This window comes from Sediminispirochaeta bajacaliforniensis DSM 16054 (assembly GCF_000378205.1).
In the GTDB taxonomy this organism is placed as follows: Bacteria; Spirochaetota; Spirochaetia; order DSM-16054; family Sediminispirochaetaceae; genus Sediminispirochaeta; species Sediminispirochaeta bajacaliforniensis.
This window is the reverse complement of sequence record NZ_KB899410.1, coordinates 1-57671: the sequence shown is the minus strand read 5'-3', so window position 1 is coordinate 57671 and position 57671 is coordinate 1. Positions and strand designations below refer to the sequence as shown.

Genomic DNA, 57671 nt, shown 5'->3' with positions numbered 1-57671 from the left:
TCATGGGTCGTCCGACCCCTGGCGGATCACTAAAAACCTTAGTGGAAAAGCAAATTGAGGGTAAGGTCATCTACTCAGGGTTTGTAGATACGGCCATCCTCGCCTCCGATCGGGGAGGAGACTTTGAACTTACCCTGGGGCAGGACTTCTCCATAGGCTATCATCATCACGATTCCGAAGAGGTTCATCTTTTCTTCTCGGAATCCTTTAGCTTCCGCGTCATCACCCCGGAAGCTCTGGTCTGCTTTAGCATGTAATTCTGTGCTCCCCGGCTTTACGGTTGTGAGGCCGGGGACCCTTCTGCCGGCAACCTATCCCACGGGGATATATTTAGCACTTGCATAGTGTTCCGAATCCTGGTGGTCAAAGCATCCCAATTCTTTTTCTTTCCATCAATTACAAGAGTGCAGGTGTAAAAGATCAAGTAATCCGGGAAATGAAAGAATTTCTCCGGAGGAAACGGCATAAAACCACCAGGATTCCGGACACTACTCCATGCTTACCTCTTCGCACGACTTTTCGGTACGAGAGAGTGTGCTGCCCCTCGAGTCCATTACGGTATAAAGCTGCTGGATTACATACAGAATCCCTTCGGCAATTCGTGCACCTGCATCGGTTAGCCCATATTCCACATGGGGAGGACGCTTTTCCAATTCCCGGCGGTAAACAAGTCCCTCTTCTTCCAGAAGTTTGAGACTCTTCGACAGCATTCGCTCGCTAATTCCCTCTATCGATCGAGCCAGTGTACCGAAACGTGCAGGCCCTTCCTGAAGACGTGCAAGGATAAGGACGCCCCAGCGACTGAATATATGCAAAAAAGCGGACCGGGAGGGACAACCGGCGGCAAACACATCGTACGGAATTTGCTTCATACCATCACCATGCAAAAAAAATATTGAACACTACTAAACGTACCATAAAAAAAAAGAGTTGTCACTTACTAAAAGTTAGTACTATATTTCATGAATAACTAACTTTTAGTAAGGAGAAAAAGATGATGTATGGAGTAACAGGGGCCACTGGAGAGCTTGGATCACTGGTAGTTTCACAGTTGATAAACCTCGGTGTTCAGCCTTCTTCTATCATTGGCCTTGCAAGAAACAGATCAAAAGCGGAACATCTCGAAAAGCAGGGAATTACCGTGCGTATCGGCGATTATGATGATCAAGACTCACTAAGGAAGGCCTTTATCGGGGTGGATCGCCTTCTTTTGATATCAAGTTCCGAAGTGGGAAAACGAGCTACACAGCATCAGAACGTTATTGAGGCTGCACAGGATGCCGGTACCAAAACAATCCTCTACACAAGTATTACCAGGGCCGATACCTCAGACAATCCGCTATCCCCCGAGCATAGAGCGACCGAGGAGCTATTAAGGCATTCCGGCCTTTCATTCGTTATCCTCAGAAATAACTGGTATGCGGAAAATTATACCGGAGATATCCGGGCTGCCCGAGACTCCGGCACAATAGCTGCAGCCGCGGAAGACGGCAAAGTAGCATCGGCTTCCAAAAGTGACTATGCCGAAGCAGCGGCAAAAGCACTTGTTTCGGAAAGCTATGACGGCATGACCCTGGAACTCGCAGGTGCCCCCTGGAATTATGAGCAGCTTGCCTCAGCAGCAGGAAAGGTACTGGGAAAGGATATTCGGTATGAACGGATCAGCGTCGAAGAACGGAAACAACGATTGGTTGCAGCAGGAATGCCCGAGGCCGGGGCCGCTTTCTATGCACAACTCGACGAATCCATAGCTGCCGGTACCCTTGATATCTCAAGCAGCGATCTCGAAAAAGTATTGGAGCGCTCACCGCTCTCTCTTGAAGAGCAAGTGAAAAAGCTGCTTTAGCAGCTCATATCGTTAGGGAGGCTCATCCCTCCCTAACGATTATCGGCTGTTGCTTTCTCGCAGAGAACGGCCCCATTCAACGGCCTGATGTTCCTGTCAACATATTCCCAATCGCCTCCAAGGACCGTACCGATGAAGATCTACCAAACCCCTTTATCCAAGATGCCCTCATGGAAGAGTCTTCTGGACATCGTTCGCACATCCCCGAAGCTACTCCGTCGTGATAGGTCAGCAAAACTGCAGAGCAATAGCCCGCTTTCCCAGAATATGATCGTCAAACACAAGGCGGGCCTTCTGTCCGGACATTCCCAAACAGACATGTAAGGGAAGCAGATGCTCCTCTCTCGGATGGCAATACCTGGCATGGGGAGCATCAGTCCAGGCCGTCAGCTTTTCTTCCCGCTCGGAGCTGCTGTAATCACCGGTACAAACATCGATAAGCCACTCCTGAAACTCATCATTCGCAGGATCCTCCTGATTCGACGAATCCCAGGTAAAGGCCCGCATATTATGAAACGAAAAGCCGGATCCGATGATGAGGATGTTTTCATCTGCCAGCGAACGAAGGGCCCGGCCCAAGGCAATATGCTGTTGCGGCTCCAATCCCCGGATAAGGGACAATTGCGTCATGGGAATATCGGCATCGGGATACATCATCTTCAAAGGAATGAATAGACCGTGATCAAAACCACGTCTCTCATCTATTCTCGAAGCAATGCCGGCCTCCTGAAGGGCCCTTTGCATGGTTTGCGCCAAACGAGGCGCTCCTGGCGCAGGATATTGCAGCTCGTACGCCTCCTTCGGAAAGCCGTAGTAATCATAAAACAGCGACGGGGCCTCGGCCCCGATGATGGTCGGAAGCGGCTCCTCCCAGTGGGCACTCACAACGACAACAGCTTCCGGTTTCGGCAACTGCCGGGGAAGCTCTTTCATAAAAGCGATCATCGCCGCATGACTTGGGTCGCCGAGAATCGGGAGAGGGCCACCTCCATGAGAAAAATAGATGATATTTCCAGGCCTCTTTTCCGAACAATCTGCCATAAATTTTTCTCCTATAACGGCTATTATATGAGAAAAATTTGAAGATGCTACTATGCTTCCGGGAAAAACGCGTCCCAGATGCCATCTTCAAGCCGGCGGCCGCGATCTCCCAGTCGTCTCGAAAGGGAAAGATAGATAGCCTGCACAATGGCATGCTGAGCGATCCGGGAGGCGACCGTTTCGGGGTTTGGCTCATGGCAAACCGACAGCAGGAGAACATCGGAGGCCTTGGCAAGCTCGGTCAGAGCATTCCCCGTGATGGTCATCACAGGGACGTAGGAACGTTTTGCAACCTCTACGGCTCTCATGACCATATCGGAAGCCCCTGACTGGGATATCACGAAAAGAAGATCCTTCTCGCTCAGAAGTGCCGCATGCATGATTTGCAACATCACATCACTTGCCACCGTGCAGTTGATGCCGAGACGAAACAACCTATTATAAAGTTCGTGAGCTATAGGTCCCGAGGTTCCGGAACCGGTTATCAAGACTTTTCCGGCATTCTGGAGTAGATCCATACCTCGTTCAAAGGTATCCTCATCAAAAGCCATGGCGGTTTCATCCAGAGCCTCTTTACTTTTCCTGATAATCGCCCGAAAAGGGCTCTCTCCGATAGTCTCATCTCCGATGCTTTCGGGAAGCGATCTGATGAGAGCAATCTTCAACTCGAGCCATCCCCGGTAACCGATACTACGGCTAAAACGCATGGCCGTCGCATCACTGACGCTGCTCTCCCTGGCAACCTCGGCAAGGGACATCTCCACCACACGAGAGGGATAGGAAAGAATGAATTTCCCTACCTTCTTTTCAGAAACGGAAAGCGAGGCATAGGCAGTTTTCAGACGTGTAAAAAAATCTTTTTTTAAGGGGGAAGATGACACGTATTTCTCCATTTATACAGACCGGCACCACTAACGGCACCGGTCCGATGATTACCAATTACGATTCTTTTTTGGGATAGTTCTGCAGGAACGAGGAGATAATCAACCCGGCAGTACCGATACCTCCTATGAGAACAACACCGGCTGATCCCACATCACCTCCTGCACCGAACCCGCCATAGAGTAGCTCTTGCCCTACGCCAAAGGCTGCAAGAAAGCCGCCGATGAGTCCTACAAGGATGCTGATGACCATGATAACGGCACCGATCCTGGAAAGCTTTCCGGCGACGGGAATATCCTCTTCATCCATGAGATCAGTCCAGAGGAGGTCCCACTTCACGATCCTGGGATAGAGGATCAAGAGAACGGGAATACCAAGGACGATCGAAGGGATGCTGTTGTTCAGGGTAATGATACTTCCGAGAGCCGCAAAGGGAACCATACCGAGGACATCAAGAAACCAGGCGATGGGAAGCGCACAGGCTGCAGCGCCAAGAATGGCAACGACCACGTATGTAACAACCTTTCTTCCTGATTTCAGATCCGGGGTATACTCGCCGGAGGGAGCAAGACCAAGATTAATCCACAGCTTATAGGGAACATAAGCAAACATGAAGTTCCCCACAAAGCCGGAGATACTGCCGATTCCAAGAGAACCGAAAAAGTCTCCGATAAGGTTTCCGATGGCAGATCCCCAGGCACCGGCAGGACCGAAAAGCAGGCCAAGAACTACGGGAAGTGCGCTTCCAGGTCTGACCTCGGTGATACCGGGGATAAGTACAAAGCCCTTAAACGGAATCAGCAGGGCCGCATACAGGCCGGCGCTCAGTGCCACAAGAACGACCATTTTGGTGTTTTTCCACATGGCAAACACATCTCTCATAAGCAACTCCTTTTATTATGTATTAGGTACCTCAAAAGAGGCACACGATACACCTACAGAGAATAATCGGCCCAAGGGAAGGTGGAAACCAGGGAATGAAACGCCGCAGCATCAAAACGAATATAGGCAACCACCGCCACAACGGCAACACCGATGCAAGAGGCAAGGAGATCCTTCCACGTCATTTTCAGATCAAGATAATTGGTCCGTTTTTCGGAATAACCGAACCCTTTCGACTCAAGGGCCATGGAAAAAACATTTGTTCCCCTGATCACCGAAACCAGGGTGGGAATCATCAAAGGAGCGTATTTTCGAATCTTTTCCAGGATATTTCCGGAGTCAAGATCTAATCCCCGGGACTTCTGCGCCTGAATGATTGTATAGCTGGTCGCCACAATCATCGGGACCAGCCTGATGGCGGTCGAAAAGGCGAAGGCCCCGCGATACGGCAGATGAATCTTTACCAGTCCCTCCGAGATTTCCTCAATTTTAGTCGTGCTGAGGAAAACCATACCGGCAAGGATCATGAGGTTTGTGCGAATGGCGGTCATACATCCGTAAAAGAGACCATTGAGAGAAAAGATGAGGAAACGCTCTCCTCCCCCTTTCCCGGCGATGGCCCAGATGACAAGGGAAAAGAGGCTTATCATCAGCAGGACCACCTTGATTCGCTTCAAATTGGAAAGGATTTTAGCTGCTGCCCCGTGGAGCAAAACGAGAAGGAGCGTCGCACTCAAGATAATGATGTTCTTTGATATGACACCGACGGTAAAGGTGAGGAACATCAACAGCAATTTTGTTCTCGGATCAAGACGATGGATACCAGTCTTCAGATCCATATATAAAAACATATCCATCTTACATCCCCTCTGTACACAGCTTCATTTCATTGATGGAAAGCAATGTCCTGCCCAACAGATTGGAAAGGGAGACGATGTGAGGTGTCTTGAGATATGAGGCGGTAAGCTCTCCTTCCCTGGCAAAGACCTCCCTCGTCGGGCCATCCATCAAAAGCCTTCCATCCTTGATCACCGCCACCCTGTGGGCGTATTCGGCGACTACCCACATGGTGTGGGTAATCATGATGATGGTATGACCTGCCTCGTTAAGCTTTCTGATCAGTTCCATCATCCGGCGCTGCTCCTTGAAATCAAGTCCGGTCGTCGGTTCATCAAGGATGATGGTCTTCGGCCTGGCCGAAAGGACCGAGGCGACGGCAACCCGCTGACGCTCTCCCTTGCTTAAAGAGAAGGGATCGGCCTCTTCGTAGCCGGTCAACTCCACCGATTCCAAGGCCTCGCCCACCCGACGACGCACCTCCTCCTCTCCGCAGCCGCGGATCTTTGGACTGAAGGCGACCTCGTCGTAGACCGTGTCCGAAAAAATCTGGTGATCGGGATTCTGAAACACATAACCGATCTCCTTACCGATCTCAAAGATGGAGTGCTCTTTGGTGTTCTTTCCGTAAACGACGACCTCTCCTTCGGAGGGAAGCAAAAGTCCGTTTAGATGTTTTACCAGGGTGGTTTTGCCGCTGCCGTTGTGGCCAAGCAAAGCGACGAACTCTCCCTCGCAAATCTCAAGATCGACGTCACTGACAGCCTTGTTCCCGTTGGGATAGACATGAGAGAGCCCTTCGACTCGGACAACGGGTCCACCATAGGTAGCCCGGCGCTCCTTCTCACCGGCCAAAAGGGCTTGATAGGCTCGATCTTCAATCCGCAGTCCCCGCTCGTTAAAAAAGGTCTTCCCTTCCTCAGGGGTAATGGGAAGCCGCTCCCCCTCAATATGGAGAAGTTCATGAAAAAACTTCGGAATCTGAAGGCTCATGATGCCGATATCATCGGTAAAAGCCACATCGCGAAGTAGCTGATTCGGCTTTCCCTCTTTAAGGATCTTCCCATCCTTCATGAGGACAAGGCGGTCTGCATTCAGCGCCTCTTCGGTCTCGTGTTCTATGATGATAAGGGTAAAATCACTGCTTGCATGAAGCTCCCGCGCTATCTGAAAAATTCCCAGTTTGCCCATGGGATCCAGATCAGTGGTTGGTTCGTCCATGCAGATGATTTCGGGAAAGGTGGCGAGGACCGAGCCGATCGCCAAGCGTTGCTTCTGTCCTCCCGAGAGGGTTGATGGTTGCCGCTCCTCAAAGCCTTGAAGGTTAACGGTATGTAAGACCTTCTCGATTCTCTTTACGATCTCGCTCCTCTCAACTGCAAAGTTTTCAGGCCCGAAGGCTATCTCGAGATTGACGTTCGTGGAAAAAAGCTGGGCCTCGAAATCCTGAAAAACCAATCCGACTGTACGCGCCATAGAGCTGACGCTATTTCCCTTTACCGGCTTTCCATTCACTAAGACCTGCCCTTTGTACGTTCCTTTCAGAAAACCGGGGATAAGACCGTTCAAACTATTTGCCAGGGTCGACTTGCCGGCCCCGCTTGGTCCCATAACAACAACAAACTCTCCCCGTTCGATACTCAAATCGATGCCGCCCACGGCCTCAACCTCGGGATTTCCCCGGTAGCTGAAATGCAAGCCCTGAATATCGACAGCCTTTACCCCATCTTCCATGGGGACCTCCTTTATAACCTTTTCGATACCGGCACACCAATTTATTGAATACACCGGTTCCGCCGATGATCGCTCCCGTCACAGAGCGCTCTCCCCTTCCCCGTACTCACGCCTCAGTAGATAAGGCGAGATGAGCCCCTTGGGAGTAATGATCCCGGCAATCAGGTGGGGGGGCACGATATCAAAGGCGGGATAATAGGCCTTCATCGTATCGGTAGTAGTTGCAAGGCCCCGAAGGTGTTTTACTTCCTCGGGATCGCGTTGCTCAATGATGATGGAATCTCGTCCCACCTTTCTCATGTCGGGGTCTCCTGAGAAGGGAAAATACGGAATTCCATGGAATGCGGCGCTTATGGCATTTTGATAGGTTCCGATTTTATTGGCGACCCAGCCATCGCTCACGGCAATGTCTACGGCGGTCATGTATTTCTGAATTTCACCCTGGCTCATGAGATAAGCAGGCATGTTATCGGTAATGAGGGTTACATCGGCTCCTATCTCTTCAAGGCAGGGAGCAGTCAATCGTGCACCCTGAAGATAGGGACGGGTTTCAGGGGTATACACCTTTATACGTTTTCCCTGCTCCATGGCAAGGGCAATGGTAAGGATAAAAGAGGTTTCGGCGAAACACATGGTCAACACCCCATCGCCGTCGTCGATGAGAGAGGAACCAATATCCGCCATGGCAAAGGCCCGCTCTTCATAGCGGGACTCATAGGTTGCAATAAACGCCCCGGCGCTTTCGCCGCAGGAGCCTCCCCTCCCAAGACTATCATGAATCGCCGATACCATCAGCTCAAGGACCCTGACCATGGTTGTATTGGTCGGGCGTGTCCTTTCAAGGCGCTCTTTTGCCTGGACAAAAAGTGCCGGGTCACGGGGCAAGCGCCCCTCATCCATCCGCTTTGCAAGCAGCAGCATTGCCTGCATCGCCGCTCGAACCGGTCCGCCTCCCTGGGTAATCATCTTTTCGATGGCCCAAGCGACATCCTCCGTTTCCCGGCAGCGGAAAAAACTTTTTTCAAAGGGATAAAGGCTTCTGTTTCCAATGAGAACTTCATCCCCTTCGATCCGGGCGATGTTCTCCTTCTTGAGAATAAACGGCATATAATCGCTTAGATGTCGCATAAACCTTCCCATATGTTGCTAAATGTTGTATCACAACATTTTTATTACAATTTCGTATTCTACACTTCATATCGTAATTGTCAATGGAAATACATCGTTCGTGTTCACAGATGGCCGGTCCCTAAAAGCGAAGGGTAAAAGTGGTATGAACAGAGCCGTAGGTTCCGGCAAATATAGGCCCGAGCTCGCCCCGCTCTCCTGAAGAAAGGAACTCACCATCCAGGGAAAGGCGTCCGGTCATCGCCAGTGTGCACCCCTGAAAAGGTTCATATTCAAAACCCATCGCTGGTGAACAAGAAAAATCGTCGGGAGTAAAGAGAAGGGAAAAATTGATACGTGTATAGTCATCAAGGCTATAGATTCCCTGAGCGTAGAGGTAATTCCTCCTGTTGTAGTCGGAAAGCTCCTCTGCGTTGAGTTCCGCCGTATCCAACTCACGTATAGATTGCGAGTGTCCCAGGTATCCGGGACCATTAAAAAGGTACTGAACAATAGTGTAGAGATCACCGTCAAAGAAAGAGGCATCCAAGCCCAAGGCAGCCTCAAGTCCACTCCACCCCTCCGGATCAGCGGGATCAAAACCATAGAGGGCATCGAGAACAATCCCCACAGCCGTATCGAGCTTCAGAGACACGCCGCTCCGATGGAATCCCATCCAGTAATCCTCATCAGGGGCCTGAAATGAGTAGAGCAGCTGAACACTAACGTTAGACCAGTGGTTTTCCCCGGAGGCACCGAAAAGGAGCCCATCTCCAGCTGTTTCCAGAGGATCAACGCCTCCGGCGGAAAAAAACAGGATCTTCGTAAGGTCAGATGGATAAAAAGCAAGGGTCCCGCCAAGGGACCCCCTTGGCCTTGCATCAGGCAAGAGAGGATTTGGAGGATTGAGAAAATCTGTCGGACGAAAGGCCTGACCGTAGCCAAAGGCAACCCGCATAAGCCCCAACTCGATATCGGTCACCTCTCCCCGAATCTGTGCGTAGAGCCGTTCCAACTCCAGCTTTGCCACATAGTTTTCATCATCTGTCGAGCTCTCCGCCTGGTCGTTCGAATAGAGCAGCGTCTCGGCCCCGCTTCCCGTTGCTGCGATAAGGTTTACCGCAGCTTGCACAACCGCCCGGTCGCCTAAAGAAGAGCGCATGCGTACATTGGCGTACTGCTCTGAGCCATAGCTAAAATCAGAGGCCTTTCCTGCTCCTGCTACCGTATCAAGGGTTGTAGTCAGAATACCGGAAAAAACAGGTTCTGCAATAATCGGCATAGCAACGACCATGAAAAGCGTGGCGATAATAAGACCATGCCCAAACAGGCGGCCCCGACGGCAAGCCACGGCCCCTAAAGAACCTTGCCACCGTTTCATCTTTCAAGATTCCGCATACTGAAAACCGAATCGTTCACCGGAGCATCCAGGACCACATCGTGCATAATGAAAAGGGTCCGACTATTCTTACGTAGCAAATCCCGCATCTCAAACTCAACAGGGAATCGACGGTCATGAATGACATCCGCACGAATCAGGGAATACTCCTTCAGCTTCGCACCCGACAAGGCGTAAAATTCGGCATGAAGAAGATCACCGTTTTCTTTGTCGACCCAAAACTTTCGCCGAGGATAGCTCTCACTCTCTTTTTTGGCAGCTAAGTCGAGCACCCAGGCGGGATGTCCGTCGATGGTATCACTCCCGATGAGGCTCGGATTGTAACGGTCGGACATCTTATTATTTTCGATGGTATCCTCATAGGAAAGATCCGAGCCCATCATCGACTCCTTCAGCAGATGACCGGAAATCAGCATAACCTGTTCGCTATCGGGAGAATAGACATAGAGGCGACCGCTTCGTTTAAGATACTTCGTACCGAGATCTTCCTGATTGACGAATTCGATGAAGCTGTCTGAGTTTTCCTTTGCCACAGCCTCAAAGCGTTTTTCATAGCGGCGCCCCTGGTATTCGATGATCATCTCCCCGGTATAGGTAATGGTATCGTAGACCTCGTTATCGTCCACTTGTGCCAACAGCTCGGCGGCTGAAGGTTCGCCCTCCACCACCGCGGGGGATAAGAAGAAAAAAGAAAAAACTGCAGCACATAGCAGCACCACCGGCACAATCTCGGATCTTCCGCAGCTATTATACTTTTGCATCGTACACTCCTTTGCCCATGATATTGCTCGGGCATTTTGATGAGGACTCATCGCCGAAGGGCCTCTACCGGTTCAATGAAGGCACTTTTCAACGAAGGAATCAGCGTACAAAGGGAAGAGACAAGGATACCGAAGACAAACCCTTCCATGAGAATCTTCGGAGAGAAGGTGATGAAAATGGTACCTGAGACGGGAAATTCCTTCATGCCGCCTCCGGTAAAGGTATCCATATCCAGAGGAAATAGAGAGCCTATCCATGTTACGAGCCCGCCGAAGAACATGCCGACGGCAGATCCCAAAACGCTCAGAAAGACAGCTTCCAGAAAGAAGACGGTAACGATCTCTCTGCGAGTCATCCCCAAGGCTCCCATCATACCGATTTCCTTAATACGCTCATGAATGATCATCAGAACGGTGTTGATAATCAGAAAACTGGCGACAATTTGAAAAACAAGAAAGACAATGACATACAGAAAGGAGGTCTGCCGCATATAAGCAACCCAGTAGTTATCCCCCCATTCGCGAACCGTTTGCCCCGGCCCTAACATCTTCGCAACTTCATCCCGTAAACGGAGGGCATCATCGGCATTTTCGGCATAGATGAACATCTGTTGGGTAGCCTCCCCCAAGACAAGGATGCGTTGGAGGCGATCAATGGGGACGAGAATAACCTCTTCGTCGAACTTTCGATAATCGAACGCAAATATTCCTGTTATCACAGGTCGCCAGTATTTATCGGAAAACTGTGCGGACACTGTTTTTAAAGGTATTGGGTCTCCGATCTTCACCCCGGCCTTCCGTGCAAACTCAAGGCCCACGGCGCATTCGTTACTCCCGGCCCTGGGAAAACGGCCTTCGATCAAACCATCGTCACGATCGGTCAAATTAAAAACATTTACCGCACGCTCCCGCTGTATATCAATGCCCCAAAGCAAGGCGTGTTTTACCGTACTATCGAAAAGCGAGGCATACGTGGTAATCCTCGGCAAGGCGGCCTTTACACCGGGAAGAGCCTCGATCTCGGCAGAGAGTTCGGTAGCACTTTTCCCGTCGGCAATGGGATACTGAACCGGATAGTATTCCCGTTCCTCTTCAAACAGGTTGCTAACTACATTGACATGGCCGGTTTCATAGGTCCTTACAGCCTCCTCTATCCCCTCTATCATCCCGGAAATCCAGGCCTGCATAAAAATATTAAAAAAGACGGCAACGGCAACGGCGATAATACAAAGGATTGTCCTTCTACCGTTTCGCCAAATATTACGATACGCTATGGTCGATAGGGTGAGAAAATCACCTTGCCCCCGCAGCTCTTTATCCATGACATTCTCCATTATCTGCTCCTCACTCAAAACGAAGGCTTTCGGTGACAGGCATCCGCAGAGCCCTGAAGGTGGGAGGCAAGGCCATAAGAGCGGAAAGAAGCGTTGCTATAAAAGCGGTGCCCACAATCACCTTGGGGTTCCATGCCGACCGAAACTGCGAGGTAATACGATACCCAAAATCACCACCCGCCTGCTTTGCAAGGGAAGAAAAGTCGATACCGGTATGTACCATGGGAATATTGATCAGACAGCCCAAGAGCACGCCCACCGAAGCGCCGATAAGGCCGACAAGACCAGCCTCCAACACATAAGAGAAAAGAAGCTGACCGTCAGTCATTCCGAGGGCACGCATCATACCAATCTCTTTTGTCCGTTCAAGCACCGCCATCAGCATGGTATTTGCAATGCCGATGAACGAAAGAAGAAAGAGAAAAAGCGCCATGATGCGGGTAGAGACATGGTCCCCGGCGGAAGCCGCGAAATAATCGGCGGAATAATCTTCCCACCCCTTGACGACAAGCTCGGAAGGAAACCGTTTCCCCTCTTCGGCAAGCGAGCTCACAAGGGCCGACTTAATCGTATCAGGGCTCTCAAAGCTTCCAGGAAGAACAGAATCCTTTGCGTTCGAGGCCCGGACCAAGAGCTCGGTCACGGCGCCGTCCAACATGAGTCCGCCTGTTCCCTGAAGGGCATCGAGAGGGATATATGCTATATTTCCGTTTGTCTTCGGATTCGGTGAATTGATAATGCCGACGACCACCGCATCAATGAGCTGATTTACATGGCGGATGGCACCGGAATAGTCGGCTGCAGTCATCGCCTTTAAGACCCGGTCGAGAAGATCGCTGTCGTCCGTAGAAAGAAGATAATCACCAACTAAGGGATCCTGTGTATAGGCCGATTGTATCAACTGACGGTCCTCGGCCGTAAGGGACGGCAGCAAATCCTCCTCAAAACGCTCCTCACGAATTTTCTCGGGAGCGGCAATCATGTCGATGACCGTCGATATCCGTACATCCATCCGCCCCGAAGCATACAGGATATCCCATAGGCGATTGATCTCCTCATGTGTTACATCGTCGCGAAGGGCCATCTTGGCCTCTCCGGATTCAAAGCGTTCGGTATAGAGCCCCTGAACAAAGTCCCGCTCCTCTTCATTCCGGGTGGCGGCAAGGACCTCATCCTCCCAAAGGTTCTCCGAAGGGCGCCGAGGAATACCTACATGTAATTTTTCCGCGGCCATTGTCCCGAGAGCAATTTCAAAGCTTCCGGAGCGAGGGAAGCGGCCGGCATCTACAAAATCGGTGTAGCGCAAAAGCCTGTGTTCCCGTTTGGGATCCATAGCGTTAAAGAGGATGGGAGCGGAACCGGTACGGGAATAGAGGGTACCTGAGAATACGAAACGGGGGGCCGCATCATAGCCCGAGCGCTCCAGGGCCGAGGCTATGCCTTGCCAGCCGGTAAAACTCTCGTACATGGGAAGCTCATCTTTCTTGCTGAAATAGGCCTTGGTCTGGATCTTTGCCGCCCCCATCTCATAGGAGACGATATTCCGACGTGAATCGAGGTTCATCCCAAGCAGCCATCCATCCATGAAAATATAGAGTGCGACACTTACTGCCACAGCAAGGGCGGTAATAACCGTTTTGACACGATGCCGTGCAAGATTCCGTAATGCCATCGAGGCAACGGTTGCCGAGATGGAATACCTCATCGTCGACTCTCCGATTCAACCATCCCGTCCCGAAGCATTATCAAACGGCGGGCAAACTCCATTACCATGGGATCGTGTGTGGAAAAGATAAAAGTCGTTCCTTCTTTCTCATTCAACGCAAGCATAAGATCGAGAATAGCCCTGCCTGTGGTCGAATCGAGATTAGCGGTGGGTTCATCAGCGAGGATCAGAGACGGCTTTTTCACCAGCGCACGGGCAATCGCCACCCGTTGTTGCTGACCGCCGGACATCTCCTTGGGCCGACGATGTTCCATACCTCCCAGCCCGACCTCTTCCAAAGCCCGAAGCGACTGCTGCCGGGCCTCCTTCTTTTCTATTCCAAGCAGTACCAACGGAAGAGAAACATTCTCAAGGGCGGAAAGAACCGGTATCAGATTATAGGCCTGGAAGATGAACCCGATTTTTTGCCGTCGCAAGAGTGCCGATTGGTTACGGGAGAGCGAGGCAACCTCACGTTCATCGACGGAGAGGGAACCGGCCGTAGGGGTGTCGAGACAACCGACGAGGTGCAGGAAGGTGGACTTACCGCTTCCGGAAGGGCCTGCAACAGCGGCAAAGGCCCCAGCCTCAAAGCTTAGGCTTACACCTCGGAGGGCATGTATCTTCAAATCGTTCAGTTCATAATCTTTATATAGCGCAATGGTATCAACCACGCCCATTCTTATCCTCCTTCTCTGCAGCGTTGCGTCTGATTTCGTTCAACGCCTGCAGGCCAAAGACATCTTTTGATTTCAATTTTTCGGCAATCGAATTGGGTACCAGCATCATAGAATTGCCAGCCTTTAGTCCCTCATTCAGGATAGAAAAGCTCTTGAGCAGCAAAGTGGTATCATGAGCATCGTAAATTTCGGCAGCTTCTTCAAGTTTCCGGGCGATCTCGATCTCAGCCTCAGCAAGGAGTATCCTCCCCTTCTTTTCCCTCTCCATCTGGGCCTGATGACTCAGGGAATCCTGTAACTTTTCAGGGATCTGCACATCCGTTATTTCGATATGCTGAACGGTAATCCCCCATTCGGTGGTTTTTTTGTCAACCTCCTCCCTAATATGTTCCTCTATCACATCGCCACGCTCAAGAAAAGTCGACAAGGTATTTTTACTGACAGCACTTCTAAGGGCCGTTTTCGAAGAAAGAATGACGGAATCTTCGTAATCCTGAACTTCACAGACCGCTTTTTCAGAATCCCACACCAGCCAAAAACAGATGGCATCTACCGTCACAGTCACCGAATCCAGGGTCAACGTCGTTTCTGCGGTAAAATCAGTTACCCTAATCCTTAGATCCACCACCTTTGCAACACGTTCGGCAAGAGGCATTAGAAGGAAAAGCCCAGGCCCTTTCACCCTGTGAAATTTCCCGAAACGAAGAATGATGGCACGTTCCCATTCCGCCATCTTCTGCACAGAGGGGGCAAGCAAGGCCCCGGCTGCTGCAAAAACTATGGCGTATGGAGCCTCACTGATCTTCCATGCAAGCAGAATGGCAATGAAAATAATCAGAAGCTTCACAGCCGACGTCCATCGAGGGAAAAGGGCCATGATCACCATAGCCAGTATTGGGGTCGTGCACAGAACAACATACTCTATGAGGGAAGGAGCAGCACCTGTACCCAACCTGATAGCCATACCGACACCAAAGAAAACCGCCAAGAGGCCAAGGCCGACGGCATTCAATGAAAAATCTCTTTGCCGTTCGGGGACCTTTGTATTCTTGATCGGCGTTTTCATTTTACTATGCTTCTGGAACAGGTTCATGTTTCCTCCTTGAAACTCTTAACAAGATCGATGACTTCAGAACGTTCGACCCCGAGATCGCGCATGTCACGAAGAAAGCGGACGAGGGTTTCGCTGATTCTGAGATTCCGCTCGTCGTCCACCTCCGAAGGAGGCTGATCCGAAACAAAGGTACCGTTTCCCACCTGGGTTGTAACGATCCCTCTTATTTCCAGTTCTCCATAGGCTCTTGCAATGGTGTTCGGATTTATCTTGAGGTCTATCGCCAAAGCCCTGATGGTCGGTAGTCTATCTCCGGGAAAAAGCCGTTGCCCAAGAATCGCATGCTCGATCTGCTGGATAATCTGGCGATAGAAGGGGACTCCCCGGGCGGGATCAAGAGATATAACAACTCCTCGCGCTTTCATTGTACTATTCATATAATACAATACTAATTGTACTAATACAATAAGTCAATATTTTTCACCAAAATTTCTTCTTTTTTGACAAACACTTCGACGTAGACTAACATTAGCAAATAGATGAAGCATTCATACCAGGGCGATAGTAACGATCCTCTTAGCCGGCTTTCAACCGAGGATTTGTCGCGCTTTCCATCAGAGAATCCCAATCCAGTCCTGAGAATTGATTCATCAGGCATGCTTATCTATGCAAACAAGGCAAGCAGAATGTTGCTCGACGAATGGAAACTGGAATTCGATCAACCGGCCCCCCCACTTTTACGAGAAACGGCATTATCGTCACTAAGTGAAGCGCGGAGCATGGAGATTGATGTTCCCCATAAAACACGGGTTTACGCCTTCTCCATTGCCCCTATCGTCGAATCGGGATATGCGAATCTATATGGTCGTGATATCACCAAACGAGTCAGAACAGAAGAGAGTATCCGTCAGGCACTTCTCGAACGAGAGACACTTATACGGGAGTTGTATCACCGAACAAAGAACAATATGAACATCATCAGTTCGATGATCTCCCTCAGCGCATCCTATTCCGAAGATGAAAACCTCATACGGTTATCACAGGAGATAGAAACTAAAATCACATCAATGTCGCTCGTGCATCAAATGCTGTACGAATCAAAGAACCTTTCCAGTATTGATCTTGATCTCTATATCCAGAAACTCGCACGGCTCTTATTGAAAAGCTACCAAAACGGCGGAAATACAATAGCAATGAGGTTCGATCTCGTCCACATTGCCGTGCCTATTGACCTGGCAATTCCGTGTGGGCTCGTACTAAACGAGTTATTTACAAACTCACTAAAGCATGCCTTCCCGAAAGGGGAAAAGGGAAATATAGCAATTTCTCTCTCATTTATAGAGGCCGAGAACGAAATCGAACTCATGTACTGCGACGACGGCATCGGCCTTCCTCATAACTATGATGTTCGGTCGCAATCGACCCTCGGGATGCAGACAATCTTCCTCATTATCGAACATCAGCTGGGAGGAACAATAGCATTCGATAAGCGTGGTGAGAGAGGGCTCAGATGCTCGATTCGCTTCAAGCGTATCATCCATCCGACACTGGAGGATCTACGATGAACAGTGAAAACATGATTCTTTTGGTCGAAGACGAAGCCATGATAGCCATGAATCTTACAATGAAGCTTCGAAATGCCGGTTATCCGATCAGCAAAATCTTCGCATCCGGGGAGGATGTTGTCCGCTTTGCAAAAAACCGAAATCCCGATCTGGTACTTATGGATGGAAGATTGGCAGGAGAAATCGACGGTGTAGAAGCGATGCGGCGCCTAAGGGAAATACACAAAAATCTCCCGATTATTTTTATCACCGGCTATACAAATGAATCTTTCATCGAAAAAGCACATGAGTTATCCCCTGTAGCCTGCATGACAAAACCGGTAAACATCAATCAGCTGATAGGTCATATCAAGTCCGTCATCTATCGCCAATAGGGAGCAAAAAGCCTATCGATAGAAAGACTCCTCACTCATGCCTTCCCTTTTGATCGAACTGATCAAAGATATCCCGGACAATTTTTCCTCCCTCTTTTCCCAAATCACCTAAGGCCTTACCGAGATGTTTTGCAAAGCCTGCAGCAGGGTCCCGAGTCTCTTCAAAATCAGATTCATATTGCTGGTGAGCTTCCTTGAAATAGTCCCGATTTTTCTCCTCTGCCTCACCTCCCCGTTTCAGGTAATCTCCACCGTAGATCCTCCCAAAGCTGCCATCGTCGACCCAACGCTTGAGTTCCGGGATGCGTATAACAGGGAGGGGATGAGACATGTCCCAAGTGTTCAGGAATTTATGAAGGGAGTCGATAACAGACTCCCCGGCATCATATTCCGCGGCTTGAGAGAAGAATTCGTTTATATCCATCTGGCCGATGTCATTCCCGCCGGCCAGCTTCATGAGTAGCCGGAAGGAGACATCCTGATCCTGGCAAACCAATAAACCGGCACGGTCCGCGCTTAACTCACTTTTGCGGTCCCACTCACGCAAGCCCGCCATAACGGGAATAATGAGAAGATCGAGCCCCGGAATGCGGAGCGCCTTGAAACTCACATTCACCAAAACCCACAGTAAGGTTTTATAGAGAATATGACCACTCATACAGTGTCCAAGCTCGTGACCGATTACGGTCAGAAGCTCCTCATCATCCAGGGAGGAGACAAGGGCACTGTTGAGGGTAACAAAGGGGCGGTCGACACCGACCGCTCCGGCATTCATCGCGGGATTATAGGTAACGAATATATCAAGCTTGTCGTCGTAATCCAGGACAGAACAAGCTTCCTTTGCCAATGCATGTATGCGGGGGAACTGCCGCTCGGTGACACGAACGGCTGACCCGAGAAAAAAAAGCCGAAGAGAGCGGTCCGAGGTGATGGAAAGGACCGCTTTGGTTACCTGGCTTAAACCGGGGATCTTTTTCAGAGCCTCCAAGGCGGCAGTATCGGCCGGATGCTGCCAGGAACGAGAGCTTATCGTGGGAAAATAGCAACGCTTTTGCGGTGTCATAGGCTTAAGACTGCCCCCTTTTATCTTCGATCTTGCGACGAGCCGCAGAAAGCTCTTTTTTTCGCAGACGAATTGATTTCGGCGTTACCTCGATAAGCTCATCTTCACGGATAAACTGAACCGCCCGTTCGAGGGTCATGGGAAGAACCGGTGTCAAAATCACCGCATCGTCCTTTCCCGAGGCGCGCATATTTGAAAGTTTCTTGGTTTTGGTAGGATTGACATTCAGATCGTTTTCGCGATTATGCTCACCGACAATCATCCCTTCATAAACAGGATCTTTCGGAACAACGAAGAGCGTTCCACGAGCTTCAAGGTTAAATAGTGCATACGGGACCGATGTACCTTCACGATCGGCAACAAGCGAGCCGGTGAATCGGCCGGTAAAATCTCCCCGGTACTCCTCGTACCCCGAGAGATAGCTATTGAGGATCCCCGTTCCTTTTGTGTCCGTAAGGAATTCATCACGATATCCGATGAGTGCCCGGCTGGGAACCGAGAATTCGATCCTGACACGACCATTTTCGTGGCTGGTGATATTGAGCATACGCCCCTTTCGCCTTGAAAGCTTTTCGGTCACAACACCGGTGAAAGGATCCGCACAATCGATAAAAAGATGCTCTATCGGTTCCATCTTTTTCCCATTTTCCTGGTGAAAAATAACATGGGGACGACCCACACAAAATTCAAATCCTTCGCGACGCATAGTTTCAATGAGAATAACCATCTGAAACTCGCCCCGCCCCTGAACAATAAAACTATCGCGATCATCCCCCCGACTCACCCGCATAGAGACATTTGTGAGCGTTTCCTTTTCCAAACGTTCAAAGATTTTCGTCCCCTGAACGATCTTTCCCTCCTTACCGGAAAAGGGCCCGTTGTTTACGGAAAACCGCATGGAAACCGTCGGTTCATCCACGGTGATCCGTTTCAGGGGTACAGGATTATCTTTGGAACAGACAGTATCACCGATATGAACATCCTCGATCCCCGCAAGTACGATGATCTCCCCGGCCTTCGCTTCTGTCACATCGGATAGAACCAACCCCCTGTAGGACTGCAGACGTGTCACCCGAAGGGGCTTGGCCTTTCCGTCCGGGCCGATACAGGCAAGAGCCTCATTTGCTTGGACAGATCCGCCGTATACCTTTCCTACGGCAAGACGTCCAAGATAGTCATCATAGCCTAAATCGGAAACCAACATACGAAAGGGTCCCACCATATCAACCGACGGCGAAGGAATATGATCAACAATGGTATCAAGAAGAAGATCGAGCTTTTCATCCTCCCCATCGGGACTTCTTTTTATCACACCGTCTCTTCCAACGGCATAGAGAATCGGGAATTCAAGCTGATGATCTCCCGCATCAAGATCGATCAGCAGGTCATACACCTCATCCAATACCTCCAAAGGACGTGCATCCTGGCGATCGATCTTATTGATGACAACGATAAGCGAGAGCCCCGCCTTCAGTGCCTTTGAAAGGACGAACCGTGTTTGAGGAAGAGGCCCCTCCGCGGCATCGACCAAAAGAACGGCCCCATCGACCATCGACAGGGCCCGCTCCACTTCGCCGCCGAAATCGGCATGCCCCGGCGTATCGATAATATTGATACGAAGGCCTTTCCATTCGATGGAACAGTTTTTCGCCTCAATGGTAATCCCTCGCTCCCGCTCCAGGTCGAGCCGATCCATGACACGCTCTGCAACCTCCTGACCGGCCCGAAAAACTCCGCTTCGTTGAAACATAGCATCTACTAAAGTGGTTTTCCCATGATCGACATGGGCAATAATTGCAATATTCCGTATGGTATCATTTTGCTGTGTGCTTTGCATAAAAAGACGATACCCCGAAGCGGGGCGTGTATACAAGCTGCCGAGAGGCCATTAGCCGTCGGTCTCGACCTGTTTTATTTCCCGTGGTATCATTTATCTATGAATGCGGATAGGGAATATGCCCTTCGCATCGCCACAGAAGCGAAGCGTTTGGAAAAGAGCATTTCAGGCAAGAAAAGCGAATTGAAAACATGGCTCTCAAGGGTCGATCTCGCCGAAAATTCTGGAAAAAAAGAGCTTGCCGAGGCTGCAAAGAAAAGGGTCAGTGAACTTGAAACGGAAATCCAGAAGCTCGAGGTAGAGGCGAGTCTTCTTTCCCGTGATGTGGAAGAAGCAAAAACGTTATGGAAAAGTAATGCACCTGAAAGGCTTCTCTCCACCGATGCCGAGGCCCTTGTCAGAAGACTTGACGCCCTCGCAGGAAATATCGGCTCGGAAAGCGAGGCATTTGCCGAGCTCCAACGCAATGCCGACGCAGAGGCCGCTTTGGAAGAGTTGAAGCGAAGCATGGAGGAGAACAAATGAAACCATACGCCTTAGCACAGTTTTCCGAAGACCACTTTATTAATCAGCAAGCATTACGCCCCCTTCTATTCGGCCATCGCGGCTATTCATCAAGAGCACCGGAAAACACAATGTCCGCATTCAGGCTCTGCGCCGATCTTCACATACCTGGTATCGAACTGGATGTCCACCTCACAGAGGACGGAAAGATCGTCGTTATACACGATCACAACCTCAAACGAACCGCAGGCATCGAGGCAGTTGTAGAGGCCTGCAGACTGGACGATCTCAGGCGTGCCGACATCGGAAGTTGGTTTTCTCCCGAGTTTACAGGTGAGCTTATAATAACACTGCAAGAGCTGTTCGAAACCTTTTCCGATCGTTTCTATTACGATATCGAATTAAAGGATGAAACACGGGGGGATAGTGGGCTGGCCTCGGCCGTCGTCGACGTTATCGAGAAATCAGGACTGGAGATGCGGTGCATACTCTCCTCTTTTAATCCATTTCCTCTCATCGCAGCAAGGAAGCGAAGCAAGTCGATTCCCACTGCAATTATCTACAGCAACGACAAGGCGGTTCCCGCAATTCTCCGCCGAGGTTTCGGTAAAGTCATTGCCTCGACCCCAATTCTCAAACCGGATTTTTATCAAGCGGGCCCCTTTGCCACGGCATGGTACCGAAGGGTTGAAGGTCGTGCCGTAATTCCCTGGACCGTCGACGATCCCGCCAGCGGGAAAATGCTTCTTCATAGGGGTGTGGACGGCCTCATAACAAACGACCCCGAAATTCAGTTAAAGAACTTCGGGGTCGAGAAGGTTTTCTAAAACGAAAATCACGGCAGGCTGTTGGCCATGGAATCGCCGATCATCTTACCGAATTGTTTAAAAGCGGCACTCATCGCACTCTGAGCATTGTTGCCAAGAGCCGTCTTGAATTTTGTTCCGGACGAGTAAAGGATATCTCCACTCGAAAGGTCGGCAACCTTGATGTCTCCGGAGACCTTTACCGTAAAACGGCCGTCTCCCTCTCGAAAATCGCTGATTCCGACGGTACCGAAGATGATTCTTCCGTACTGATTTCCGAAGCTAGTTGCGGCATTTCTGATAACGGCCGCATCGCTGGAACCCTGAAGGTTCGAAAAGGGGGTAACGGTTCCGACCTTAAAGCCCTGGCTGCTGAGGGCCTCCAAGAGCCCCGAAGCCGTCTCCGTCCGTCCGGTGGCATTCCCGCCGTTATCGACATCGACGATCATGACCGCCGTAGCGACCTCCTTCGCCCGGCTTTCCACGGTATAGGAAAAGCTTACCTCTTTTGTCCCGATCAGCTGTTCGAGGGCCTCAAGTTGGGGATAGAGGGCATCCGGTACATTCTCTAAACTCTCAAGCGCATCCGAAAGATCGATACCCATGGAAAGGGTCTCTTTTCCGACAAAATCGGGAGGAGGAGGAAGAAATTCCACTCCACCGCCGGATCCGCTCTTTACCGTCTCGACTTGTATCTGCGTCCGATTATTTCGCCCCAAGGTTTTATAGGTCACCCTCACAGGAACATCTGAAAGAGCCCCTGCCTCGGAAGAAACCTTGGCACGAAACCCCTCCCCAAAGGGTTTGTTCATATCAGCCGAAAGGTTGTCGTTCAAGCGAACAATGGTAATCGCCTGAACCGCCCTCCGCGCTTTATTCATGTTTCGCTCGTACTTGATGGCGGCATTATCCACCTCGGAACTTGAGGCAGCCAATGCGGCTTCAAGATATTTGACTGCAGCCCGGTACCAGGAACCGGAAGAAGCAAGTGAATCGCCCTCGGCTTCGGGGCCGGAGATGGCCTCGCGCTGTTCTGCAAAGACAGCCTGAATCCGGGCCTGCTCCTTTAAGAGGGATTCCTTGTCATAGGCCGCAAGAATATAGACATTTGCAATCCCACCCTGCTTCTCGCTGTAGGTATCCCGAATGCGAAAATCACCTATCTGGGCCTTGCTGCTCTCCTTGATCGTCTGCTCGAGGCTCGTGGTAAACGAATCAAGGGTATCCTTCGCTTCAACAGTAGTATCGGCGGTTACCTTTACACCAAGGAAGCGGGTAATCGATGCAACAAGATCGCCGGTAGCCGCCTGCCGGGCCGCGGCCTCATCACCGTCCGGATTCGAACCGGAACCGACAAAAAAGACCTCGTCGGAAGTATCCGCAGGAGGCGTCATCACCCATGAAGGGCGATCGCTTCCCGATCTATCGGAGCCCGAAGAAGCACAGCCGAAGAGAAATGAGAGAATAATGAATCCCGAAAGAATAAAACTCGTTTTGCGCATCTTTCTCATCTTATAGTCCTGTATCGAAAGTGATGGAATTACCCCGCTGAAACACAAGGAAGGTTCCTTCCATTCCGGAAACCCCTTCGGTTGCATCGTAGACCAAATCTTCGAGATCGGTAATACGCCCGATAAGGCGCACCTCATACCGACTTTCTTCAGGAGCATAGCTCAATTTTCGGATATTCTTGACCTTGCGTTCTATCTTCTTCTCAAAGTTCCTCATCATTCTGGAGTCGGGCGTATTCTGAATCACCAACGTATACTTAATTCCCTGGCTCAGCTCCTGTCGGGTATACAACTGCGCCTGTTCGATCGCCTTCTGTATTGCGTTATAGGTGGCCGAAGCAACGGCGTTGTTGAGGGCATCCTTCTCGCTTACGGTGCTCATGGCAGGAGGTACGGTTTGATAATAAGCAGTTCCCCTGCCACTCCCGGTAGAGGCATCGAAATTCTTCAGGTTTACACTTGCGCTGCCGTAATAACGGCCACTCTTGGTTTCCGAATTCGCATCGACGGCAATCTCAATGTAAATATCTGCATTAAGTTTATTTGCGATCCACTGAATCATCGAGATGGACTGTCCGGTCTCTTCCTCATAGGCCATCTCCTGGTCCTTCTTGAGCCGTTCGATCTGCTCCAAGTCGACATAGTTCATACCGTTCTGTGCAAGATACTTGTTGGCCATACCGACCGCGGTGGTGGCAAGAAACTGATCGGTGACGCTTTCTTCATCGTAGTAGACCATGTAACTGAGATTACCTACGATATCCTGAATTAATGCGGCTTCCTGCGGATCGATCTCGCCGGACGTCGAAGCAGACGCCTCTTCAGGAACTTCTTCCTGTCCGGCGGAAGGGGTAGCTTCGGTAGTTGCGGTTGCAGGCTGCGGAGCGGAAATGGCAGGCCTCGGCTGATCGACAAGAGCGACCTCGCCCCCCTGGGGTAACACCTGTCCGCCGTAGATGCCGGCGCCACGGAGGACCGCAGCAACAGATTCAAGGTTGATTTTAATACCAAGGGTTAAGGAAAAATCGCCATCCGATCCCCCACGGTCGATAATCTCCATGGAATCATTGTACACATATGCATTGACGCCGCCCTTGCCAAAAAGAGCCGTCTCAACTTCATCTCGTTTTGCTGCCGCGGCGGCAACGCCGAGCAGATCGGCCGAAGCTTTACGCACCGCCGCAATCTTAGCCTGGTTCATCGCCTCGGTCTGAGTGGCTCCACTGCCGCTGCCGTAATAGACCGGCGAAGGAACCGGTGTGGCGGAAGCAGCCGCCTGTTTGCCGGACGCTGCAGGCCCTCCACCAGTGCTGGCACAACCCGCCAGAAGAAGTACGAAAACAACGGAGAACGCGGCTCCGATTTTCACAATACTGTTTTTCTTTTTCATCTATTTGCTCCTGCTACAACTTGAAGGTCAGGCCGCCGCCCAAGACAACACCGTTGTAATCGTTGGGATTAATGTCTTCAAGGACCAAGGCCTGATAAAAAGTATATCCCGTACGAAGGAAAAATTTCATGTTCTGTTTGAAAAGATATTGTGCCTCAACAAGCCCGGTAAAACCGATGCTGCTGAAGTACTCATAATCCTCGTCGCCGTTGATAGGAACAAGGAACCCCGCACCGACGACGGCACTGGGGTTAATGCTCAGCCGCCCGAACATCCAGTTGGCTTCGGCACCGACATAGGCGTTAACCGGAAACCAGATAGCAAACGAGTCGCCAAGAGGAACCTCTACTCCTACCACGGGCCTCAGCGAATAGAAACCACGACTTGCAACCGACCGCAAGCCAGCAATAGCAAAAATCTCCTCGTCAGAATCGGAAGACTGAAGGATATCAAGATATCCGGACAGCTCAACACCGAGTCGTGGAATCTCCTTCAGCTGTTCCCCCACATTCGGCCGCCCATTACTATAGCGTACCCGGGTCGAGGAGATTTCTTCGTCGACGGATTTTACAACAATCAACCCGGTCTCCTTCGACATCTGACGACCGGAAGGAAGAACCCTTGTCTCGACAATGGCAAACTCATCACCGACCTGGACGCCCATGTTCCTGCCGAATTCGATAATATATTCTCTTCCCACAATATCAATAATACCGGTCTTCAGCTGAAATTCAGGAACGCTGCGAAGCTTATACTGCAGCTGCATGGGGATGGCGTCAACGGCACCTTTTACCGCTTCCTTCTGGCTGTCTCCCGACCCCGAAGTATCGATCTGAAAACTCGCGAAGGCCTTCCCCTCCTCGACATTGACAAAGGTAAAGGAGGTTTGAATATCGGCTTCATAGGTGCCTTCGTCATTGCGAACATCGTAGTAGCTCATTACCGGGATAACGACGATGAAGGAACCGACAAGTTTATTGAAATCAGCCTCGGTAAAGGTTGCTTCTCCAAGCCTGACCTCTTCGGGGATTTTGACGTTTTCCTCTTTGTATTTTTTCACCTGATCGATAAAGGATTGAATATCGCCGGCCTCTAATCGATAGGTCATCCCGTAGATGTTAAATCGTCCCAACCCAACAAAAACATTCTGTATGGCCTGGTCGACCAGACCAAGAGCCCCGGAAGGTATGCTCCAATCTGCATAACTGAGACTGAAGACAGCAATATCTTTTTTTTCGGAAATTTCTTGTGCAGAAAGGGACATTGCCATCATACAGACGGCAAGCAGTAAAGCCGACAAACGTCGAGATTTCATGGAGCTCCTCCTCAAAGTTTTCCATCTAAATAATATAGGCAGAATCTTAAAATTTCAACGTGGAAGAAGGATTATTGCATGAAAGTTAGCTATTGCACTCCTCCGTTACGAACCGAAACGTGCACTCCCAATTCATCCAAGAAGAGAGGAGCCTGCCCCCCTATGCAGAGGGCCAAAGGAGCCGCAAGGTCAAAGCCGTCACTCGAATCCTCCCACGTTTTCACAACATGATGATCAATCGAACAGGAAACCACCAAACGCCTTCCATCAAGAGAGACGCTCCAACCGACGATGGACGAGGGGATGGCTGCAATCCCCGCAGAGAGCCGTTCAGGCGATTGGACCTCCTTCTTCCGGGCAGGCAGGAGTATATAGGGAATGGAAGAGGAATCACGTCCGGCACTCAATACGATCTCCCCATCTTTCGTAAGCTCCCAAACAGAAGTATCGGCATCTTTTTCCAGCGGTTCGAATATATGATCGATAGTAATTGAGGATCGATCTTCCGCAGCTTTCAAATCGATCTCAAGCCGATCCCCGACTGCAAAACGGTACCCGAAGGTCCCGTTCCTGACAAAAGGCCGGGGGGTTCCCCGCCTCCGAATCTCCGAAGAAAGGGTGTTCGAGGCGGGATCCAAGCTTCCGTAAAAATGGAACAAAATTTCATGACTTCCGTCGGGAAACAGATCGCTCCCAGGCGTGGAGGCGGTAGAATCGACATAGAACTCCATCGTGCGGTAAAAGGGAGATGAAAAAGGATAATCCCCGGCACAATTTTCGGGAGGAGGTTCCGGGAAAAGTTCCAGCAAAACCGTATACACACCATCACGTCCCGGTGCAGTCAAAAGAGCCCCATCCTTAAAGTCACCGGCAAGGCCGAAGGCAAAGGGCTCGCCTTCGAGACTCCACCGCAGAAAAAAATCGGGATTCTCTCCCACATTGGTAAAAAGAAGGCCGTATGTTCCGGGCTCGAGGGAGGCAGCGGGAACAATATTGATGAAAGGTATTTCAGGAAGATAGGATTCGGTAAAAAAAGGAATCTCACCTGATTCTATGATTTGATTCTCGGCATCAAAGAGCTCATATCGCAGGAGGTGATACCCCCTGTGGGATTCTTCCAGAGTAACGGGCGGCAGCTCATCATCTAAAAGCTCCTGAGTAAACTCGGCACTCCCGACACTTCGACTATCACGATCAAGGATGGTGACGAGCATTCGATCAGGAATAGGCAAAGTCTGCCACTCACCCTTTTTTCTGATTTCAATCACAGCGCCGGGCATAAGAACGGCACCGGCCTCGACCGAGAGATCAATATACCTACTTTCCACTTTGTCATCACCGAAAGGGGAAAAAAGATCCGCATCACCGCAACCGGCACATAAAAAAGCAACACACGAGAGCACTATAATGGAACGAAGCCTATTCACATAATCCTTCCTATTCGTACTATAGCACAAAAAAGGGTAAACAGGCAAAAACATCTAATACATCAAAAACTAATTTTACCCCCAAAATGGCCGGTACCTTCCAGTGAAAAGGGATTATCAAGAAGCCCAGACGCCCCTCCACCGGTAGCGTCATCGATTTCCTTATAGAGCTTAAACAGATAGCGAACATCGGAGAGTTGCAGTTTCGTTTCGGCATAACTTTTTCCGAAACGGGTAAAAAACTGGGCGGACGAAAGAGTATTATCGATGTTGGTCCTGCCGATTCCCTGTTCATGATAGGCCGCAAGTACATCAAGCCGGTAAAAAAGCTGTTCGAAAAGCGGCAGGATACTCCTCATCTTGATAACGGACGGACTTATCTTTGACTTCACCTGGAAAAGGGTACCGGTGGCAGTTGTCCCAGCCTTACCGTATCGTTCAAGAAGTGCCCTGTTTGCGGCAAGAAGACGGTAGGCCTCCTCAAATTTCGGATAGTAGTTTTGGTACTGACGGGCATAACCGCGGATAAAGGTATCCGCCCCGTTTTTAAAAACATCCATCCGTTTGGATATCCAATAACTTTTATAGGTATCCAGATCCTCCCGGGCAACCGCAAAGGCGGAAATCTCCGTTTCGGGAACATCCTCCACTACCTGCCCGGGTTTTGCATAGAAGCTGCGCCCCTGAGGATCGGCACATTCCACGGCCCCTTCGTCACAGAGGACAAGGATTCCCCCCTCAGGGCTGGATGCCACGTCAAAGCTGGTCCCACGGATTCCCATGACGGCACTTTCCGTACGAACATTAAAACTCTCGTTGCTGGTAAGTTTATGGACACGAAAGGAGAGGCTCCCCTTCATCATGGTGAAACTGCTCTGCTGTTTTCCACCCACCGCATCATCGGTAAGATAAAAGGCCGTATCGGGAAGAACCTGAACAACAGCAGATGTCCCAGAAGCGGTGACGACATCGATTTCGGCACTGCCGTCTTTTCCGGTTTCAAGGGTATCGTAGGGCTCAAGATAAAAACCGATATCCACATCCTGCCACTCAAGTTTCTTACCGTCACGGTAGACATCGACCGTTCCGTCCAGATAGACTATTTCACCGCTCAGCCGCCCGGCGAATACTATTCCCGTCATCGCCAGTGTCAAGAACAACAAGCAGACAAGCCGTTTCATTCACGGTACCCCCTATAACCCTTCGAAGATAAACGTAGCACAAAGAATCCCAAGATTCAAACAGCGCCCTTTGTTGCTTTCTGTTCGGCCCAAAGTGAGACCAGGTGAATAAGTGTTTCACAAGCCTCCGCCATGATCTCAAGGGACGCCCACTCGAAACGGCTGTGATAATTGTGACCGCCGGTAAAAATATTGGGTGTAGGGATGCCCATCTCGCTTAATCTGGAACCGTCGGTACCGCCTCTAATGATCTGCCGGACAGGCTCGACACCGCTTTTCGCAACGGCCGTTTCCAGGAGTTCCATGATATGCGGATCTGCAGCAATATGCTCCCGCATATTTGCATACTGCTTTCGAACGTCGACATCAACCTTTCCTCCGGGAAAGGCCTCCTCAACGGCTTTGGCAAAATGGCCAAGGGCCCCGATCCTTCGTTCCATACCGCTCGTCTCAAAATCCCGCAAATAGACATCGACATAGGCCTTGTCGAGATCCCCGGAAATTTCAAGGGCCGCATAATAACCGTAGCGATCATCGGTGGCCTCAGGACTCTCGTTCCGGGGAAGCATCGAGACAAAAGCCGACGCCATGGCAACGGCATTGACCAGCTTGCCGCGGGCGGTACCAAGGTGGATCACCTTGCCGACACAAGAAACCCTTGCGACAGCCGCATTAAAACACTCCCCCTCGATGATGCCCCGCTCCCCTCCGTCCACGGTATAGCAACAGGAGGCTTTAAGGAGGGAGGGATCAAACCTATCAAGGCCTCTGCCGGTTTCCTCATCGGGAGTAAAAACGATCTCAAGATCTCCACGGGCGATCTCATCATGAGCAAGGAGCCAGGAGAGGGCCGTCATAATTTCTGAAACCCCGGCCTTGTCATCGGCACCAAGAAGGGTTGTTCCGTCGGAAGTAATGACGGTCCCCCCTTTGCACTGCAGAAGCTCGGGATAAGAAACGGGATCGAGGATGTATCCTTCCGTAAGGGATATGACATTCCCGTCGTAATCACGGTGAACCTGCGGTTTCACGTCGACACCGCTCATATCCGGAGAGGTATCGACATGAGCCATCAAGCCGATGGTGGGGAACTCACCATTTCGGCGATTGCCGGGAACACGAGCGACAAGGTGCCCCCACTGATCAAGTTCGACATCGGCTATTCCCAGTTCACCGAGCTCTCGTTTCAACAGATGGAGGAGATCCCACTGTCCCGGGGTCGAAGGCAAGGTTTCGACATGGGGATCACTCATGGTGGTAATCTTTACATAACGAAGGAAGCGTTCAAGGAGTTCTTCCTTCAGCTCGCTTTGTAGTTTTGTACTCATATCATCACTATATCGTTACGATCCACGATAGGCAATTCTGTTTTTATTGATCAGGAATGATCTCTTTAGTATCTTTATCGATATGAGCATACCACAATACCCGGTCTTTGCACCAATCGATCTATCAATGAGAGGCGAGCTTCATCCCGGGCTTTCTCTCCTCAAGGACGGGATATCGGAATTCACGTTTGCAGGGCTCTTCCTCTTTCGTAAGCGATACGGCTATCGACTGAGCAGGCTGCCGGATAATCATCTTGTGATAAGCGGAACAAGTGAGTCAGGAAAATTTTTTATGCTTCCCTGTGGTATTCCGGACGATAGAGAGACCCTCCGCGCTCTTTTTTCCGAACATCAGTATTTAAAGAATTTGCCGGAGCAGTATGCGGAAAAAGAACGGATCAATCTGGAACAAAAGGGGCTGTGTGTCTGTGAGGATAGAGAAAACTTTGATTATCTTTATCTGAGGAAGAACCTTGCAACCCTTGCAGGCAGGAAATACCACAAAAAGCGAAATCTCGTGAACGCCTTTATTAATAGTTATGCCTATGAAGAAAAGTGGATCGACAAGGAGAATCGCAACGATGCCATGACCATCCTTGATGCATGGAGGAAAGAGCGCGAGGACCCAGGCGATTTTGAAGCGGCAAAGGAGGCTCTCGAAATGATGGAAGAGCTGGGTCTTATCGGCTGTCTTACCTATGTCGACGGAAGCCCAGCAGCCTACTCTCTGGGCGAACCCCTGGCAAAAGGAAAGGCCTTCGCTGTGCATTTCGAAAAGGCCAACGACGATTTCAAAGGAATCTATCAATTTATCAACCGTTCTTTCGCCTCCATGCTTCCCCGTCATTACTGTTATATCAATCGAGAACAGGATCTCGGAGATCCCGGACTCCGCCAGGCAAAGATGAGCTATCGACCGGACGCCTTCGTAAAAAAGTTCAAGGTGCAACCGGAAGAATCTGCCAACTGCTGCCCTTCGGACCAAATCTCAGAATAGACTACGAAAATGTAATACAATAATGTCGGTATTACATTTTCGTAGGTAAAATCCCCTACTTTTAGGTGCCATCCTATGGCTTAATCATTTTATCTTTTTCTCCGTAAATAAATTACAAAAAGCAACACATAGAATGGCACGATTTTTGCAATACAATATACACAAGCGATAGAAATAACTTCGGAGGAAATAATGGCAAACGGAAACATCGATTTCACCAAGACCCCTCTTACCGAGCTTTACGGGTCTAACCAATTTAGCGAAAGTGTCATGCGGCAGCGACTTCCCAAGTCGGTGTTTAAGGAATTACAGGCGGTTATGAAGGGTGAACAGACCTTAACCCTTGAGATTGCCGAGGTCGTTGCCAGCGCAATGCGGGACTGGGCAATTGAAAAGGGTGCAACGCACTATACCCACTGGTTTCAGCCGATGACGGGGCTGACTGCCGAAAAGCATGATTCCTTCATAAGTCCTACCTCCGACGGTAAGGTCATCATGGAGTTCTCTGGAAAAGAGCTGATCATGGGAGAGCCGGATGCATCCAGTTTCCCCAGCGGCGGCCTCCGGGCGACCTTTGAAGCACGAGGTTATACAGCCTGGGACACAACGAGTCCTGCCTTCCTGAAAGAAGATAGAACAGGGGTCACCCTTTACATCCCCACCGCCTTTATCAGTTTTAGGGGAGAAGCCCTGGATAAAAAGGTCCCCCTGCTTCGTTCCATGGAAGCGATTGAAAAGCAGTCCCTGCGCATTCTGAAAATCCTCGGAAACGACTCCAGCAAGCATGTATTCACCACTGTTGGTCCGGAACAGGAATACTTCCTGGTCGATAAGAGTTTGTACGATAAACGCCCCGACCTCATCCTTGCGGGCCGGACCCTTTTCGGCGCCATGCCCGCCAAGGGACAGGAGCTTGACGATCATTACTTCGGTTCAATTAAGGAACGGGTTTCCGATTTCATGCGGGAATTGAACTATGAACTGTGGAAGCTCGGTATTTCCGCAAAAACCCAGCACAACGAGGTTGCTCCGAACCAGTTCGAGCTTGCAACTATTTTTGCAAGTGCAAATGTTGCTACCGACAACAACCAGCTCGTGATGGACACTCTGCGCAAGGTGGCCCTTCGCCATGGTTTGGTCGTACTGCTTCACGAGAAGCCCTTTGCAGGTGTCAACGGTTCTGGAAAGCATAACAACTGGTCGATTGCCACCGACGATGGTATCAATCTTCTCGAGCCTGGTGACAGTCCCCATGAAAACGCCCAATTTCTGCTCTTCCTCGCTGCGGTTATCGAAGCTGTGGATCGTTACGCGCCCCTGCTGAGGGTCTCTGCGGCAAATACAGGAAATGATCACCGCCTCGGTGCAAACGAGGCACCGCCCGCGATTATTTCGATCTTCCTCGGCGATCAGCTCAGCGATATCCTGGAAGCCGTCTCTGGCGGTGGAACAGTAAAAGCACGTGAAGGCGAGATGATGATCATCGGCCAGACAAGCCTGCCGAAGTTTCCCAAGCACATGACCGACAGGAACAGAACAAGCCCCTTCGCTTTTACCGGAAACAAATTTGAGTTCCGTATGGCAGCTTCCAGCGCCTCGATTGCGGAAATCAACACCTTTCTAAATGCAGCTGTTGCCGATGTTCTCGCGGGTTTTGCCGAACGGCTCGAAACCGCAAAGGATACGGACAAAACCAAGACTATCGCCGAACTGGTAAAAGAGAGCTACAACAATCACAAGCGGGTTGTATTCAACGGGAATGGTTATTCCGACGATTGGGTTGCAGAAGCCGAAAAACGAGGTCTTCCCAACATTGCAACCACCGTTGAGGCGATCGAGCGGCTTACCGACGACAGTAATATCGGCGTTTTAAGCCGACACGGTATTCTCAGTAAGGAAGAAATTCTCAGCCGACATGAAATTTATCTTGAAAGCTACAGTAAAAAGATTAACATTGAAGCTGAAATCATGCTCCGCATGGCACGGCAGTCTATCTATCCGGCGGTCAATCGTTACATCGCAGAAACTGCGGAACTGATCGGACGGGTGGGTAGTATCGACTCTCAGCTTCCCATGAAGCGCCAGCGCGAGATACTTGCCTACCTCGTGGAAAAAGCCGAGGAACTTGCCGCAGCTGCCGATGTACTTGAAGTAAAAGTAAAAAGTGCCCAGAGCATAGCCGATCCCTCAAAACAGGCGAGAAGCTATCGGTTTGATGTTTTTGTCGCCATGAGTACCCTGAGAGCGGCTGGAGATGCCCTTGAAGAGGCACTGCCCAGGGATGCATGGCCGTTCCCTAACTATGAGGAACTTTTGTTTATGCTCTAATCCTCGACTGTTTTTTTGTTAAAGGAGGAGAATAAAGGGGGTCGGGCTGTCCTGCATTGGCTATGCAGGACAGCCCTTTTTCATTGTTACAGATTGTTAGACTTGTTCGGCGAAGAGATCGCCGAGAGTGGCAACGGCGGAATTGATCTGCTCCACCGTACTGTTGGTAAAGTTCAGGCGTATGGTACCGGCCCCGTCTTCCTTTCGTGTATAAAAGAAACGACCGGGCACATAGGCGACCTTCCGTTCAATGGCTTTTTCATAAACGGCAAGGCTGTCGAAACCTTCGGGGCCTTCCGCCCAGACAAACATTCCACCTTCTGGCTCGGTGAAAAAGAAAGAAGAAGGGAAGTGTTTTTTCAGCGCAGCAAGCATCGCCTCCTGTTTCGGACGATACAGTTCACAAATTTTCGGAATCTGCCGTTTCATGTGCCCCTCTCCGAGGTAGAGCGCGGCAAGGGCCTGTACGAAGGTACTGGTATGCAAATCGATACTCTGCTTGGCCTTTACCATCCAGGAGATCAGATCCTTCGGGGCTGTCACAAATCCCAGTCTGAGGCCGGGAGCAAATGTTTTTGAAAAGGTACCGGAGTAGAGAATATTATCGGAAGCAAGTGAAGCGATCGGTGGTAACGGCTCACCCCGATAACGAATCGCACCGTAGGGATCATCTTCAACAATCAGCAGGTTGTGCTTGATCGCAATATCGGCAATGGCCTTTCGTCGCTCCAAACCGATGGATTTTCCCGTGGGATTCTGGAACGTAGGAACAAGGTAGAAAAACTTCGGCTTCTCTTTCACTGCCACCTCTTCCAGGGATTCCGGAATGACCCCCTCTTCATCGGTAGCGATATCGACATAGACAGGCTGATAGGGATTAAAGGCTTGAAGCGCCCCCAGATAAGTAGGGGATTCAACGGCAATCTTATCTCCCGGCATAATGAAAAGCTTTGCCACGACGTCGAGAATTTGCTGACTTCCGTTGGTGACCAAGATACGATCTGTTTCGGCACTTTCAATATGCCGATCGTTCTTTAAATAACCGGAAAGCGCCTCCAACAGGGGAGCAAACCCTTCGCTCGTGCCGTACTGAAGAATTGAGTCCTTCCAGGTTGTCAGAGCCTTATCACACAGCTCTTTTACCAGCTCAACGGGGAAGGCATCGGGTGAGGGAAGTCCGCCCGCCAAAGAAATCATCCCCGGTTGTGCAGTGACCTTGAGGATCTCACGCAGAATGCTCGACTCCATGCATTCCGTCCGTTCCGCATACCTAAATTGTCCCACTACTTTGCTCCTCCTGCTTCTCGCGCTTAATCAAGACGCATTATTGTTATATGCTCTTCCCGGAAGTCGGTTCTCCGAAGATCCCCAACAGAAGATCGGTACCCATCATATCCGGACTTTTCATGCTTTCAATCGACTGAACAAACTCTTTCAGGTCCAACAGCACCTCAAGCATAAGGAGCCGTACAAAAGGTTCATGCTCCTCAACGGTAGACAACTGCACCACAGTACCATCCAGCTTCAGGGTGATCTGAATATCGTCCTTCCTAAGGTTATACAGCTGCCGATTATGATCGACCGGCTGGACAAAAAACTCCTCACCCCGGAAACCGTTCAGTACCTCGCTGATCACAAATTCGGCCATTCTTTTGGACGGGAATTCCAACTCAATGGTTTTCATCGAACCTGATCCCGTATCAAGGGATTTTGTATAACCACTACCGCCATGAAAACTTTTTATCAGAAGAGGGGGTGCCGCAATGCCGGCAGCAAGTAGCGTCATGATGGCAACCCCGAAAATTTCAGGACCGATTGCCCCCGAAGCAAGGCCTATCCCGGCGACAATTAAGGTAACCTCCCCTCGGGGCAACATCCCGGCACCGATACGAAGGGCTCCTCGTACATTGAAGCCGGTGGCAAGGGCGGGAAGCCCGCAACCAATAAGCTTGCCTGCAAAGGCAACTAAAACGTAGAGGGCCCCGAAACCAAGCACCGCAGGTAAGGCGGAAAAATCCACCATCATACCCATGATGGCGAAAAAAATCGGAACCATGAAGTCGTAAATGCCGTGAAGCTTTTCCTGGATCTCAAAGGCGATATCGGTTTGGCTTAGGCTCAAGCCGACGACATACGCTCCGATTATCATAGCCAAACCGGCCATTTCCGACAAGCCTGACAAAAACAAAGCAATACCGAAACTGACGGAGGCAACCATTTCCATTGATTCCAGCCGTTTCAGCCTCCGACTCAGTTTCGGCGCAAAGATGATACCAAGCACGGTACTGATCAACCAGAAACCAAAGGCCTTTGCGGCAATAATCCCAATGTGACCCCAGTGAACATGACCTCCTGCACTGGCAACCTTGGCAACACCAACAACAACGGCAAGGAGGATAATCCCCAAAACATCATCCAGTACGGCAGCAGCAAGGATGGTGACCCCCTCGGGACTCGACATCTTTTTCTTTTCACTCAATATCCTTGCAGTTATCCCGACACTGGTAGCGGTAGAGAGGGTTCCCAGGAAAAGTGCCGTCGGATGCATAAATCGGTGAACGGCAGGAAGAAACAGCACCGCAACCATGTCGCCAAGGAAAAAGGAAACGACAACACCACCGAAACCGACAAGACTGCCTTTCATCGAGAAACGAAGGAAGGTGGGTAAATCGGTTTCCAGCCCTGCAAAGAAAAGCAAGACAATTGAAGCGACAACTGCAAAACCGTAAAGCTCCGGACTAACAGGCAAGGTTCCCGCAGGGAGCGGAAACAAAGGGCTATCAAGGACTGGAACCCGAAGCCTGCCTAGGGCATAGGGGCCCACCACCATCCCTGCGACAAGCTCTCCCAGGACTTTGGGCTGCCGAAGGTAGCGGCTGAATATCCAACCGAGGAAGCGGGAGGCAATCACGATAAAGGAAAGCTGCAGAATCAGCAACGTCATGAGATGGGTCATGTAGGGACCGGATTCGGCAACCGATTCGGAGGCGAGAAGCAGCACGGGAACCGCCAGAGAAGAGAACAGCACTATAACAAGGGCAAATGGACGTTTGCTATCATTTGAAAACATCGGCGGCCCCTCCTAAAGGAGGGAGAGCAGCTGTGCCGGTGTCGTGGCAGCAAGCATCGCCTTGCGGCTTTCTTCATTTTGAAGGATCTTACTAACCTCGGCAAGAAACTGTACATGAGGGCCGGTTTTATTGACAGGACTTATCGTCATAATAAAAATGAGGCTGGGCTCACCATCCAGGGCTTTGAAATCAACCCCTTCCCGCTTAATACCGACACAGGCGACAAGCTCCTCCACGGCAGCACATTTTCCGTGGGGAATTGCAACCCCGGATTGAATGCCGGTAGACATCTTGGCCTCCCGTTCAAGCACGGCATCCAGGGCGGCCTGACGATCTCTGATCTTTCCGCTTTTCATGGCAAGATCCACAAGGGCCTCGATAACATCCCGCTTCGTCTTTCCGGGAAGATCAAGTGAAACAAGGTTTTCGCTGAGCTGCTTTTTTACGTTCATAACGTAAGCACCTTATCGCTTGAAAAGCGCAGCTGTCAAGCATAGCGCACCGGCAGCCGAATCATCACCGTTGTTCCGCCCCCCGATCGGGAATGGAGAGTGATACTTCCCCCTATCCTCTCAACCAGATAACGAGAAAAGGGAAGCCCCAGACCTTTATGATTCCACTTCTCGGTGTAAAAGGGCTCGAAAAGACGTTCGATATCGGTATGGGGCAGCCCATGTCCCCGATCATGAACAAGAATGGTGATCTCATCGTTTTTTTTATCCGAGGGAACCACGGAGACCTCAACAGGAAGATTACAGGAGGAAGCTACATGCGCTTCGGCAGCGTTACGCAGGACCTGAGTCAACACTACCTGTAATCCGACCTTATCCGCGGCATGGAAAGAGGCATCGATGGAGGAAATATCAAGGATACATTCCAAGGGGCACTCCTCAAAGACAATCCGTACAGCAGTCTCCAACTCCTCGACAAGTGTAACCGCTTTGAGCTCTTCACTTTCCCCTGAACCAAAAGCGATTAATTCCCGCGTCATAATAGAGGCCCGCCCGATCAAACGCTTGGCCTCTCCGAGCCACTTTACCTTCAGCGCCCCATCTTCTTCTATCAAACCGAGCTCAATCTTCCCGGCCAGGGCGGCAAGGGTATTGTTGAACTCATGGGCAAAGGAAGCGGCCATAGTGGAGAGAAGATCAAGCTCCCTCTTTCTGCGAACCTCTGCCGCAAGTTGATTCCACTGTGTCATATCCCGCAGGAAATGGACCTCACCCAGGAAGGTACCCCGCTGAGAATAGATACGATCCACGTGATGAACAATCGGCCGGGTTCCGTTACCAACCTTCAGCATCTGTTGATTTGCCAAGGGCGTGGCTTCGGGGACAAAGTCAACCACCTCTTCAACACTCTTTCGATAACTGTCTTCTTTGACAATGAGATTGGCCGCAGGGTTCGCATAGAGGATTTTACCGTCTTTACCGAGGACGAAAAGAGGATCGGGATGGTGAACGAGAACGCCCAACTGCAGCCGCTGAAACCCAAACAGAGAACGCAAAGAGACAAGCACGCCGACCAGAATGACACCAACAAGCAAAAGCATCATGAGAAAAATACGCTTCAAGGCATGAAATTCGGAATCGTACAGCCGAGAGACCTCCTCTGCGAGTTCCACAAGGCTTTTTCCGAAGGGATCGTAGAGGCGAATAGTTTCCCGCCTAAGGTATTCCAGGGCGGGTCCCCCCACAGGACCGTCCAGGCCAGCCAGCGCCTCATATTCGGGGAAAAGTTTCTCCTCAATCTCCTGCCAAAGGAGGGCAGGCAGCTCGAGCAGGCGCTCTCCCCGGGTAGAGAGCCCAAGGATCGAGATAATTTCCTCATCGTGGGTTACGCGATTCAATTCCATGGTAAGGCGCAAGGAACTGGTCTTCAAAGCATCATAATGTTCCGCAGGAACCTCGGCGACAAGAAAAGCAAAGGTAAGAAGCTGGAGATCGGACCAGTGGCGAAACAAATTGACAGGATCGACCCGATCTGAGCTGGTATGCTCCTCCCAGACCTTGACGGCAGGGTACATTGCAGCCAAGGTGACCCCAAGAAGAATAATCATAAGCAGGGCCAGGGTCCGAGCATCCTGTAATTTCATTTATTTCCAAACAAGTTTCAGTTCTACAGGATTATGAAGAGTCACGAGATCCAAAAGCGGCAACGAGACTTTTGCCTCACGGCCTGAAACGGAATCAAAACCGCGGCTCTCGGAAATAGTTCCGTCGACACGAACGGTAAGATCAACACGTTGTGATTTGATCATAGCAATGACGGCATCCTCATCGGCATACTCTTCCAGAAGAAAGACCAGAAGATCCGTATACTCTTCCGGAGTAACAGGAGGGTCCTGCGGTCCGAAGGTCTCAACTCCATCTTCCTGGCTCATGGGAATAAAGGAGCGTACCGCCGGCCAGGTATCGGTATTCAGAGAAAACTGCATTTCGCTTGTTCCATCGGAACGTCGGGTGAAGACCAAAGGAGAAGCCTCATCCTGCGCGAAAAGGGCAGAAACATCGTCAAAAGCAAAATCAAGAAGCAAGCTGCCCCGCTTCGGTGTAACGGCCCGTTTCAACTCCAGACCGGGAATCGCCGCCATGCTCTCTCGTAAGGTAGGAAGATCAAAAAGCTCCATAGAATGGGGATCGGCATTAGAAAAACCAGCAATAATATCATCAAGGTAAGCAATGAAAAAAGGGTGAAGAACGACCTGCGCCTCGATCCTACCACTCCCATCATCTCGCAGTAAAACAGAATCCCTGCCGCTGCACCCAGAGAGCAGCACAAGCATCGAACACAACAGAACGAGTCCCAAACATATCATCTTTCTCATGATGTATGCAATGTACCCCACCCCACTGCCGTCGTCAATGTCACATTTCATTTTTCCACATGATCGGCATAATGGAAGACATGGACGGACCTCTCGTTTCCGCCCTTTGGGGGCTGCTGTTTCTGCTTATTTCCGCTCTTATCCTTCTTATCACCTCAAAATCACCGCTTCTCAAGAAAGCCGGCCCTGTAGTAGTTACCTATGCCGTAGGTTTGTTCCTCCATCTCGATACCTGGAAAAGCATTGCCGGCCCAGGCATCAGGTCCCTGGCAGGAGCACTTTTCGCTGAAGTGCTCGGTTCTCTTGCAATCTTTCTGCTTTTCGGCAACCTACTTGGAAAGGAGGCCTGGAAAGTTGCGGGTATGTTGATAGGGGTCTACACGGGCGGAACACCAAATCTCGCATCAATCGGTTCCACTCTCAGTGTGGACAGCAGGCTTTATGTCGCCATTCATGGGAGCGATGTGGTGATCTGGGTGATATCGCAAAAGGACTCCTTATGCCTTACCGTCACTCCGATGGCAAACATCGACTCCCTGGCAAGAACAGCTCCCTCGGCTTAGCCATGGCAGGGCTTTTATCGATCCTTTAGTGTTATCAGCACATGGTATCGGCCGTTTGAACGGACTATAGCTTTGACAAACAGGCCTTCATCATATCCACACAACGCTCTTTATCGATGTCGTAGACGATGCGAACGCTGCTTTCCCGGGAGGCAAAGCTTCTTTGGTCGGCAATGAGAGCACCGTCGGCCCATCCGCCGAGATTGACATCACAGGCTGCAGCCCCTAAGGAGGTGACGATTGTCGGGTCGATGACACCGCAAACCGTTATGGCATCGTGAATCGTCACTTGACCGTTATCGCAAATATTCAGCTGGGTACAACGATGGATGAAGCGGTCGATAAGATCGCCGACAAAGGTTCCGGCAGGAGTGCCCAGGCTGCGAAAATCATCCGCATCTTGATGATCGCAGGGAACACGTTCCGTCGCTTCCAGGGTGAAGATTCGGACAGGACAGCCGCTTTTGAGCACGATCTGGGCCGCTTCGGGGTCATCGTAGAAATTGGCTTCTGCCGCGGGGGTCCTGTTACCGGAAGCGACGCTTCCTCCCATAACGACAATCTCTTCGATGTTTGCGGCGATAGAAGGATCCATTCGCAGAGCAACGGCTATGTTGGTAAGGGGGGCAACCCCTATGATGGTAACCTTTTCCTCGGCATTACGCAGGGTGTCGACGAGGAACGAGCAGGCATGAGCCTTTCGGACGGTATAGGGCGAGAGAGGAAGAGGAAAGGATGGTTCGTGAATAGAGATTTGCTCACCGTCGACCACCGTCGAAACGGTCTGAAGTCTGACATCGTGTGCCCTGCCCGGCATGAGGGTCCGCACCATAGGAAGGGAACAACCCGCATAGACGGGAATATCTCTGCCGCTTAGGGCAACTACCCGCAGGGTGTTTTCCACGGTATTGGCAAGGGGAAGATTACCGCAAGTGACCGTCACCCCAATGAGGTCAAAGGCCTCAGATGCCGCCGCGCAAAGAATTGCAACGGCATCATCGGTCCCGGTATCAACATCAAGAACGACCTTCTTCTTTCCCATAACTACTTCTCCTTCATGCATAGTGTTCTCAGATTCCCCGGATCTTTTTGTCCAGACCGGCAAGCAATGTCTCACACCGCTCTAAAACTGCTTGGATATCGAAGGAAAGAAAATCCTTCCCGTGTACCAACAGCCTTCCGTTCACAAAAACCGTGTCCACATCGCTGCCACCTCCCGCATACAGAAAATTGCTCAGCCGGGTATTCTGGTTACTTAAGGCAAGATTGCCCCGGGTATCGACAAGGATGAAATCGGCAAGGGTGCCTTCCCGGATTACGCCGAGGTCGGAATACTTGAGCGCCTCGGCACCGCATCTGGTCATCATCGTATAGGTGGTTGAAAGATCCATCGATGAAGGGTCGAGGGAAGCGCCTTTTTGAAGATAGGCTCCTATCCGGGCTTCCAGAACCATATCGCGGTTGGAGCTGCTCGCCTCACCGTCACAGCCGAGGCAAACGGGGATACCCATCTTGAGCATCGCATCAACCTTAGGAATACCATCGCTTATCTTCAGGTTGGTAGACGGACAATAGACGGGATGAGAACCGCTCTCTTTGATCAGGCCCAATTCATCATCCTCCAGCCAAATGCTGTGGGCAAGGAGGGTATCCCGATCCAGCACACCATAATGATAGAGGGCCTCGGCTTCGCCCCAGCCCGTACGCTCCCTGATCTTTTTCGTCTCTACCGGACCCTCGGCCAGGTGGGTATGAAAGATAAGTCCGTGAGAGCGGGTAAAGCTCTTAAGCTCCTGCATTAATTCCTTTGAGCAGGCGGGAAGTCCCGAGGGGGCGCAAGAGGTCCGCAGACGGCCTTCAAGGTGAAGATGGTGGCGATGGAAAAGTTCTTCGGACTCTTTCAGGCTCTCCTCCACCGTCCACAAGGGGGTGACGTCATTTTCCGGTATATCGGTATGACTAAGCCCGACGGTGGCCCGAATCCCCGAATCCTCAATGGCCTGCATGGTAGAGTCGAGATAGCGCTGCCCGCACATCTCGTTGATCGTGGTCGTACCAAAACGAAGTGCCTCCAGACAGCCGAGAAGGACCGCATAGTAGTTATCCTCCTCACTCATCACCTCTTCGATCTTGTACATCCTCACCAGCCAGTCGACGATGGGATAGTCGTCCAGGTAGCCCTTACTGAAGGTCTGAAGGAGATGACTATGGCAGTCGACAAATCCCGGGAGCAACATCTTCCCGTCGGCATCAATGACCGTCTCATTTCCGGTCGGGCGAATGGAGGAAGCGATCTTAGCAATTCTCATCCCTTCGATAAGGACATCCTGGCGTCGAAAAGAGAGAGTTGCAACATCTGCTACATCGCAGTTTCGTACAAGATAGCCTCCCATGATCAGACTCCCCCAGCCTTTTCTCGGCGAAGGTCTGCAGCGATCAAATGCTTGATTGCAAGGCAGGCCACATCGAGGGTCGGGCCATTCATCGTCTCATAGGCAAGGATCGCCCCGGTCCTGCAGCCGCGAATGGAAGAGACGATAAAAAGGGCCGCGGTTTCCATCTCGCTGGCCATGACGTGACCGACCTCCCACGCCTTCCAGCGGCGATGCAAGGCATCAGCCTCGGGCATGCTGTCGGGATCGTGTTGTCCGTAAAAGGAATCCTTGGACTGGCAGAGACCTTCGGTAAAGCGATGGCCGAGGTCTGCCGCAGCCCGGGCGAGGGCTTCGACGACCGCGCGGTCGGCTACGGCGGGATACTCGATGGGGATATACTGTCGGCTGGTTCCTTCGTCCCGGACCGCACCGGTTACAATCACCCCATGCGCCCCCTCTTCGAAACTATCGGCACAGATCCGGCCGCAGGTTCCCACCCTGATGAAGGTATCGGCCCCGCAGTGGATCAGCTCCTCCAGGGCGATGGCTGCCGACGGTCCGCCCATGCCGGTGCTTGTTACCGACACATCGACACCGTCGAGCTTTCCCGTCCAGGTTTTATGTTCCCTATTATGGGCAACCAGATGCGCGCCGTCCAACAGGGATGCAATAGCATCGGTCCGGAAAGGGTCGCCAGGTAGCAAAACATAACGTCCCACATCCCCCTTCTTACAGGCAATATGGTACTGTTGTCCCTTTTCGTTCAGTACTTCCTTCGATTGTTCATATCCCATTATGGACCCTCCTTGAATAGAGAAAAATACGACGTATCAAGCCTGTTGTTTCCGCGGCTGCAGACGAATGACCATATAGGCGCCGACCACGGCAATGGCGGTGGCGAGCAGGACCGACGGAAAAGCAATGCGAACCGATGCCACGGTTACGACCCGACCCACGGCCAGGGGAGTGAGGATATCGGAAATCCCTCCCGTAAAACCGATCAGGCTTGCCGCCATCGCCGTATGCCGGGGGGCAGCATTCGTGGCCAGCGTGACCAAAACGGAAAAAAGCACACCGCTGAAGGCACCGGCTACGGTAAACATGATGAAGAAGACAATAATGTTTCCCGAAATGATGGCAATGCAGAGAGAGAGAAAGGCGATAACAAGGTTTACCAACAGCACCTTTACCGGCCTGGCCCTCCTTAAAATGCGGACAAAGGCAAGGCTGCCGATGACGGCCCCGACGCTGAACATGGTAAGTACATTTACCGAAATGCTCTCATGGATCCCGAACGAAAGAACATAGGGATTAGTGTAAATATGGACAATATTCAGCAGAGAGCAATAAAAGAAATTGGTAAGAAACAAGACGAAAAAGAATTTTCCCTGTCGCTTCAACCACGCCATAGAGAAGCCGTGTTCATGCTCGCCCGAATTATCCGGTATGCGTTCCCGTGGCATAAAAAAAGTGGCGACGAACAATGCAAGGGTCATACCGCCGAAGATGAAAAACATCACCTTCCAGCTCAATCCCGACAAAAGGAGAAGCGACATCGTAAGCGGCGGAATAAAATTCCCAATCCCGAAAAATGCCTGCCCAGCGCTCATGGCACCGCTGTAATTCATCGGAAAAGCCCGGGAGAGAATAACGGGGCAGCCACTGTCCTGAAACCCCATACCCATGCCCGCTATAGCCATGAGAATAAGTGCAAGCCAGTAATGGGTGTTCAGGGGCATAAAAATAAAATTGATTCCCAGTGCGAGGTAGCCGATCATGAACGACTTCCGTACCCCCAGTTTTTCGGTGATGATACCGCAAAAAAAGACCATTACAACCCGGCCCAGGGCAAAGGCCGAGCTGAGAGCCGCTACCTGAGCCACCGAGACCTGAAAATAACCGGTCAAGGCAATCATAGAAGCCCCGATACAAGCGGCGGCTATACCGGTCATCAGGTAGAGGCCGTAGGCCTCTACAACGGCTATACGTGAGTAACTACAAAGTGTATCGTTTTGTTTCATACAATATCTGCCGTTTGGCCTATGGCATCCAAGAGTTCCTGTTGCGTCACAATTCCCCTGGTCAGGCCGAGCTCTCGTGCCAGGCTGCAGACCGGCGGCTGTTTCAGTGAAGCCTTTTTCATAATCTCCATGTCCCAGAAGATATCGCGGGCGTCACCATCGGCGATCTTCCGCTTGTCGGCCATTACAATGACCCGGCGGAAATGTTCCAGGACAAAATCCATGTCGTGGGTGATGGTGATGATTGTTTTTCCCCGCTTTTGTAAGACTTCGATAATACGGGCCAGCAAATTCAGCCCATGTAGATCCTGCCCCGCCGTGGGTTCGTCGAGAATCAGAACGTCGGGGTTCATTGCAATAACGCAAGCAATGGTGACGAATTTTCGAATGGAGAGGGGAAGATCGTAGGGGTTGAGCTCCATTTTGTCTTCCAGGTCGCAGAGCTCAACCGCCAGATCGATCCACCTCTTACTTTCCTCTTCCGGAACCTTATTCATCTTGGGTGAATAGACGACCTCCTTTTCAACCGAAGACTGAAAAAGCTGGTCGTCCGGATTCTGAAACACATACCCTACCTTTCGTGCAATCTGGGCGGTAGAAAAATCCCTCGTATCCTTGCCCTGCACGAAAACCGTTCCTTCGGTCGGCTGAAAAAGGTTGTTCATCAGTTTCACCGTCGTCGTTTTTCCTGCCCCATTCTGTCCGACAATAGCAACCGCCTCGCCAGCATTAAAGCCCATACTGACGTGATCGACGGCCTGAAATCCGCCGGGATAAGAAAAACTTACATCTTCAAGTTCAATTACATGCATCATTGTTACCTATTTGTGGTTCATAAGATCCCGGAGAAGGTCTACCGTCTCCTCATGGGTGATGGGAATCCGTTCCACCGGGTTTCCCGCCTTTCGAAGCCGATGGCCTATCCGCGCATAGACGGGAATCTGGGTATCATGGTCCAAAAGCCGCTCGTCGGAAAGAATTTCCCGGGTCGGTCCGGAAAAGGCGATCCGTCCCTTATCCATGACGATGATTTTGTCGGCATATTCGGCGACAAGATCTATCTTGTGCTCAACAAGGACCACTGTTTTTCCCTTCTGCTTGACCAGATCGATAATGGCAAAGACCTGCTCGGTACCCACAGGATCAAGCTGACTCGTCGGCTCATCGATGACCAGCACATCCGGGTCCATAACAAGAATCGAGGCAAGGGCGACCCGCTGCTGCTGCCCGCCGGAAATCTCGAAGGGATTCTTATCCTTTAGATATCCTATGCCCAGTTCGTCGATGATGGCCTCAACCCGTCTAATAATCTCCGAAGGCTCCACACCAAGATTCTCCAGCCCGAAGCAGAGCTCTTCAAAAACCGTGTCTTTGATATAGCTTATCTGATTGAAGGGATTCTGAAAGATGTACCCGATACGAACAGCCAATTCCCCTGAGGAAATCTTCGAGAGGTCTTTTCCCTCGAATAGGATTTGGCCGAAGCTGACCCCTTTGTAGAAACTGGGAACGAAGCCACGGATTGCGTTGCACAAGGTGGTTTTGCCGCTTCCGTTCGGCCCGATGACGCCCACGAAGTCTCCCTGTTCGATGGAGAAGGTGATATTTTTCAGAGCAAAATCGTCGCTGACGGGATATTGGTAGCTAAAATCATCGATCTCTATCAGTGCCATATGGTACACCTCCCGGCAACAGCGGCAAGCAGAATAAGGGCTGCAGTCACTCTCAGCAGGCCGTCGAATCGCCCCTTTTCCACGGTGCGGATGTGCGTTTTTTTACAGGGAGCAGAAAAGGCCCTGGCCTCCAGCGTAAGAGCCCGTTCCTCAATCCCCGAAAAGGAACTCAAAATCAATGGTGCAAGCATCGGAATAAAGGCCCGCAAACGGACCTTTAAGCCTCCTTTCGTCTCGATACCCCGCGCCTGTTGGGCGTTCATGATTATCTCCGACCGCTTCTTGGTTTGGGGGATCATTTGGAGCGTCGATAAGATGATGTAGGATGCCGTATGAGAAAAGCCGGAGGCCTCCAAAGAGAGAATCAAATCCTGCATTTGCGTTGTTTGAAAAAAAAGGATAAACGAACTGGCGATAACAAGGAGAATGCCGCAAAGATTTAAGGCATAAAAGACACCCTCCCACTTTGCCGCAAAAATCCAGAGATGAAAAATAATATCTTGCCCAGGCCGAAATAGCGTTTGAAGGGCAAAAATAAGAATAAAAAGGAAAAGGACCGAACGGACGATCTTTTTCATGAACACCTTGACGCTATCCCCCGTCGCAGCAAAAAGCACAAGAAAAATAAAAAGAAAATAGGAATACCACCACGAGGGCGCAATAATGCTCAGTATGGAAAAGAGAAGAAGATACAAAAGTTTTGTGATGGGATAAAGCTTATTCAAATATCGCCGCTTAACGTCCATAAAGGTCCTCTGTTGAATTACTTCTATCCCGCCGGAAGCCAAGCCCATGCCCGGCGGGATGATAATCAGCCTGCTATCTCTTTGGTCTTGCTGTCGAAAGGTCTAGGCATCCTTTCCGTCATCGGCAACAGGAGCCTCAACAGCAGCAGCCTTCTTATGTTTAAGGAACTGTTCGCCACAGGGATATTTGACAAGGATACGATCGCTCATTGCCTTTATGATGATGTAGGCCACAATGATCGAAAGGCCCTTATCCGCAATCTCGGTGAAGACCTGTGAGGTAAATACCGAAGTAAAAAGGGTCTTTCCCGTTGCCAGCATCAATGCAGTGAGGTAGGTGCTGCCGTTACCGGTGATGCCTCCGTAGACATACATAACGATGGGAGAGCCCACGACCACGCCCACAAGGGTAACACAGAGAATAGAAATGATGATCTTCCACCAGGTGGTAAACATATGCTTTCTGGAAAGGATTCCGCTCACCAAACCAATCACTCCGCTTACCACGGCAAAGGGGAAAAAGTTCGGCTGAAAGATACCATTGATAACATTGCTCAGGATACCGGCGACAAGGCCGACCCAGGGACCCGCTAAAATACCGGCAAGGATGGTTCCGATCGAATCGATATAAATCGGAAGGGCCAAGACCGCCGCAATCTGGCCACCTACGACATTCAGAGCAATTGCCACGGGAATGAGCAACGTACTCATCAAGGTGAAATCATCTTTCACACTCATGTTCCTAACCTCCTACTGTTATGCAAATTATGGTATTCGCCACTGCCGGGAGACCCTATAGTGACAATTTGCACACGAGACCAAGATTCAGATTCGATCGACCCGTAACGTCAGTCCGTTCACCGACGAATTAATAATTGTCTTGTTAAAAAATATCGGAGTACCGATTTCATCACTGACCAATTGCTGCAGAAGCAAAAGGGGGGTATTTGCCTTCACCTTAAAGATATTTGCATAGAGAGAACCTGCAATTATTGCAGTTACAATACAGCTGCTGCTATGACCCTTTCCCTCTACATAGCGCACAATCTCTTCTTTGCGACCCGAACGCGGAAACTCAAGTTTGGTAGTCAGAGGAACAAAATCCAGAAGATGCGCAAAAACGATATCCTTCTCTTTTGCATCCCTGTAGACGCGATCGAAAACATGAATCAACGATCCCTTGGGCAGAGAGAGAATCTCACTTTCCAGTTCATCCACATTCTGGACGGAAATTTCGAGACAGGCGAGTTCCCAGGAAAAATCAAGCTTATCCAGCAAGGTTTCGATGGTCGAATAACGATTGACGCTTGCGCTGTGCATAAAGGGACGCCGCGAAACATAGGCTCCCGATCCCTGCCGTCTGTTAATCAGGCGATCTTCTTCGAGCAGCTGCAGGGCCTGACGCAGGGTATTGCGGGAAACGGCAAACTGCCTGATCAGCATCTCCTCGGTCGGAAGTTTTGCCCCCGGCTCCATATCGGCAATGAAATCACAGAGGCGATTGTAGACAGAGATATACATCGGAAGCTTTTTTTTCTTCATCCCATCGGGAATATGCCCTTCATGCATAAAAATATCATAAAACAGTAATACCAATACGTCAATAATTTATTGGTATCAATTTTTTTTTAATTAGATATAGTGGAATCTATAATTCTATTTCCTGATTTATACTGATAATAATTGACAGGCCGGGTAAGCAATGTTATTTCTGTTGCAAGAGGTTAGTCATGACCAAGATACTGTTTGTTTCGCATTGCATTCTGAATACCGCCTCCAAGGTGGAACTTTTTTGTGAAGAAGAGATAAAAAAGGAAGAAAACCTCCGCCGCATCTTTCTGGAACGGGCAATAAAAGCAGGGTTTCAACTGGTCCAGTTGCCTTGTCCCGAATTTCTCTTATACGGTCCCCAGCGATGGGGCCATGTCAGTGATCAGTTTGACAATACCTTCTTCCGCAATTACAGCGATGCCTTTCTTGCCCCCTACATCGATCAAATCAAGGAATATCATTCCCACCCTGAAAAATTCGAGATCGCAGGCATTGTCGGCATCGACGGCAGCCCCAGTTGCGGTGTTACCTACACCTGCAAGAGTGCTCGTTGGAAAGGTGATTTCTCAGGCAGAGAAAATGTTGATGCGATCATCGATTCCGTTACCCTTGAAAAAGGGAACGGCATTTTCATCCAGGAACTGCGCAGGCTCCTTGAGAAAGAGGGCTTGCAGGTCCCAGTGGTAGGTCTTTTTGCCGACGAGCCGCAAAGATTGTTCGACCTGCTGGAAAGAGCATAACTACTGTCCGGAATCGTGGTGATTGAAACGATATGCGGACCACCAGGATTCGGAACACTACTCAAAGATTGAAGTTGTACGCGGAATGACTATCTGTTACTATTTGACCAGAAGATCTGAATGACAATACCTGATTACGAAACGGGGACACGATGATAGACAAAAATTATACAGAGCTTAATGCGCTTGTTATTGACAGATGGGTTAATACGGGCTGGGAATGGGGAACGCCAATCAGCCATGAGATATTCGCTAACGCACAGAACAATTCGTGGTCGGTGGTATTGACGCCTACAAAACCCGTCCCCAAAGAGTGGTTCTGCGAATTCAAGGGAGCAAAAATCCTTGGGCTGGCTTCGGGTGGTGGACAGCAAATTCCTATCTTTGCAGCATTGGGGGCTGACTGTACCGTATTGGACTATTCGGAAAAACAGTTGAAGAATGAGAGAATTGTTGCAGCAAGAGAAAAGTATGAAGTTGAACTTGTACGGGCCGATATGACAAAACCGTTTCCTTTCGATGATGATTCCTTTGATCTTATCTTTCATCCGGTATCAAATTCATATATAAAAGATGTACTTCCGGTATGGAAAGAGTGCTACAGGGTCCTGAAAAACGGAGGAGTGCTCCTGGCAGGATTGGACAATGGATTCAACTATCTCTTTGATGATGATGAAAAGGAAATAGTGCACAGGCTCCCTTTTGATCCGCTGGAAAATGAAGAATTGTATGAGTACTCGTTAAAGAATGATTGGGGAATCCAATTCTCTCATACCATTGAGGAACAAATCGGAGGGCAATTGAAAGCAGGTTTTATCTTGACGGATATTTACCAGGATACAAATGGCGAAGGGAATCTACACGAATATAATGTCCCAACGTTCTACGCAACGCGAGCCGTAAAAAAGGTATGAACGTGCCCACGTCTGTACAGCTGTCGGCCCAACGGAAATGAGGAGCCCCTTTCATGAATATATCATGGATATTCGAACAATCCACAATCGATTGGCAAGCGTTATCCGATCTGTATAGCATTGCTCCTCTTGGTACAAAGGAACCGGAAAGACTAAAAATCACTTTCGGCAATAGCATGTTTACATGTTTTGCCTTTGACAACGATAAACTTATTGGAGCAGGCAGGGCTCTGGCAGACGGTGCCGACTGTTCCTATATCTGCGATATTGCCTTACACCCCGATTACCAGGGGTATGGTTTAGGAAAACAAATAGTGCAGCACCTAATCAACCAATCAAAAGGACATAAAAAAATCATTCTTTATGCAAACCCCGGAAAAGAAGGCTTTTACGCAAAACTCGGCTTTAAGAAGATGAATACGGCAATGGCCATCTTCGAAAATGAAGATGCCATGATAGCAAATGGAACGATATCTTCCTGAATTGCCGCTATAAGACTATTTCACACGTTCAAAACGCAGGGCCTCTTCCAGCCGACCCCGCTTGCGGCAGCCTGCGGCGTATATCCGGCATTTTCCCGCAAGGGTCTGTTCCGCCTGGTGCTGTCGGAGAAGAGCGGCATCACCGTTGCTTTCACCATCACGACGATGCCCGGCAAACCAGGAATCTTTTACAAGACGAAGCAGACCCTGGATGCGAAACTTCTCTATCTGCCCATACTTTTCCGAAAGCTGGGGCCAGGATCCGGCCCGCTTGATAATACAGTCCTTGGAAAGCCAGGCAACCGGCTCAAGGGCGGTGATTCTCAGCCAGAATTCGTAATCCTCCGCGATCTCAAGGTCTTCGCGAAAGCCTCCGCTTTCAAGGTAGAGCTGCCGTTCCATCATGACGGAGGAAGGGCCGATGATGCATTTGGTAAGGGCGTCGGAAAAGATGTCACCCTCCCTGCGATGACGCTGACCCTTTTGGCTTATTATCCGATCGTCTCTTAGCCACACCTCACAGCCATGGATAATTCGGGGGTGCCTGCCCAAACTGCCCAGCTCACGAAGAAGAGAAAACTGCTGGGAAAGCTTTTCCGGCAGCCAGATATCATCGCTGTCGAGAAAGGCAAGCCATCGCCCTCTTGCAGCGGCGGCACCACGATTCCGAACAGCACCGGCCATGCCGCTCCGAGGAGGGGTAAGAAGCCTGATACGGGGATCAGAGGAAAGGGAAGCAAGAGAACGAACCGTTCCGTCGTCGGAACCGTCATCCACCACGATGAGTTCGAGATCACCGAAACTCTGCATCAGAACAGAACGAACCGCATCGGCCAGGAGTTTTCTTCGGTTATAGACGGGTATGATGACGGAGACAAGCGGGTCCATGAAGGTTTTCTACCACAATTACGGTTCCGGGAGCAAGGTCGAAAGCCCTATGCTTCCATATTGGGTCGTCGCAGAAAGCGTATCGTCGTATTTTACCACGCCCGAGTCCAAAAGCCGGGGAGAACTCCAACCGTCGGGAACGAGCTCTTCATAGAGAATACGTGCGGTAACCGCATCGCCGGAGGCAAGAGAACAATCGAGGGACACATACAACGCGCGGTTCGGATCGCTCCTATCAACAAGAGCCGTGGCACTCCAGGTATAGGGCAGAACTGAAGAAGAGAGGGAAAGATTCGTCACCGCGCTCCAGGCATTTCCCTCAGCATCGGTGAACGCAGCAGCGTCGTTAAAATCGATATCGAGACTCGCAGCGGAACAGGTTCCCGTAAGCTCCACGCTTACCCGAAAAAAACGCACTCCCCCGGCATCCGGAGCATAATCACAGGAGGATAGGGCCATAATGAAAACCATCGATAGCAAAGGCCAGCGATACCTCATCGAATCACCATCACCTTTCGATACTCATCGATACCAGGACCGCTGAACCGAACGAAGTATATCCCGCGGCCCACTGCATAGCCTGCCCGGTTGCGGCCGTCCCAGCTAACGGCGTACTCGCCGGCACTTCGCCTTCCCCGGTAGAGAACATCAATCAGGTCGCCTGCAAGATTAAATACCTGAATGGTAATGGTACCGGAACGGGTTATGGTGTAATGCAGGGTGGTCTTATCCCCCTCATCCGGGTTGATGACGTTATTGAGGATGGTCACATCACCGGTCTGCGTTCGTACCTCCCGCATTTCGAAAGAGAAGGGACGAATGGTACGATACCAGTTCGAGGCGGCAGGGGAAGCGACCCTGGCATGGTAGAGATCATCGGCATAAAGGAAGAAATCGAAGGTACCGTTGTCTTTCAATTTATCCGAAGAATCGGAGATGGTGAAATTAACAAGGGAAGAGCCCAGGTCCGCTCCTGAGAGACTTGCAGGATCGGAAGAACTGTACCCAGAAGGCAAGGTTGCCGATGGATCGTTCGGATAGGGAACCAGACCACTGAAGTCGGTTTCATCGAAAGAAGGAAGCCACAGGCCTGAGTTGTCGGAGGAAGTAAAATCCTGGGGGACATCGCTATCGTAAAAAAGAGTAGGCACGGATGCCGATCCGTAGTTGACCTGCAGTTCGATCTCCTGGGGTTCCAGCCATGCCGAATCATCAAAGTAGTTGATAAGCCCGACCCCCGCCCCGCGAGTGGCATCCCGCTGAACGGCGGTATTGCGGGCGTAGACAGGTTCGATGATGCCGAGGCCAAGATCGGAGACTCTGTGGGTGGTGGAGCCGATGATATTGCCCTCCGCATCCTGGGTCGTAGCAGGTAGCGTGACAGTAACATGACCGATAATATTGGCATCGGAAAGCGCGGAGGCGGTGTTCAAGGTTACCTCTTCTATTTCCGCGCTGCTTCCCGTTACGACGGACAGACTTGTTGCCGACGTTCCGTTTACCGTAAAATCGCCGGCGTTCCAGGAACTTGCACTGCTGTCGACCTGAACAGGCTCCGAGAAATGGATGAAGACCTTGCTATACCCGGAAACGGCCAGGGTGTAACCAATGACGGGAGACGCACTATCGGTGGTGGGAGCAATGTCGCCGGTATCTTCAATGGTGACATATCTGCTAGTACCGGTAGTCGAGCGGAGGCTTGTATTCGTATCGTTACCACCGGTAATCCACCAGGAGGGGGTTGCATCGGTATCCAGATATGGTTTCTCTTCAAGCAGAATATAGAAGACATCGTCGTACGAAGTACCGGTATCGTAACCGTCCACCATGTAACCGTCCACCGTTGCCGAAAAACCGGAGAAGTCATCATTCAACGGAGTGGAGGCATTTACCGTCACCTGGATTCGGTCTAACTTTCCGTTTCCATCGGAATCCTGCATAAGGCTCCCGATAACAGGAATGACAAGCCGCCAGTTGTAACACCAACTGTCTTCGCTGTAACGGTCCGGTCGAAACAGCGCAGAGGTTGGGTAAATGGGAACATACGAATAGCTCAACTCAACGTAGGCGTTATTAATATCGGCGGTTCCTCCAGCCTCGATGGTAAGCCTCCACTGTTCGGCATGAAGAGCATCGTCATAGGCAGTCGCAGGATGGGAATTGCTTTCGGTATAGGAGCTTAAAAGCTCAACATCCTCTCCTGATGTTCCGGTAACCGTAAAAGAGCCTCCTGCAGCGATGGTGGTCAGTTCCCCCTCAGGAAAATAGATCCTTTTCGCCGTTCCATTCCCATTGGTATCGACGATTTCCAGATTGTAGAAGGTGTAGGCCCGACCGATGTGGCTTTCCTGGATCGTATCGTCATTGAAGGCGATGGTACTCTCTCCGGCATTAAAGGTGGTGATGTCGAAATCCTGCCCAACGTTGATTTCGACCGAATCGGCGGAAGAGCCGGCATCCAAGGTTCCTGTACCGAAAATATCTTCCCCGGCGGTCAAAACAACCGTGCCGGAAAGAGAGATGGTGCCATCGCACTCTACATCGCCGTCCGCAGTCAGATTTCCATCCGACACAGAGAGGGAAACGCCGGAAGCAACGTAGAGACTGCCGGGAGCAGAGCCTCCTATGCTAAGGTTGTATCCGCCAAGGTCAAAGCTCCCCTGAAGGACCCGGACCTCACTTGCAATCTCCGTATTCTTTACCAAGGTAAAGGTGGTACCGCTATTTGTCGCATTGAGCTCGAGAATATAGAAGTTGGCAGGATCGCTTGATGGGTCATCAAGATCGTACACCGCCGCCGAGACGGCCGAAGAAGCGGACAAATCACCGATAAATCGTACAATTCCGCTGTCGGTATCCATTGTCCCGATGGATACTGTTTCCCTGCCGTCAAGCTCAAAAACACCACAGTCGGGGTATGCGAGGCCTTCGAGGGACATGGCTCCTGACAGGGTAACATCATTTCCACCGGTGGAAAACTCGGCATCTGCTGTCACCGAAAGGTTTCCGTCGATGGTCGTAACATCAAGGGGAACCACACGGGTTACCGATATTCCCGATGATTCCACCGATACCGACATAAGAGAATGGCCAGCACTGGTTAGATTCTGTTCTACTTCCCCGGAAAAGGTCAGGGTATCAGAAGAGTCGTTACCGCTAAATGAAGTTGTAGACGAAAAGGTCAAGTCGCTGCGACATTCGAGGTCCCTATCTGCCGAAGCATTGAAATCGATGGTGGCCCCCGACAAGTCGGCATCGCCGACAAGGGTTACGCCCCCCCCTCCGATGACAACCGCCCCGGCTGCGGTTGTTGTTCCGGTCACCGTTACCGCTCCGGCCCCGGTCACCTCCATCGTGTTGCCGGAGCTAAGGGTGAGATTGCCTCCGGCGATAAAGTTTCCGTCGCTGAAACTCAAGTTCCCGTTCAAAACCGCATCACCCGAGGTGGAAAAGTCACTAGTCCCGCAGCTCAACGAAAAAGTATTTTCCACGGTGAGCGTATTCACATCGGGATCCGCCCCGCCATCGCTAAAGGCGATATCTGCCCCGATAACCAGGGCTCCGATACTCTCATCGTTATCCAGCGTAAGGGCTCCTGTCCCGTTAAGGGTGAGGGTGCTTCCCGAATCGGTAATAGTACCTGACGTGTTGATCGTATAGGTCCCCGCTCCGCCTCCGGCAGAGGTCAAAGCAGCCGTCCCTAAGTCGAGATTACCTCCGGTAATGTATATGTCTTCTATACCCGTGACGGTTTTAGCTCCGAAGAAAAGTAAGCCGCTGCTTTCCGTCAGGTCACCCGAAAAAACAAGCGTGCCGCCGGCCGATCCGCTGTCCCAGCTGCAGACACCGCCATCCACCAGAAGGCTTCCAATTGTCTGGTTCCCCGAAGGCACCCCTGTCTGCGTAAAGCTTCCGCCGCTCACTTCCAGCTGGCCGCTTATTGCGATATCTCCAACTCCAAACAAAGAGCTTCCCGTCCCACTGTGCGTGTAACTCGAGACCTCCACACGTCCACTCGTATGTGTCAGATCTCCAGTTCCACTCACCGTAAGCGCCTGGCCCCCATCCAGTGTTCCTGCAAGTACGTTGAACTCTACGTTGTCATTGATATCTACCGATGCCTCAAGCGTCCAGCTTAGGCCATTCAAATTCACCGCCGTTGCCCCGCTGCAGCCGAAACTAAGCGTCGCACCCGTGGCCTGCGTCATGTCATCAGTATCTAAACCAAGGCTTCCCCCGCTTTTATCCACCTCTAGGCTGGGAAACGCATGGCCGCCGCTTCGTACCAGCTGTGCCCCGGCACCGGTGAACCGAATCACATCTCCCGAATCACCATTTGTGATACTACTTCCGCTTGTAAAGGTTACATCGGCAGATACCTCAAGTTCTCCATCATTTGTACCATTGAAGTCTATCGTCCCTCCGCTCCCGTCAAGTTCTCCTAGAACGCTAACTATTCCGCTTCCCATGTTGAGTGTTCCGCTATTGGTAAGGTCGGAACCAAAGCTCACCGCTCCAATACCTGTCAATGTTCCACTGTTCGTAAACGCCCCCGTATAACTTTGGCTCCCACTTGTTATCGTCTCTATGGTTCCGTTGTTACTCGACGTCCCGGCTCCAGCTACCGCTATATCTCCTCCCGTCACACTCAGCGTACTGTACATCGTGAGTACTCCCCCGACACTCACCCCTCCGGCTCCGGCACTTATGTTTCCATTGCCGGCGGCACTCTGGCTCAGATCACCATCTACGGCTATTCCGCCGGCTCCGGTACTTATCTCCCCCGTGGAACTTCCATCCTGTGTCAGGTTTCCGCTTACCAGCAGCTGCCCGCTTCCGGAGAGGCTCACATCACTGCTTGCTCCTGTCCACACAAGATTTCCCGTGACATCTATATTTCCCGCGCCACTAGAGCTGAGCGCCCCGCTCCCGTTGAGGGCCGCCCCACCAGCACTCACACTCATAATTCCGTTTTCCACACTTATGGTTCCGGTCCCATTCATTGTCAGAACAGCTCCAGCCGTTACACTGCCGCTTCCGGAAGCCGTGATGCTTCCCCCATTACCCACCGTAAGTGCCCCTACCGTACGAAAACTTCCGCCGTTTCCTACCGTCACCGCTCCACTTACATCGGCACTGTTCGCACGAAAGGCACTCCCGCCTACTGCAAGGCTGCCGCCCGAAAAGCTCAGCGTATTCACATCAGGGTCCGCCCCACCATCGATAAAGGTGATATCTGCCCCGATAACCAGGGCTCCGATACTCTCATCGTCATCGAGGCTAAGGGTACCGTCCCCGTTAAGGGTGAGGGTGCTTCCCGAATCGGTAATAGTTCCTGACGTGTTGATTGTATAGGTCCCCGCTCCGCCTCCGGCAGAGGTCAAAGCAGCCGTCCCTAAGTCGAGATTACCTCCGGTAATATATATGTCTTCTATCCCCGTGACGGTTTTGGCTCCGAAGAAAAGTGAGCCGCTGCTTTCCGTCAGGTCACCCGAAAAGACAAGCGTGCCGCCGGCCGATCCGCTGTCCCAGCTGCAGCTTCCTCCCGCCACACTCAGGGAATCCACACTCTGCGTATTGCCTCCGTTGTCTCCCGTCTGCGTAAAGCTCCCGCCTGTCACACTCATCGCAGCAACGGTAAAGACACCCGTTCCGATCGTTACCGTTCCTCCGGATACCGTAAAATCGACAACATCGATGCTTCCAGTCGTATGGGTGATACTTCCCCCGGCCACGGTCACGTCATAGCTGCTTCCACCATCCAGACTTCCGCTCGCCACCGTTACGGTGCCGTCCGAACTATTCAAACTGAGGTCGGCGCCCAAGGTAAGGGTATGGCCGTTAAGGTCCAACTCCCCGGTGGTGACGGTAAGAAGGCCACCCGCATTCTGAGTCAGATTATCGGATAGCTGCAGCGTGTCGCCTGCAGCATCTTTTGTAACTGTTATGCTGTAAAATGATTTCCCGCCGCTTGCCAAAGATTGAGGATCATGGTCTCCGCTAAACGTCACGGTTTCACTTCCCGGATTAAAGGCTGAAGCAGAATCGCTGCTCCAGTCTCCCTGCAATTCGAGGGTGGAACCGGAGGTCGACATATCAAGCCCTCCTGAGGAGTCCAGGGTGAGGTTTCCAGCACTTCCGGTGCTGTCGTTCAGGGTCAGGGTATGAGCGTTAAGATCCAGAGTTCCCACAACGATTGTCATGCTCACATCCTGCAGGGTTAGATCCCCTGTAAGCCGGAGAATCGAAGCCTGAAGGTCCTTGTTAAGGCTCACATCTCCATCAAGGGTGTTGGCGTTGGGATCAAAAACCTGAGGAGTAGCGGTTCCCGAAAAGAGGACCGAAGTACCATTGGGAGTGAAGGAACCAAGGGTGGTGGAAGCACCCTCGAAGGTGATGGTCCCGGTGGCATTCCCCACAAGTACTCCTCCACTGTAGTTCCCTTCAAACGTCACTCCTCCAGTTCCTGACGTTATCGTTCCAGTACCACTCACCGTACTGCTAAAGCTTACTAAACCGCTCCCTCCCGTTATCGAGCCACCATTTGTCGTGCTTCCACTCACACTCAGCATACTGTTCCCCATATCCAGCGTGTGCCCCGTCGCTATATCCAGATCACCCGCAAGACTCAAAGAACCACTCACATTCACCGTCTCAGGCCCACTCCCGTTGCTGAGCGTCAGGCTCCCAAAGCCCTGCCCTCCCGTGCTCAAGACTACAGGTGTTCCCGTCCCGTCAAGATCAATCTCCCCATTGTTGTGCGTCAAACTCGTAAAGCTTACCGTCGTCCCTGCTATACTCGTCGTTCCACTCGAAGCATCATAAGAGCTAACCGTAAAATCTCCAGTTACATCGACACTCCCGCTTCCACCGTCAAGCGTCCCCCCTCCACTCACATCTCCGCCAATACTACAGCCAAGGGCTACAAGATC

General features: G+C 51.0%; 51 protein-coding genes (1 of these 51 running past the window's edge). 12 read left to right on the top strand and 39 right to left on the bottom strand.

Going from position 1 to position 57671, the window contains the following annotated elements; all coding sequences use genetic code 11:
• Nucleotides 1-257: the final stretch of a family 1 encapsulin nanocompartment shell protein gene (locus tag F459_RS0105845; RefSeq protein ID WP_020611802.1), read on the top strand. It extends 541 nt beyond the left edge of the window; the window shows 257 of its 798 coding nt (coding positions 542-798); the start codon falls outside the window, past its left edge; it ends in the stop codon at nt 255-257.
• Nucleotides 258-488: 231 nt separating this feature from the next.
• Here F459_RS0105845 and F459_RS0105835 read toward each other — a convergent pair whose 3' ends face one another.
• Nucleotides 489-872 (bottom strand): winged helix-turn-helix transcriptional regulator, encoded by a 384-nt coding sequence (locus tag F459_RS0105835; protein WP_020611800.1) that lies wholly within the window; start codon nt 870-872, stop codon nt 489-491.
• A gap of 122 nt (nt 873-994) precedes the next feature.
• On the opposite strand from F459_RS0105835, the gene F459_RS0105830 reads away from it, so the two are divergent.
• The gene (locus F459_RS0105830; protein WP_020611799.1) at nt 995-1846 is read left to right on the top strand and encodes an SDR family oxidoreductase; all 852 of its coding nucleotides are present in this window, start codon (nt 995-997) and stop codon (nt 1844-1846) included.
• A gap of 228 nt (nt 1847-2074) precedes the next feature.
• On the opposite strand, the gene F459_RS0105825 is transcribed toward F459_RS0105830, so the two are convergent.
• From F459_RS0105825 to F459_RS0105765, 13 genes are all read right to left on the bottom strand, one after another.
• Entirely contained in the window at nt 2075-2887 is an 813-nt protein-coding gene (locus F459_RS0105825; RefSeq protein ID WP_020611798.1) for a DODA-type extradiol aromatic ring-opening family dioxygenase, read from the bottom strand.
• Nucleotides 2888-2937: 50 nt separating this feature from the next.
• Nucleotides 2938-3768 (bottom strand): MurR/RpiR family transcriptional regulator, encoded by an 831-nt coding sequence (locus tag F459_RS0105820; protein WP_020611797.1) that lies wholly within the window; start codon nt 3766-3768, stop codon nt 2938-2940.
• A 58-nt stretch (nt 3769-3826) separates the two neighbouring features.
• Nucleotides 3827-4651 (bottom strand): QueT transporter family protein, encoded by an 825-nt coding sequence (locus F459_RS0105815; protein ID WP_020611796.1) that lies wholly within the window; start codon nt 4649-4651, stop codon nt 3827-3829.
• A gap of 53 nt (nt 4652-4704) precedes the next feature.
• Nucleotides 4705-5508 carry an energy-coupling factor transporter transmembrane component T family protein gene (locus F459_RS0105810; protein ID WP_020611795.1) on the bottom strand — a complete coding sequence of 268 codons (804 nt, stop codon included), beginning with the start codon at nt 5506-5508 and terminating at the stop codon, nt 4705-4707.
• Between the two features lies 1 nt (nt 5509).
• Nucleotides 5510-7222 (bottom strand): ABC transporter ATP-binding protein, encoded by a 1713-nt coding sequence (locus tag F459_RS0105805; RefSeq protein WP_020611794.1) that lies wholly within the window; start codon nt 7220-7222, stop codon nt 5510-5512.
• A gap of 78 nt (nt 7223-7300) precedes the next feature.
• Nucleotides 7301-8350 carry a translation initiation factor eIF-2B alpha/beta/delta subunit family protein gene (locus tag F459_RS0105800; RefSeq protein ID WP_020611793.1) on the bottom strand — a complete coding sequence of 350 codons (1050 nt, stop codon included), beginning with the start codon at nt 8348-8350 and terminating at the stop codon, nt 7301-7303.
• A 121-nt stretch (nt 8351-8471) separates the two neighbouring features.
• Complete coding sequence (locus tag F459_RS0105795; RefSeq protein ID WP_020611792.1) at nt 8472-9710, bottom strand: hypothetical protein; 1239 nt, start codon at nt 9708-9710, stop codon at nt 8472-8474.
• Nucleotides 9707-10489, bottom strand: coding sequence for an outer membrane lipoprotein-sorting protein (locus F459_RS0105790; protein WP_020611791.1), 783 nt, complete (start codon nt 10487-10489; stop codon nt 9707-9709). Before F459_RS0105790 ends, F459_RS0105795 begins: the two co-directional genes overlap by 4 nt.
• Nucleotides 10490-10536: 47 nt before the next feature.
• Nucleotides 10537-11823 (bottom strand): ABC transporter permease, encoded by a 1287-nt coding sequence (locus tag F459_RS0105785; RefSeq protein WP_020611790.1) that lies wholly within the window; start codon nt 11821-11823, stop codon nt 10537-10539.
• Nucleotides 11824-11833: 10 nt separating this feature from the next.
• Nucleotides 11834-13528, bottom strand: coding sequence for an ABC transporter permease (locus tag F459_RS0105780; RefSeq protein WP_020611789.1), 1695 nt, complete (start codon nt 13526-13528; stop codon nt 11834-11836).
• Nucleotides 13525-14208 carry an ABC transporter ATP-binding protein gene (locus tag F459_RS0105775; protein WP_013256436.1) on the bottom strand — a complete coding sequence of 228 codons (684 nt, stop codon included), beginning with the start codon at nt 14206-14208 and terminating at the stop codon, nt 13525-13527. Before F459_RS0105775 ends, F459_RS0105780 begins: the two co-directional genes overlap by 4 nt.
• A complete protein-coding gene (locus F459_RS0105770; RefSeq protein WP_020611788.1) occupies nt 14195-15301 on the bottom strand; it encodes an SPFH domain-containing protein in 1107 nt (368 codons plus the stop codon). The genes F459_RS0105775 and F459_RS0105770 overlap by 14 nt, the downstream gene beginning before the upstream one ends.
• Nucleotides 15298-15699: a GntR family transcriptional regulator gene (locus tag F459_RS0105765; protein WP_051086154.1), complete on the bottom strand. Its 402-nt coding sequence runs from the start codon at nt 15697-15699 to the stop codon at nt 15298-15300. The genes F459_RS0105770 and F459_RS0105765 overlap by 4 nt, the downstream gene beginning before the upstream one ends.
• Nucleotides 15700-15801: 102 nt before the next feature.
• Here F459_RS0105765 and F459_RS0105760 point away from each other — a divergent pair, with 102 nt between their 5' ends.
• Entirely contained in the window at nt 15802-16827 is a 1026-nt protein-coding gene (locus tag F459_RS0105760) for a sensor histidine kinase (protein WP_020611786.1), read from the top strand.
• Nucleotides 16824-17201 (top strand): response regulator, encoded by a 378-nt coding sequence (locus F459_RS0105755; protein ID WP_020611785.1) that lies wholly within the window; start codon nt 16824-16826, stop codon nt 17199-17201. The genes F459_RS0105760 and F459_RS0105755 overlap by 4 nt, the downstream gene beginning before the upstream one ends.
• A 31-nt stretch (nt 17202-17232) precedes the next feature.
• Here F459_RS0105755 and F459_RS0105750 read toward each other — a convergent pair whose 3' ends face one another.
• Both F459_RS0105750 and typA read right to left on the bottom strand, forming a co-directional pair.
• Nucleotides 17233-18264 carry a M48 family metallopeptidase gene (locus tag F459_RS0105750; protein ID WP_020611784.1) on the bottom strand — a complete coding sequence of 344 codons (1032 nt, stop codon included), beginning with the start codon at nt 18262-18264 and terminating at the stop codon, nt 17233-17235.
• A 4-nt stretch (nt 18265-18268) separates the two neighbouring features.
• The gene (typA, locus tag F459_RS0105745) at nt 18269-20101 is read right to left on the bottom strand and encodes a translational GTPase TypA (RefSeq protein ID WP_020611783.1); all 1833 of its coding nucleotides are present in this window, start codon (nt 20099-20101) and stop codon (nt 18269-18271) included.
• 99 nt (nt 20102-20200) lie between these two features.
• Here typA and F459_RS0105740 point away from each other — a divergent pair, with 99 nt between their 5' ends.
• Together F459_RS0105740 and F459_RS0105735 are read left to right on the top strand one after the other, a co-directional pair.
• Complete coding sequence (locus F459_RS0105740) at nt 20201-20626, top strand: hypothetical protein (protein ID WP_020611782.1); 426 nt, start codon at nt 20201-20203, stop codon at nt 20624-20626.
• Entirely contained in the window at nt 20623-21432 is an 810-nt protein-coding gene (locus tag F459_RS0105735) for a glycerophosphodiester phosphodiesterase (RefSeq protein WP_020611781.1), read from the top strand. The genes F459_RS0105740 and F459_RS0105735 overlap by 4 nt, the downstream gene beginning before the upstream one ends.
• 8 nt (nt 21433-21440) lie before the next feature.
• Here the strand turns inward: F459_RS0105735 and F459_RS0105730 are convergent, their stop codons facing one another.
• The 6 genes from F459_RS0105730 to pepT form a co-directional block, all read right to left on the bottom strand.
• Nucleotides 21441-22922, bottom strand: a complete 1482-nt coding sequence (locus tag F459_RS0105730; RefSeq protein WP_020611780.1) for a hypothetical protein — start codon at nt 22920-22922, stop codon at nt 21441-21443.
• A gap of 1 nt (nt 22923) precedes the next feature.
• Nucleotides 22924-24312 (bottom strand): DUF6175 family protein, encoded by a 1389-nt coding sequence (locus F459_RS0105725; protein WP_020611779.1) that lies wholly within the window; start codon nt 24310-24312, stop codon nt 22924-22926.
• A 13-nt stretch (nt 24313-24325) separates the two neighbouring features.
• The gene (locus F459_RS0105720) at nt 24326-25627 is read right to left on the bottom strand and encodes a hypothetical protein (protein WP_020611778.1); all 1302 of its coding nucleotides are present in this window, start codon (nt 25625-25627) and stop codon (nt 24326-24328) included.
• 89 nt (nt 25628-25716) lie between these two features.
• The gene (locus tag F459_RS0105715; protein WP_020611777.1) at nt 25717-27054 is read right to left on the bottom strand and encodes a hypothetical protein; all 1338 of its coding nucleotides are present in this window, start codon (nt 27052-27054) and stop codon (nt 25717-25719) included.
• A gap of 62 nt (nt 27055-27116) precedes the next feature.
• The gene (locus tag F459_RS0105710) at nt 27117-28235 is read right to left on the bottom strand and encodes a FecR family protein (RefSeq protein ID WP_020611776.1); all 1119 of its coding nucleotides are present in this window, start codon (nt 28233-28235) and stop codon (nt 27117-27119) included.
• Nucleotides 28236-28291: 56 nt separating this feature from the next.
• Nucleotides 28292-29563 (bottom strand): peptidase T, encoded by a 1272-nt coding sequence (gene pepT, locus F459_RS0105705; protein ID WP_020611775.1) that lies wholly within the window; start codon nt 29561-29563, stop codon nt 28292-28294.
• 82 nt (nt 29564-29645) lie between these two features.
• On the opposite strand from pepT, the gene F459_RS0105700 reads away from it, so the two are divergent.
• Both F459_RS0105700 and F459_RS0105695 read left to right on the top strand, forming a co-directional pair.
• Nucleotides 29646-30560 (top strand): DUF2156 domain-containing protein, encoded by a 915-nt coding sequence (locus F459_RS0105700; protein ID WP_020611774.1) that lies wholly within the window; start codon nt 29646-29648, stop codon nt 30558-30560.
• Between the two features lie 192 nt (nt 30561-30752).
• Nucleotides 30753-32888 (top strand): glutamine synthetase III family protein, encoded by a 2136-nt coding sequence (locus F459_RS0105695; protein WP_020611773.1) that lies wholly within the window; start codon nt 30753-30755, stop codon nt 32886-32888.
• 96 nt (nt 32889-32984) lie between these two features.
• Here the strand turns inward: F459_RS0105695 and F459_RS0105690 are convergent, their stop codons facing one another.
• Genes F459_RS0105690 through F459_RS0105670 form a run of 5 tightly spaced genes read right to left on the bottom strand, consistent with a single transcriptional unit; the run spans nt 32985 to nt 38837 of the window.
• On the bottom strand, nt 32985-34172 hold the full coding sequence (locus F459_RS0105690) for an aminotransferase-like domain-containing protein (protein ID WP_020611772.1): 1188 nt from the start codon (nt 34170-34172) through the stop codon (nt 32985-32987).
• 46 nt (nt 34173-34218) lie between these two features.
• Nucleotides 34219-35958, bottom strand: a complete 1740-nt coding sequence (locus tag F459_RS0105685) for a cation:proton antiporter (protein ID WP_020611771.1) — start codon at nt 35956-35958, stop codon at nt 34219-34221.
• Between the two features lie 12 nt (nt 35959-35970).
• Entirely contained in the window at nt 35971-36411 is a 441-nt protein-coding gene (locus F459_RS0105680; protein WP_020611770.1) for a PTS sugar transporter subunit IIA, read from the bottom strand.
• A gap of 35 nt (nt 36412-36446) precedes the next feature.
• Nucleotides 36447-38054: an ATP-binding protein gene (locus tag F459_RS0105675; protein WP_020611769.1), complete on the bottom strand. Its 1608-nt coding sequence runs from the start codon at nt 38052-38054 to the stop codon at nt 36447-36449.
• Nucleotides 38055-38837, bottom strand: a complete 783-nt coding sequence (locus F459_RS0105670; RefSeq protein WP_020611768.1) for a hypothetical protein — start codon at nt 38835-38837, stop codon at nt 38055-38057. It lies immediately after the preceding gene.
• Between the two features lie 29 nt (nt 38838-38866).
• Here F459_RS0105670 and F459_RS0105665 point away from each other — a divergent pair, with 29 nt between their 5' ends.
• The gene (locus F459_RS0105665) at nt 38867-39349 is read left to right on the top strand and encodes a DUF819 family protein (RefSeq protein ID WP_020611767.1); all 483 of its coding nucleotides are present in this window, start codon (nt 38867-38869) and stop codon (nt 39347-39349) included.
• A gap of 64 nt (nt 39350-39413) precedes the next feature.
• Here the strand turns inward: F459_RS0105665 and F459_RS0105660 are convergent, their stop codons facing one another.
• The 9 genes from F459_RS0105660 to F459_RS0105620 all read right to left on the bottom strand — a co-directional run bounded on the left by F459_RS0105660 (nt 39414) and on the right by F459_RS0105620 (nt 47733).
• A complete protein-coding gene (locus F459_RS0105660) occupies nt 39414-40391 on the bottom strand; it encodes a nucleoside hydrolase (RefSeq protein WP_020611766.1) in 978 nt (325 codons plus the stop codon).
• Between the two features lie 28 nt (nt 40392-40419).
• Nucleotides 40420-41742 (bottom strand): amidohydrolase family protein, encoded by a 1323-nt coding sequence (locus F459_RS0105655; RefSeq protein ID WP_020611765.1) that lies wholly within the window; start codon nt 41740-41742, stop codon nt 40420-40422.
• Between the two features lie 2 nt (nt 41743-41744).
• Nucleotides 41745-42518 carry a nucleoside phosphorylase gene (locus tag F459_RS0105650; RefSeq protein WP_020611764.1) on the bottom strand — a complete coding sequence of 258 codons (774 nt, stop codon included), beginning with the start codon at nt 42516-42518 and terminating at the stop codon, nt 41745-41747.
• Between the two features lie 36 nt (nt 42519-42554).
• The gene (locus tag F459_RS0105645) at nt 42555-43745 is read right to left on the bottom strand and encodes an MFS transporter (protein WP_020611763.1); all 1191 of its coding nucleotides are present in this window, start codon (nt 43743-43745) and stop codon (nt 42555-42557) included.
• Nucleotides 43742-44560 (bottom strand): energy-coupling factor ABC transporter ATP-binding protein, encoded by an 819-nt coding sequence (locus tag F459_RS0105640; protein WP_245540093.1) that lies wholly within the window; start codon nt 44558-44560, stop codon nt 43742-43744. Before F459_RS0105640 ends, F459_RS0105645 begins: the two co-directional genes overlap by 4 nt.
• 6 nt (nt 44561-44566) lie before the next feature.
• Complete coding sequence (locus F459_RS0105635) at nt 44567-45418, bottom strand: energy-coupling factor ABC transporter ATP-binding protein (protein ID WP_020611761.1); 852 nt, start codon at nt 45416-45418, stop codon at nt 44567-44569.
• Complete coding sequence (locus F459_RS0105630) at nt 45409-46212, bottom strand: energy-coupling factor transporter transmembrane component T (RefSeq protein WP_020611760.1); 804 nt, start codon at nt 46210-46212, stop codon at nt 45409-45411. The genes F459_RS0105635 and F459_RS0105630 overlap by 10 nt, the downstream gene beginning before the upstream one ends.
• A gap of 54 nt (nt 46213-46266) precedes the next feature.
• The gene (locus tag F459_RS0105625; protein ID WP_020611759.1) at nt 46267-46902 is read right to left on the bottom strand and encodes an ECF transporter S component; all 636 of its coding nucleotides are present in this window, start codon (nt 46900-46902) and stop codon (nt 46267-46269) included.
• A gap of 87 nt (nt 46903-46989) precedes the next feature.
• Nucleotides 46990-47733 (bottom strand): GntR family transcriptional regulator, encoded by a 744-nt coding sequence (locus tag F459_RS0105620; protein WP_020611758.1) that lies wholly within the window; start codon nt 47731-47733, stop codon nt 46990-46992.
• A 161-nt stretch (nt 47734-47894) separates the two neighbouring features.
• On the opposite strand from F459_RS0105620, the gene F459_RS0105615 reads away from it, so the two are divergent.
• The 3 genes from F459_RS0105615 to F459_RS0105605 all read left to right on the top strand — a co-directional run bounded on the left by F459_RS0105615 (nt 47895) and on the right by F459_RS0105605 (nt 49851).
• Nucleotides 47895-48455, top strand: coding sequence for a CD3072 family TudS-related putative desulfidase (locus F459_RS0105615; RefSeq protein ID WP_020611757.1), 561 nt, complete (start codon nt 47895-47897; stop codon nt 48453-48455).
• A gap of 152 nt (nt 48456-48607) precedes the next feature.
• Nucleotides 48608-49369 (top strand): class I SAM-dependent methyltransferase, encoded by a 762-nt coding sequence (locus tag F459_RS0105610; protein ID WP_020611756.1) that lies wholly within the window; start codon nt 48608-48610, stop codon nt 49367-49369.
• A 53-nt stretch (nt 49370-49422) separates the two neighbouring features.
• Nucleotides 49423-49851 carry a GNAT family N-acetyltransferase gene (locus tag F459_RS0105605; protein WP_020611755.1) on the top strand — a complete coding sequence of 143 codons (429 nt, stop codon included), beginning with the start codon at nt 49423-49425 and terminating at the stop codon, nt 49849-49851.
• 15 nt (nt 49852-49866) lie between these two features.
• Here F459_RS0105605 and F459_RS0105600 read toward each other — a convergent pair whose 3' ends face one another.
• Genes F459_RS0105600 through F459_RS0105590 form a run of 3 tightly spaced genes read right to left on the bottom strand, consistent with a single transcriptional unit; the run spans nt 49867 to nt 57635 of the window.
• Nucleotides 49867-50739: a glycosyltransferase family 2 protein gene (locus F459_RS0105600; RefSeq protein ID WP_020611754.1), complete on the bottom strand. Its 873-nt coding sequence runs from the start codon at nt 50737-50739 to the stop codon at nt 49867-49869.
• 18 nt (nt 50740-50757) lie between these two features.
• A complete protein-coding gene (locus tag F459_RS0105595; protein WP_020611753.1) occupies nt 50758-51237 on the bottom strand; it encodes a hypothetical protein in 480 nt (159 codons plus the stop codon).
• Nucleotides 51234-57635, bottom strand: coding sequence for a FlgD immunoglobulin-like domain containing protein (locus F459_RS0105590; RefSeq protein ID WP_211213991.1), 6402 nt, complete (start codon nt 57633-57635; stop codon nt 51234-51236). Before F459_RS0105590 ends, F459_RS0105595 begins: the two co-directional genes overlap by 4 nt.
• Between the last annotated feature and the right edge of the window lie 36 nt (nt 57636-57671).

Excerpts from the sequence above, each read along its gene's own strand:
- F459_RS0105610 (WP_020611756.1), top strand. The coding sequence starts at position 48,608 with ATGATAGACAAAAATTATACAGAGCTTAATGCGCTTGTTATTGACAGA.
- F459_RS0105615 (WP_020611757.1), top strand. The coding sequence starts at position 47,895 with ATGACCAAGATACTGTTTGTTTCGCATTGCATTCTGAATACCGCCTCC.
- F459_RS0105835 (WP_020611800.1), bottom strand. The coding sequence starts at position 872 with ATGAAGCAAATTCCGTACGATGTGTTTGCCGCCGGTTGTCCCTCCCGG.
- F459_RS0105770 (WP_020611788.1), bottom strand. The coding sequence starts at position 15,301 with ATGAACCTGTTCCAGAAGCATAGTAAAATGAAAACGCCGATCAAGAAT.
- F459_RS0105710 (WP_020611776.1), bottom strand. The coding sequence starts at position 28,235 with ATGAAACGGCTTGTCTGCTTGTTGTTCTTGACACTGGCGATGACGGGA.
- F459_RS0105620 (WP_020611758.1), bottom strand. The coding sequence starts at position 47,733 with ATGCATGAAGGGCATATTCCCGATGGGATGAAGAAAAAAAAGCTTCCG.
- F459_RS0105600 (WP_020611754.1), bottom strand. The coding sequence starts at position 50,739 with ATGGACCCGCTTGTCTCCGTCATCATACCCGTCTATAACCGAAGAAAA.
- pepT (WP_020611775.1), bottom strand. The coding sequence starts at position 29,563 with ATGAGTACAAAACTACAAAGCGAGCTGAAGGAAGAACTCCTTGAACGC.
- F459_RS0105640 (WP_245540093.1), bottom strand. The coding sequence starts at position 44,560 with ATGATGCATGTAATTGAACTTGAAGATGTAAGTTTTTCTTATCCCGGC.
- F459_RS0105685 (WP_020611771.1), bottom strand. The coding sequence starts at position 35,958 with ATGTTTTCAAATGATAGCAAACGTCCATTTGCCCTTGTTATAGTGCTG.
- F459_RS0105635 (WP_020611761.1), bottom strand. The coding sequence starts at position 45,418 with ATGGCACTGATAGAGATCGATGATTTTAGCTACCAATATCCCGTCAGC.
- F459_RS0105650 (WP_020611764.1), bottom strand. The coding sequence starts at position 42,518 with ATGGGATATGAACAATCGAAGGAAGTACTGAACGAAAAGGGACAACAG.
- F459_RS0105735 (WP_020611781.1), top strand. The coding sequence starts at position 20,623 with ATGAAACCATACGCCTTAGCACAGTTTTCCGAAGACCACTTTATTAAT.
- F459_RS0105775 (WP_013256436.1), bottom strand. The coding sequence starts at position 14,208 with ATGGGCGTGGTTGATACCATTGCGCTATATAAAGATTATGAACTGAAC.
- F459_RS0105720 (WP_020611778.1), bottom strand. The coding sequence starts at position 25,627 with ATGAAATCTCGACGTTTGTCGGCTTTACTGCTTGCCGTCTGTATGATG.
- F459_RS0105760 (WP_020611786.1), top strand. The coding sequence starts at position 15,802 with ATGAAGCATTCATACCAGGGCGATAGTAACGATCCTCTTAGCCGGCTT.
- F459_RS0105675 (WP_020611769.1), bottom strand. The coding sequence starts at position 38,054 with ATGAAATTACAGGATGCTCGGACCCTGGCCCTGCTTATGATTATTCTT.
- F459_RS0105680 (WP_020611770.1), bottom strand. The coding sequence starts at position 36,411 with ATGAACGTAAAAAAGCAGCTCAGCGAAAACCTTGTTTCACTTGATCTT.
- F459_RS0105795 (WP_020611792.1), bottom strand. The coding sequence starts at position 9,710 with ATGAAACGGTGGCAAGGTTCTTTAGGGGCCGTGGCTTGCCGTCGGGGC.
- F459_RS0105790 (WP_020611791.1), bottom strand. The coding sequence starts at position 10,489 with ATGCAAAAGTATAATAGCTGCGGAAGATCCGAGATTGTGCCGGTGGTG.
- F459_RS0105800 (WP_020611793.1), bottom strand. The coding sequence starts at position 8,350 with ATGCGACATCTAAGCGATTATATGCCGTTTATTCTCAAGAAGGAGAAC.
- F459_RS0105725 (WP_020611779.1), bottom strand. The coding sequence starts at position 24,312 with ATGAAAAAGAAAAACAGTATTGTGAAAATCGGAGCCGCGTTCTCCGTT.
- F459_RS0105755 (WP_020611785.1), top strand. The coding sequence starts at position 16,824 with ATGAACAGTGAAAACATGATTCTTTTGGTCGAAGACGAAGCCATGATA.
- F459_RS0105645 (WP_020611763.1), bottom strand. The coding sequence starts at position 43,745 with ATGAAACAAAACGATACACTTTGTAGTTACTCACGTATAGCCGTTGTA.
- F459_RS0105785 (WP_020611790.1), bottom strand. The coding sequence starts at position 11,823 with ATGGAGAATGTCATGGATAAAGAGCTGCGGGGGCAAGGTGATTTTCTC.
- F459_RS0105750 (WP_020611784.1), bottom strand. The coding sequence starts at position 18,264 with ATGACACCGCAAAAGCGTTGCTATTTTCCCACGATAAGCTCTCGTTCC.
- F459_RS0105660 (WP_020611766.1), bottom strand. The coding sequence starts at position 40,391 with ATGGGAAAGAAGAAGGTCGTTCTTGATGTTGATACCGGGACCGATGAT.
- F459_RS0105825 (WP_020611798.1), bottom strand. The coding sequence starts at position 2,887 with ATGGCAGATTGTTCGGAAAAGAGGCCTGGAAATATCATCTATTTTTCT.
- F459_RS0105830 (WP_020611799.1), top strand. The coding sequence starts at position 995 with ATGATGTATGGAGTAACAGGGGCCACTGGAGAGCTTGGATCACTGGTA.
- F459_RS0105815 (WP_020611796.1), bottom strand. The coding sequence starts at position 4,651 with ATGAGAGATGTGTTTGCCATGTGGAAAAACACCAAAATGGTCGTTCTT.
- F459_RS0105730 (WP_020611780.1), bottom strand. The coding sequence starts at position 22,922 with ATGAGAAAGATGCGCAAAACGAGTTTTATTCTTTCGGGATTCATTATT.
- F459_RS0105670 (WP_020611768.1), bottom strand. The coding sequence starts at position 38,837 with ATGAAATGTGACATTGACGACGGCAGTGGGGTGGGGTACATTGCATAC.
- F459_RS0105805 (WP_020611794.1), bottom strand. The coding sequence starts at position 7,222 with ATGGAAGATGGGGTAAAGGCTGTCGATATTCAGGGCTTGCATTTCAGC.
- F459_RS0105810 (WP_020611795.1), bottom strand. The coding sequence starts at position 5,508 with ATGGATATGTTTTTATATATGGATCTGAAGACTGGTATCCATCGTCTT.
- F459_RS0105595 (WP_020611753.1), bottom strand. The coding sequence starts at position 51,237 with ATGAGGTATCGCTGGCCTTTGCTATCGATGGTTTTCATTATGGCCCTA.
- F459_RS0105630 (WP_020611760.1), bottom strand. The coding sequence starts at position 46,212 with ATGGGCTTGGCTTCCGGCGGGATAGAAGTAATTCAACAGAGGACCTTT.
- F459_RS0105740 (WP_020611782.1), top strand. The coding sequence starts at position 20,201 with ATGAATGCGGATAGGGAATATGCCCTTCGCATCGCCACAGAAGCGAAG.
- typA (WP_020611783.1), bottom strand. The coding sequence starts at position 20,101 with ATGCAAAGCACACAGCAAAATGATACCATACGGAATATTGCAATTATT.
- F459_RS0105765 (WP_051086154.1), bottom strand. The coding sequence starts at position 15,699 with ATGAATAGTACAATGAAAGCGCGAGGAGTTGTTATATCTCTTGATCCC.
- F459_RS0105780 (WP_020611789.1), bottom strand. The coding sequence starts at position 13,528 with ATGAGGTATTCCATCTCGGCAACCGTTGCCTCGATGGCATTACGGAAT.
- F459_RS0105700 (WP_020611774.1), top strand. The coding sequence starts at position 29,646 with ATGAGCATACCACAATACCCGGTCTTTGCACCAATCGATCTATCAATG.
- F459_RS0105665 (WP_020611767.1), top strand. The coding sequence starts at position 38,867 with ATGGACGGACCTCTCGTTTCCGCCCTTTGGGGGCTGCTGTTTCTGCTT.
- F459_RS0105695 (WP_020611773.1), top strand. The coding sequence starts at position 30,753 with ATGGCAAACGGAAACATCGATTTCACCAAGACCCCTCTTACCGAGCTT.
- F459_RS0105625 (WP_020611759.1), bottom strand. The coding sequence starts at position 46,902 with ATGAGTGTGAAAGATGATTTCACCTTGATGAGTACGTTGCTCATTCCC.
- F459_RS0105605 (WP_020611755.1), top strand. The coding sequence starts at position 49,423 with ATGAATATATCATGGATATTCGAACAATCCACAATCGATTGGCAAGCG.
- F459_RS0105655 (WP_020611765.1), bottom strand. The coding sequence starts at position 41,742 with ATGGGAGGCTATCTTGTACGAAACTGCGATGTAGCAGATGTTGCAACT.